We start from the raw sequence: 57671 nt of genomic DNA on the forward strand, positions 1-57671 counted from the left end.
AAAGCTAACGTATTAACGTTTGCTTGTATTACATTGACGTGATCCATTTGTTCAGTTTTCAAGGAACTTGTTGGCTGCTTTGCCGATCATCTCAATCAGCAGCGCAGGTTTATATCTTATCAAGTATTTAACTTGATGTCAACACTTTTTTTTCGACGCCGTTCGACAAGCTTCAAAAGCTTTCGTCAAAAGCGACAGTTAGTAATATACCATGATCCAAAAGATATAGCAAGCATTTTTAAAAGAAAATATGTAAAGTTTCGCATAACATCGTTCCTATCAGGATTTATACCTTATAGAGAACGATATCTAACCCCGCCTGCCGGCGACCTTACTATAAATTCGCTTCATCTCAGACTTTAAATTCATGAAGTATCATCTCGAAATGTAATTGATTTCCTATAGAATAAGGTTTTAAGGTTAGTTCATCGCTTTTCTGAAGCCCGACTATATACATAAGAAAGGAGTTCGCCGAATGGCAGACAAAAGCATCGCTCTCCAAAAGCCCACAGATACTCCAAGTCCTGCGCACGGAGAGGGAAATCAGGCTACCGTATATAAAATTCTAATCGCCATCAGTTTCGTTCATTTGTTTAATGATTCGATTCAGTCCGTGATCCCTGCTATCTTTCCTATATTAAAGGATAACCTGCTGCTTACCTTTACGCAGATCGGTTGGATCTCCTTTGCCATTAATTTTACTTCATCCATTATTCAGCCGGTTATCGGGTATGCTGCGGATCGAAGGCCAACACCGATTCTGCTACCGATCGGTATGTGTTTCACGTTTGCAGGCGTATTCATTCTTGCATATGCACATACATATATCCTTGTTCTGTTCGCGGTCGTTCTGATCGGATTAGGCTCGGCGACTTTTCACCCTGAGGGAATGCGAGTTGCTCATATGGCTGCAGGTATGCGAAAAGGGTTATCCCAATCGATCTTTCAAGTAGGAGGCAATGCCGGGCAATCACTTGCTCCGCTCCTGACACGATACATCTTCGTACCGTTCGGACAGTTCGGCGCGATCGGTTTCACCTTCGTTGCCGCGGCTGGTATCCTCGTGCAATCCTATGTTGCCCATTGGTATCATGGCATGCTGAAAGCTGGTTACACGTTTAAAAAGAAAGCTGCAGGACGCACGCTTGATCCCGCGCGTCGCAAAAGCGTACGCAATGCAACGCTGGTTCTCGTCATTCTCGTGTTTATCCGCTCCTGGTATGGCGCAGCCATTAGCAGCTATTATGCGTTCTACCTCATGGATGCGTACAAGATCACGATTGATAACGCTCAGATTTATATTTTTCTATTTCTCGCATCCGGAGCTGTGGGTACCTTCTTCGGCGGTCCGCTGGCCGACCGCTTTGGCCGCCGCAACATGATCATGCTCTCCATGATCGGCACAGCACCCATTGCGTTGATTCTGCCGTTCGCCTCCCCGTTCTGGGCGGCTGTATTGCTGCTGATCGGCGGCTTTGTTCTATTGTCCAGTTTCTCGGTCACCATCGTATATGCCCAAATGCTGCATCCGGGCAATATCGGTACGGTATCCGGGCTGATTACCGGATTTGCTTTTGGCATGGGCGGGGTCGGTTCGCTTGTGCTCGGTAATCTCGGGGATGCTTGGGGAATCGGCAATGTTATGATCGCCATCGGCTTCTTGCCGCTGCTTGGTCTGCTTGCCCTGCTTCTTCCCGGTGATGACAAGCTGGACCATTGGTCGAAGGAATAATCGAGATTATGGGAAAAAGACACTCATCGTGCTGCACAATACGTGCAAGCGGTGAGTGTCTTTTCACTTTATTTTTCTGACAAGTTTAATGAACCAGTACAGGAATATCCATGGGAGCACGTACTTCGTCAGCCATTCGATGCTCATGCGAATCATTCCAGCAGCATCCTCAGCCGCGATATCCCCGAGCACGGTAACCATAATAAAAAATAGAACTATTCCAATGGTTATATAGAAGACAGTGCTGTATCTCATCCCTATCCTCCCTTCACCTGATTTCACAAGCATATTATACATTACAGGTTGTCTAATCAATATTTTTGTTGATGGTTCGAATAAAACGGGACCTCCTTAAAAGGCAGCAAGGATGTTAGCGTTGACGTATTGATGTATCAAAGAAGCAACCGCAAATAAAAAGAGGAGATGCCCCGTCAAGTCACATGACATAGAGCAACTCCTCTTTTGCTTAACCACAATTGTATTCTAGATGAAATAGCTTCGCCTTCATTAGATTTTGTCCAGATAATCCAGCAAACGGTACACAATCACGGATACCTGAGCCCGAGTGGAAGTCTCACCCGGTCCGAAGCGGTTGCCATTCACTCCCTTCACCAGACCTTCCTTCACAGCAAAGGCTACGGCCGCACGCGCCTCCTCCGAAATCAGATTCGTATCGTTAAATGACAAGGAACCTGCTTCGGAATCAATCTTCAGCGCTTCCGCAATCATGACCACCATATCCTCACGGGTCAGTGGATTCTTCGCTCCCGCTTCTTTGCTGCGTGTTTCCCAATCGATGCCTGTTTCGAAAATACGATCAAGCAGTGTGGCAAATTCGGCACGGGTCACCGCATTGTTCGGCGAAAACCGGCCCGCACCTGTCCCGTTCGTGATATGCTGCGAGGCCACAACCTCGATCTCATCCTTAGCCCAGTGGCTGACGATGTCGTTAAAGGTCACGTTATTCTCGGCAGCCACATATGAACCTGGACCGTTAACACGGAACGTGATCGATCCACGCGCAGTCGATTGCAGCAATCCAGCGAATTGCAGGTCTCCTTTTTCCGACTGCACGTAGGCACCTACCTTGCGCGCATCCTTCACTTTTGTTGGGTCATAGTTCAATGTCAGCAAAAGCGGATGTTTAAACTTGTCTCCGTGTTTAACCGAAACGATCGGGGATACAGCGTTCAATGTGTTTCCGGATCCCGCTTTGCTTGCAGCTACGGAAACCGCTAAGCTGAATCCGCTGCTCGTTGTGAAATCATCCAAGGCATCAGCAGGAACCGTCAGGCTAAATCCGTTACCCGCAATCACAAGCGGTTTGCCGGATGCTTTCAATTTATCTACGGCAGCCTTACCGAGGGTAAGAGCTACATCGCTATATTTGCTGAAATCCAGCTTCGATACATCCAGCTTCACTTCTTTGCCGTCTTCGGTAATTCCTGCCGTAACCGCTGCTTCAGACAGAGCCGCCGTTGCAGACTCGGTACCATCCGCATTTTTCTTCGTGGTTACTTTGGCATCCCCCGATACTTCAGGGGCCGGAGTTGACGGAGTTCCCGTAGAACCTCCACCAGAGGACGAGCCGCCTCCACCGCCTCCTCCAGATCCGCCACCATTACCTGGATCAGGGTTGCCTGGTCCAGGCGCGCCCGCCAGCTGCAAAGATACGGAAGCCGTTCCTTGAAGTCCTTGACGGTCCTTGACGGAAAGCTCAACGGTATAGTTGCCTGAAGATAATCCGTCTAACGCAATGTTAAATGCACCATTCTGTTCAACATCAAAGGTACCTTGCTTGGCGACCGTTTTGTTAGCTCTTTTAATGACATAAGTGGCATCCAACCATTCGCTTACGTCAAAATCAATGGCCCACTCATCCCACAGAGCCGGAACAGCTGTTACATAGAGATCATCGATCGTGCCGGTTAGCGAAGGATTGTTCTTGCCGGAAATTTTGACATCCGCCTCCGTTTGTATCGATGGTGCCGATCTCTTCACGAAGAAAGGAATCGTGGCATAATCGGAATAAACGATTCCATCCGTACCAAGGGATAAAAGCTCTATCGAGTACAGACCGTCCTGAACCTCTACCTCTTTCTCGGTCTCATAATCGGCATACTTCCCGTTCCAGCCGATCGTAAACGAGGTGTTCGCATCAAAATAGGCTTCCCCTCCGAATATTTGGCCGATAATACCGTCGCCGTCAACACCCGCGCCCGGATTAAGACTGTCATACAAGTCCACAATGACGATCTGCATCGGATTGTAAAATTCGAAAGCCAGGTTGAGCTTGCCCAATTCACCCGTCACGGTCAACGGAACATGCGGTAAGTAATTCTCTTTGTCACTGTAGGCTTTTGTATATTTCACGCCTGTGATCTCAAGGTTAAAGTACGCAACGTAAGGAACTGAATAGGTGTAGGCTCCATTCGTAAAGGTAATATACCCTTGTTGTTCTGATACGCCCTCTATCCCTTCCGGCACTTGAAGGGTTATTGTGACCTCTTCTTGACCGTTTAGGGTGAAGGTGCTTTTATCGGTTGTAACACTTACTCCCGGCGTGACCTGTGTGTTATTGATTTCCACGTTAAAAGTCCCGCCCGCATTTCCAATACTCTCTATCTTTATTTTTTTCTGAACGGTCTTGGCAGCTTTGCCCGTGAAATTACCGAAGTTGATGCTTCCCGTAATATTATCCTGCTCTTTACTTGTTCCGTTCTCCTGATACGAGGTCTTGTCCAAGACCTTCACCAGAGCCTCTGCCTGGATGGTATTGAGTGCTTGTACGCGCCCGGCTCCTTGATCCGTTACATCGTAGGATTCGGTATTCAGCACTTTGGCGTTATTCATCAGTGCGACTTTGACGTCGAATGGAGTCCAGTCGTTGTGCTTCTCCAAAATGAGAGCTGCAAGCCCTGCCACATGCGGGGATGCCATACTGGTGCCCGTGAAGCGATCATAGGATCGACTGTAATCTGCATCGGCAATGTCCCTACCGTACGCCGGAATGGATGACAAAATGCTGGTTCCCGGTGCAACCACGTCAGGCTTGATGTCCAGCGTCTTTTTAGCCGGGCCGCGGGAGCTGGAATCATTGATTTCATCGCCTGCGGTTCGGTTTTTGATAAAATCCGTAAAATTCACTTTCATATTCGGATTGGCATCGAGCAGCGATTTGATATAATCGCCGTCTTCTTTGCTCATACTAAAGGTTGGAATGAAGGCAAAACTGTCTCCAAGCAACACAGCGATAGGTCCAGGGTTCTGGTTGAACACAATGGCACCCTTCGCGCCTGCCGCCTTAGCATTGGCAATTTTTTCGACGAAGGCAATTTCGCCGCGTTTAATCAATGCTATTTTGCCGGTTACGTCTTTACCCGTGAAATCCTCTGGCTTACCCAGATCCGCATAAACCAGTCCGAAATCGCCATCCAGGACAACTTCAGGATCTTCAGCCAGATTCCAGGCCATTAATTCAAGCTTATACGTTGCATCTGTCACCGTGATCGGAGCGGCATCGTCTGTCGAAGGCAGTTCCTTATCCTTGACAGGTTCAACAGCTTCCTCTTCCGTGACCGGCTCCTCTCCGGCTCCTTCATTCGGTAAAGCCGGCTCTAGATCTTGTTCCGTATCGACGGAAGTCTCCGTCCCAACCATAGCAGCCGTGTCATCAGTCGATGTTGGCCCAGCGGCTTCATCTGCCTGTGCTCCTACATCCGTCTGCTCTTCAGGCGTAACGGGATTTGTTGGCTCTGCTCCAAGCTCCAACGGACCCTCATTGTTATCCATTGGCTCACCCGGCAATTCCGAATCCGTGGAAAAGTGCGCTGTTGCCGCAATTTCGTCACTTGGACCCGTTGAGTTTCCTACCGTAATCGGAAAAGCCGCCGCCCCCGGCGATCCAACCGTCCAGCGGTTAGGCCCTGAATTGCCGCTTGCAACGACTGGCGTGACACCAGCCAGCGCAGCATTATTGAGTGCTACGGACGTCACATAGTCCGGATCATTGCGTGAATTGCCCAGCGAGAGGTTGATTATATCCATTCCGTCCTGGACGGAACGGTCAATACCACCCAGTACCCAGCTGGAATAGCCGCTTCCGTATGGCCCAAGAACTCGGTAAGCATAGATATCCGCTTCCGGTGCAATGCCCACAACTCCATATTCGCCGGCATCACGGGCCCCGATGGTACCCGCTACATGCGTTCCGTGATCCGTCCAATACGTACTTCCCCTGTCATCGACCTGTGGGGGATCGGAAGGATCATTCTCCCAGTCGAGCGGAGTTGTCTCATAAGGATCGTTATCATTGTCTACGAAATCATATCCACCCTTATAAGCATCCTTCAAAACAGGGTGTACGTAATCAATACCCGTATCGATAACGCCTACTTTAATGCCTTTACCTGTATAACCGAGATCCCATACTTCCGGAGCACCGATAAACGGCCCCGTATCCTTCATGTATGGATTCACTTCGCCCTTCGGTCCAACCGTTACCTCCAGATCGGGATATACGCCTAGAACGCCAGGGAGATCAAGCAGCGCTTCAACCTTGCTGCCGTCGATCTCCATGGACACCCCGTTGAATGCGTAACTATATTGCTCCGAAATTTCGTGCGTTATATTCTTCGTGCTCAGGCTGCGTATAAAAGTCTGCTGCTCCAATTGCACCTGTGCCTCAACCTTCGCCTCTGCGGAAGAACTAAAGAATTGACCCTGAATAGAGGAAAGCCCTTTGGCTAAGGCCACTGGCTCAGTAGACAGCTCTACAATGACTCTTGTAGGACCCCCGGCAGATCTCTGCAGACTTTGATCAAGCACCGGAAACTCCGCAAGCTTAGCTCGCTGTTTCAGAATATCCTTTATCTGCCCAGCTTCATCGGCGCTGAGCTGATTGTTCAGCTCGATCTGCCGTTCTGACGGAGCGGCCCCAGCCGCTGGTGCAACGAGTGATAGCGTTAATACAAAACTTAGTAGTGCGGACCATAACTTTTTACTCATGGCTTTGCCCCTCCCATAAGATAGATTTCCCAATCACATTAGGGTCTGGGATGTCATCAGCATATCTGCGCTGCCTAACGATGGTATCCACTCCTTTCCGCATAAGACTGACCCGTGGTAAATTATTCTAGAATCCAAAATTAGATTCCTTCATCCTTTTCTGTATGCTTTTGTTAAATTCAGTCGAATGTTTAGGAGCTTTTGGCGAATGATCGAAAACGTCATAGATTCATAGAAAATATGGCTTACATCGCAAGTAAGGGAGAAGTCAGGGAACCGGGGAAAAGAAAAACCGAGGCTATCGATAGCCTCGGTTCACATGGAGTTGCAACTGATTCTGCAAGATATATCCAGATTGTATTATGATTCGTCTAGCAACCGTACGAACTCTTCCTCATCTTCCAGGATGTCGATGCCGAGCTGCTGGGCTTTGGCCAGCTTGCTGCCGGCTTTTTCGCCTGCAATGAGGAGGTCGGTTTTCTTGGACACGCTGCCGGTGACTTTGGCGCCGAGCGCTTCCAAGCGTTCGGTCGCCTCTTCTCGGGTCAGCAGATGGAGGGTGCCTGTCAGCACCACCGTTTTGCCGCTGAAGTAGGAATCGGTGCTCACCGGCTTCGGTGCTTCCGGCGCTTTCGCTTGGACGCCCAGCGAGAGCATCTTCTGAATGCTTGCTTGGGCAAACGGGTCCGCGAAGTATCCGGCGATGCTTTCGGCCACGATGCCGCCCACGTCCGGCAGCTCGACCAATTCTTCTGCGGTCGCCGCCATCACGCGGTGCAGATCTCGATAGTGATCGGCCAGCATTTTGGTTGTGGATTTGCCGGTATTCGGAATCCCCAGCGCAAAGAGGAAAGATGCAAGATCCCGCTCCTTACTCTTCTCGATGGCATCCAGCAGATTCTGGGCTTTTTTCTCGCCGAAGCGCTCCAGCTTCAGCAAGCTATCAAAAGATAACGTGTACAGATCAGCCGGTTCTCTTACACCCAGTTCGTCGTATAACTGGATCGCAGTTTTGTCGCTGAATGTTTCAATGTCCATGGCATCCCTGGAAGCAAAATGCGTGATCCGGGCCACGATTTGCGGCTTGCACCCCGTCTTGTTGTTGCAGAAGAGATGAGCGCCGCGCTGCTCCAGCGGAAATCCGCAGGATGGACACTGTTCCGGATACAGGATCTCTTCGCCGTCCTGCTCCTCCGTTACTTTGCCGAGGATCTCGGGAATAACGTCATTCGAACGGCGAATGAAGACTCGGGAGCCCAGTGCGAACTTGAGGTTCTTGCGCTCAATATCCCCGATATTGTTCAGCGTACAATTTTGCACCGTGACCCCGGCAAGCTCAACAGGCTCTACACGCGCTAACGGCGTGATTTTTCCGGTCCGCCCCACATTCCAGGTTACCGACTGCAGCACGGTCGTGGTTTCTTCCGCTTCGAATTTATAAGCGACTGCCCAGCGGGGGAACTTATCGGTATATCCGAGAGCTTCGCGAATGCGGAAATCGGTCACCTTCACCACCGCTCCGTCAATGAGGTAATCGAGCTCGGAACGGCGTTTCTCGATATCAGCCAATTGCTCCATTACATCGCCAAATTGCTCAAAATAGAAAATGTACGGATTGACCTTGAGCCGGTTCTCGCGCAGGAAATCCATCATCTCCTTGTGATCGGCAAAGGTGATTCCATCCGAATAACCTACATTATAGAAGTAAGCGTTCAGTTTACGCTCAGCCGTCACCTTGGGATTAAGATTGCGGAGAGCCCCTGCGGCGGCATTACGGGCGTTCTTGAGCGGCTCGGCCGCGGTTTGATTGTATTTGTCCAGCACGGACAGGTTCATGATGCCTTCGCCCTGTACTTCAATCGTACCTTCCGTGTACGGGATCGTCATCGGCACCGACTTGATGGTTTTCACCTGAGCCAAAATGCCTTCGCCAACTGCACCGTTGCCCCGTGTCGATGCTTGAATCAGCTTGCCGTCCTGATAGGTCAGATTCAGCGTGAGTCCGTCAAACTTCAGCTCCAGTGCATAACAAGGTGCCTTAAGAGGATTGCCGGGATTCTTCGTATTATAGTCATTGACCAGCCTGACCACGCGATCATGCCAGGTACGGAGCTGCTCAATGTTCTGAGCCTTATCGAGACTCCATAACGGAGCCAAATGGCGGTGGGGGGCAAAACCCTTCAGAATCTCCCCACCCACCCGCTGGGTCGGAGAATCCGGAAGCGACACTCCGGTCTCGGCCTCCAACGCTACCAGCTGATCGTACAGGGCATCATATTCCTTGTCGCTTACAAGCGGCTGATCCAGCGTGTAGTAATGGTAATTGTAATTGTTCAGCTCCGCAATGAGCTTCTCCATCTTTTCCTTGAAATCCATGCAGGGGCAATCCTCCTTCAATAATATAAGGCCATAATAAGTTGCGTTACGTTATGTGGACTGTCGTTCAATCATTGTATTACATTGTTGTCCAAACATCCTGCTCTTAAAAATGAGCAACCGCCATCACCCGCGGTTATTCCACCTTCGTAATCGGCGCGAAGCCGGCAAGCAGACGTTTCACGCCCACAGGCGCCGGGAATGCAATCTGCAATTCCATGTCGTTGCCACTGCCTTTTACCGCTACGATCGTACCGGTTCCCCATTTGCCATGGGCAACTTTGTCGCCGGCTTTAAATTCCCCACTGCCCGAAGCAGCAGCTGGACGGGATGACCCACCGGTTGTCATCGTTACCCGGCTCTTCGGCGCGGCTTGCGCGGAAGCGGTCGATCCGCTGAGGGAGAGATCCACGCTGCGGCCGCCGCCAAAGTTGCTGCCTCCACCGCCGCCGAAGCCGCGTCCCGCATAGGAACCACCTACATTGCTTCCGCCACCTCGGCGGTAGCGGTCATGCGCCATCTGAGTGTCTTCCTTCAGCTCTTCCGGGATTTCCTCCAGGAATCGCGATGGCATGTTCGCCGTCGTGCGGCCAAATAAGGTACGCATGCGTGCACAGGATAAGAACAACTGCTTCTCTGCGCGCGTGATGCCTACATAAGCAAGTCGGCGTTCCTCTTCCAGCTCTTCGTTATCCATAAAGGCACGGCTATGCGGGAATACCCCTTCCTCCATACCGATAATGAACACCACCGGGAACTCCAGACCTTTGGCACTGTGCATGGTCATGAGCACGACAGCGTCGTCACGATCTTCTTCGTCATCGTTCATCGAGTCGATGTCCGCAATCAAGGCAAGATCCGTGAGGAAGGAGATGAGCGATTTATCCTCGTTGTTCTTCTCGAACTCTTGCGTAACCGACAGGAACTCGTCGATGTTCTCGAGGCGGGATCTGGATTCGATCGTATTCTCGTTTTGCAGCTCGAGGCGGTACTCGGACATCTCGAGAATTTTTTCCGTAAGCTCGGTCACCGACAGAAACTCGACCATTCGGCTGAGCGCGGCAATCATGTCGTAGAAGCCCACCAGCGCATTACGCGTACGTCCGGCAAAGCCGAGATCGTCCACGATTTCCAGCACGCGGAAGATCGAGATGCCCCGCTCTGCGGCTGCAGCAGCCAGCTTTGCAACGGTTGTGTCGCCGATGCTTCTTTTTGGCACATTAATGATCCGCGTCAAGCTGATATCGTCGTCCGGGTTGGAAATCAGGCGAAGGTAGGCGAGCAGGTCCTTAATCTCTTTGCGATCGTAGAACTTGATGCCCCCGACGATCTGGTACGGAATATCCGACTTGATCAGAATTTCCTCGATCACCCGTGACTGCGCATTGGTCCGATACAGAATCGCGTGGTCCTGATAGCTCTTGCCGTCCTTGATGTTCTTGCTAATTTCCGAGGTAACAAAATACCCCTCATCATGCTCCGTATCCCCGCGGAACACCTTGATCTTCGGTCCTTCGCCCTGCTCGGTCCACAGATTCTTCGGCTTGCGGCCAGTGTTCAGGCCAATAACATTGTTGGCAGCGTTCAAAATGTTCGCTGTAGAACGGTAATTCTGCTCCAGCAGAATCGTCCGGGCCTCGGGATAATCCTGCTCAAAATTCAGGATGTTCGTGATATCCGCGCCACGCCAGCGGTAGATCGACTGATCGCTGTCCCCGACAACGCAAATGCGGTGATGGCTGTCCGCCAGCATACGGCAAAGCATGTACTGCGCCCGGTTGGTATCCTGATACTCATCCACATGAATGTACTGGAACTTGCGCTGGTAGAAGTCGAGAACCTCCGGCACTTCCTTAAACAGCTGAATCGTGGTCATGATCAGATCGTCAAAATCTAGCGAGTTGTTACTCTTCAAGCGCTTCTGGTATTCGGTGTAGACCTTGGCTACAAGGGATTCAAAATAATCTCCGGCTTTCTGTTCATACTGCTGCGGGGAAATCAGCTCATTCTTGGCCGCGCTCATGGCCGCTTGAATCGCCTTCGGCTCGAATTTCTTCGGATCGATGTTGTGCTGCTTCATCACATTCCGAATAACGGACAGCTGATCCGTCGAGTCTAGAATACTGAAATTCGAGGTAAAGCCAATCCGCTCAATGTCTCTACGCAAAATCCGCACGCACATCGAGTGGAACGTCGATACCCAGATGTCCTGGCCTTCCCGGCCGACCAGCTTGGATACCCGCTCCTGCATCTCGCGGGCTGCTTTATTCGTAAACGTAATCGCAAGAATGCTCCAGGGAGCCGCTTTGCGCGTGGCGATCAGATACGCGATCCGGTGCGTCAGCACCCGCGTCTTGCCGGAACCGGCACCCGCCATAATGAGCAGCGGTCCGTCGGTTGCTTCAACGGCTTGACGCTGCTGCGGATTGAGACGTCTGACGGCTTCATGTATATCAATGGAATGCATAGTATTGCCTCCTAATAGGTGTAGATTTGATAAAGGGAAACACTTGGGTAAAGGTGAAAAGATTAAAAAAGATTGGGTCTGGCTGATAGATAAATTAAAGAGAATGAATAGTATAGAATGCTGTCTGTCTAAGACACGGTGCGTTCTGCCTGCTTGGTTAAATGGAATATAAAATCAAAATATTAAATAAAGTATACTTAACCGTTACAAGGCGAATGGAGAAAACACACGATTATAGAGCCTGAGCGAGCTTAACGCGCCTCTATATTTTTGGGCAGATCTTATAACAGAGACAAGTCAGCCCTTCACGGCCTTGACCGTCTCGAGCGCCTGCTCCAGATGATCATACACAACGTTGCCAACAACGATCGTATCAGAGATAGCAGCTGCCTCCGTCGCTTGCTGGGCGCTCGTTATTCCGCCACCGTAGAACAAACGGGCGTTATCAAGCGATCTTCGAACCGTACGGACGGTCTCCATATCCCCATATGCGCCACTGTATTCCAGGTACACGATCGGCAGATTCATCAGCTTGTCCGCAATCTGGGCATAAGCGGCGACAGTGCTCGCTCCAATCGAAGTTTCTGCTCCGGTCAGCTTCGCCACCGCGGCATTCTCGTTCAACACGATATACCCCTCGGTCACAACCAGATCCCACGGGATCATATACCCGTAGCGTTCGATTCCTTCGCGATGCCGGCCCATGATCCAGGTTGGATCCTGCGTATTCAAAACCATCGGGACCATATATAGATCAAATCCGGGTACAACGGCTTCCAGATCGGATACTTCCTGCACGCACGGCAGCTCGTAACGCCGAACTCGGGACAGCAAATCCACGGTATTTTCATAAGTGACTCCGGTTGAGCCTCCGACCATAATGGCATCGGTTCCTGACAAACATACCGCATCAAGGGTCTCGTCATCGATCTCCTTGTCGGGGTCCAGCTTAAACACATGCCTCCAGGATTGTATCATCTCTTTCAAGCGTCATTCCTCCACGTTCACGGGTTACTATTATACTAAAATAAGTCTATGCTAGCACGGTAAGCAAGTCAATTTATGTTCGCATAAAATACGAACATTTTTTTGGTAATTGTGGTCTATCGGTTCAGCCGATATACGAACCGCGCCTCTGGAAAGGGAATTGGACTGATACTTCGCTAAGAACAGCGTCTACAGGCGTACTATCCCAGACCGCATTTAGATGATGATTTTCTTGTGATATCAGGAAGGTCATGCTTCGAAGTTTATACTTTCTGATATCATGAAAAAGCCCGCGTCTCTTTTGGAGATAGCGGACTTCGATGTTCAGCTTCACTATATATGAAGAAAAGCCTGTTCCCTAGGCGGGCCATCCAACTTGAATTAAAGCCATGCCCCCTCTATGCGAGTCACTTTTTAATGGTATACCTCAGGCTGTTCTGCTCCAACTCCGGCTCTGTCAGCAGGTCCGAGTAAACGCCGTACACGCCCCATTTTTCATAATTGTTCACCGTGTTGGTGTCATTGATGGTGTGGACATAGGTCACGGCACCCGCTTGCCTCAGCTTCGCTACGAAATTCGGGCTGACCTTGTACTCCGGCATGGTAACGGCGTCAATGTTGTTCTCCTGTACGAAGGCCGTGATTTCGGCAGGGGAATCCTGCGTGGCATACAGCGTATAGATAATGGACTCAAACGGATATATTTCCTGGACCATCTCGAGCATCGGTTCATTATAAATTTGGACGACGACCCGATCCAGAAGTTTTCGATCCCGCTCTTTAGCAGCGTTTAAAATCTCCGTGAACAGGTGCTGAATATCCTGATCCTCCTGCTCCTTCGTATCCGTCACGATATAGATATCGGGATGACGCTCCATCATATGCATGATGGCCTCAATATCCATCGGTTGGTATTGCTCCAAAATCGGCGTATTAATGAATTCCTCATGGCTCAGGCGGGCCGCCTGCTTATCCTCGGGGAGTTTCTCCTTCTGACCCAGCTGCTGTGTCATGCTCTCCGTCCACTCGTGCCTGGCTACGACTTTGCGATCCTCCGTCAGCATCAAATCAATCTCGAATACCCGGGTGCCTTGCTCGTAGTTAACGACCATAGCTTCGTAGGCGTTCGTGTAGGGCTGCTCCCCGATGCTTCCCATGGCATGAGCAATCAGGCGATAGGCCGCGAATCCTTGCGGTTCTTCCTCTTCCAACTCCAGATGAGTCAGAAGCAGTATCATAATGGCGGAAAATAATAGAAGGACAGCTGCGATCCGTTTCATGGTATCCCCACCCCTTGTTTCGTTCATCGCTGTTGCTAGGTAAATACCCGGTTGAAGGGTGGGCAAAACAAAAAAACGCCACTTGGCGGCTGCCAAATGACGTTCACATCGATTATGATCAGTATGCGTTTTTGAATCCGTTGCGGATCGTGCGCAGAATGATTTTGATATCAAACAGAATGGACCAATTCTCGATGTAGAAAATATCGTGCTTGATCCGCTCCTCAATCGAAGTATCCCCGCGCAGGCCGTTGCTCTGCGCCCACCCCGTGATGCCCGGGCGTACGTGGTGTTTCACCATATACTTCGGAATTTCCTCTTTGAACTGTTCAACGTAATAAGGTCGTTCCGGTCTTGGGCCCACAACGCTCATATGTCCGAACAGGACATTAAAGAACTGCGGCAGCTCATCCAGACTGGTCTTCCGGAGAAATGAGCCGAACTTGGTGCGGCGCGGATCATTCTCCACCGTCCAGCCCGTATCCGGCGCCCCTTCCGGCAGCGGCTTCATCGAACGGAATTTATACATATAAAAGTTCCTGCGGTTCAGCCCGACCCGCTCCTGCTTGAAAATGACAGGGCCCCGGGAGGTCAATCGGACACCGAGGTAAATTCCGATCATCACCGGCAGGGTGAGGATAATCGCCACTAACGAGAATACGATATCAAACGCCCGCTTGAACAGTCGGTTTGCCGCTAGATCCAGCGGGATATCGCGCACGTTGATCATCGGCATGCCCGCAAAGTTATCAAACACCGGCCGTGCCGGGAGATAATCGAAAAAGTCCGGGATAATTAGCGTTCGGACACCTGCTTTTTCACAAGCAGCAATGATCTCCGGATACTTGTGGTGCGCATCCAGTGGAAGTGCCAGTACGACCTCATCGACGAGCTTTTCGTTCAGCACCTTATGTAGATCGCCGACCGAGCCCAAGATAGGTTTAAGCCGTCTCGCCTCGATGTCGTCCCACTTCTGGTAATCATCCAGGAAGCCGATGACTTCATACCCCAGCTCCGGATACTGCTTCAGATTTTTGAAGAAGCGCTTGCCTAGCGACCCTGCACCCACGATGAGCACGAATTGGCGGTTGTAGCCCTTTTCCCGAAAATGCTTGAGCGATTTCTTGAGGAAATAACGATATAGGATAATGAATGCTACGTTGAGAATCATGTAGATGGCGAGATACCAACGGGAGATATTCACCTCTTTAACAAAAAACATAATGCTGAGGAGAATGAACATTCCGATGAAATGCATCTGGAAGATCTTCATGAACTCGTCGGCAAAGCGCTTTTTCCGCTTCGGCGAGTACAAAGAAATCATGATGCCGACAACCACGGCAACCGCGCCGTATATCAAGCTCCACATCCCGTAAGATTCGATGGGCAGCGGTTTTTCATACGGAAACCAACCGCTCTCGAATTTCACCCACCATGCAAGCAGAAACGCTAACTGGATAAAGGCAAAATCGGTCAACATATACAATTTGGTCAGAAAGCCCTGATTCTGGCGGATCATGATTTCACCTCCACTCCACCTGAAGATTGCGTTATCGTTGCTGGACGAATGGGCTTCAGCTGGTTCGTGAGCAGGGACAGGAGCAATTTCAGACCAACGCCCGCATACACGGCTCCATTAACGAATATGTTGTACTTCTGCCGGTAATGCTTCCGATGAAAAAGAATCATCGCCCGATGGAACTCATAAATGATCTTAAACGGCCGGCGCCGGGCGCTGCCGCCTTTATAATGGATAATCGTCGTCCGGGGATAGTAGTGAATGCCCCAGCCTGCCTGCTTGATGCGATAACACCAGTCGATATCCTCCCCGTACATAAAAAACGTCTCGTCCAGCCCGCCAACCTGCTCGATCGTCTCGCGGCGTACCAGCATGAACGCACCGACCAAACAATCCACCGGATACTCTACGTCCGGATTCAAATACCCCAGCTGATACTGGTTAAACTCCGGCTTGTTCGGGAAAAGCTTGCTGAGCCCAAAAGCATAATAGAAGGACGCCGAAGGCGTTGGGAACCCTCTTTTGCAGGCCTTATCCAGCGAGCCGTCCGGGAGGACGATTTTGCAGCCGGAAGCGCCAATGATCGGGTTATAGTCCATAAAAGCAACCATCGTCTGGATCGTATCCTGCTGGATAATCGTGTCGGAATTTAGCAGCAGCATATAGCGGCCTTCCGCCACTTCCATCCCCTGATTGTTGGCTTTGGCAAAGCCGGTATTTTCCGTGTTCTCGATCAGCTTGACCTGCGGAAATAACTCTCGGATGGTCTGAACGGACTCGTCCTTCGAGTTGTTATCTATCAGAATCACTTCATATGTATATTCCGTTTCCGATGCAAACACGGATCGCAAACAATCCACCGTCAGCTGACAGGTATTGTAGTTCACGATTAAAATGCTTAAATCCATTGCATAACGTCTCCTGACAAATATAGTAATCTATCGACATTATAGCATAGTTCGTAGGGAAATAAGGAATATCAAGGAATAAGTCTGCTATGTCCTATTTCATTCAACCTCATATAAACCCGATCAAAATAAAAAACTTAAACAACAAACTCTCCGACTTGGATTGTCTGTATAATTTGCTCTTGCGTGCATAATGTAATCTGTCCATGAATCTTGTTCGAGTTGCAAGAAATAAATCCAGCTGCTCCTTCTGTTCGCCAGTCAATCGCGATCCATAGATTCGATCAAACTCGCTCGCTTGTTTATGCAGCAAGTCTTTGCCTGTATGCCTCTTAAAACTGGCCCATTTGCTCTTCAACTTACCCACGATGGAGTTGCTGCCCCCTACCACATTGTTACTGTGCTGACGGTATAACATAGATGGCGAGTTATCGTAGATTACAGTTCCAAATGCGGATACGAGTAAGTAGAACCACCAATCGTGCATAAGGACCCTTTGACTGTCAACCGATTTACTATTCATAAACAGGTTTCTTGCCGATCGATTCATCGTGATTGTCGCGCCAATGGCGATATTCTCATATAACGCATTGAAGAAAGAAGGTTCCTGTGCAGGAGGCTTAGGCCAAGTACCTTTCTGGTTTAACTCGTCATCCGTAAGGTAGGTCGATGTAAATACCATCGCCGGTACTTCTGTATATATAGAGGAATCTAAGCGCGTTATAGCGTGCTCTACCTTATGATCAAGCCACACGTCATCCTGGTCGCAAAAGCAGTAATAATCAGCTTCAGCGTCTGCAGCACGTAGCAATTCAAAGAAGCTGGACACAACGCCAACATTCGTTCCTTTTATGAGCTTGATCTTATCGGGGTGTGTTGTCACCCATTGGTCGAGAAGCTGTATCGTTTTATCAGTCGATCCATCGTCTCTTATCAGGATGGAGACAGCAGCATGCGTCTGGTTGAGAATACTCTGGATTTGCTCGGATATATATTGTTCGCCGTTATAGGCGGATAACAATACTTGAACTTTTTTCATACGGGAACCTCCGGAAAAACACATTGGCTTCATACTTTTATAATTCATTAGATCTACAAGTGGTTTTAGGGAAGAGGTTAATAAAAAAACCCGATCATACAGATCAGGTTTCTAACATCGCTGTATTCACTTTAAGTATAGTTCAGGGCGCTGCTTCATATCCAGCATAAACTGCTTCAGCCCTTCACGCCAATGTGGCAAATCCTCAAATTGGTTTAGGCGGATAGCCAGATGATCCATGACCGAATTGGCCGGACGTGGAGCGGGTCTTGGAAACTCTTCAGTAGTGCAAGGCTGCAATTCAGCGGTTATGGTAAGTCCCAATTGTTCACGAGCCTCTTCAAAAATGGCGCTAGTAAACTCATACCAAGTACAAGAACCACTGTTGGAGGCATGATATATACCGTATTTTTCAGTGGAAATTAAGTTTATCAAGAACTGCGCCAGATCTACCGTGTAGGTGGGCGAACCTTTTTGGTCGTTAACCACCTTTAACAGCGGTTTTTCTTGTCCTAGACGGAGCATCGTTTTCACAAAATTATTCCCGTGAAGCCCGAATACCCAAGATGTTCTTACAATAAACCACTTGGAGCAGAAGTCCCGAATCATTTGCTCACCCGCCAGCTTGGATCGGCCATAAATCGTTTGCGGGTCGGTGTCATCATACTCAACATAAGCCGTCTCACTATTACCATTAAAAACATAATCCGTGCTTATATAGACTACCGTGGCACCCATCTTTTCGGCGGATACTGCGATATTTCGTGTACCTATAGCATTCACATGATAGGCACCGTCCACATCACTTTCAGCTGCATCCACTGCCGTATAAGCCGCACAATGAATGATAATATCCGGATTATGGGCGGAAATAACCTGTCCGCATTGCTCCATGTTGGTAATATCCAGCTCTGCTCTCCCGCAGCCGATCACCTCATGTCCAGCTTCAGTTAGTAAATGCGTTACATCCTTCCCCAACTGACCGTTTGCCCCGGTTACGAGTACCTTCATTCAACTTCACCCAACCGCTTGCCGTACTGCTGGGTCATGTATTCCCGGTAAGCACCAGACTGGATACGCGTCCACCAATCCTTATGATTCAAATACCATTGAATCGTCTCCTTAATACCGCTCTCGAAGTTATACTTCGGCTCCCAGCCTAGCTCATTCGTAATTTTTGCAGGATCAATGCCATATCGGCGATCATGACCCGGGCGATCCGCTACGTAAGTGATCAAGGACTCAGGCTTTCCGAGCTCTTCCAGAATCGTTTGTACGATGTGCAGATTGGTTCGTTCGTTGTTGCCCCCAATGTTATAGACCTCGCCTAACTTGCCCTGATGGATAACGAGATCAATCGCACTGCAATGATCCTCAACATAAAGCCAGTCCCGTATATTCAAACCATCCCCATATACAGGCAAGGATTCATCATTTAGAGCCCGAGAAATAATAAGGGGAATCAGCTTCTCCGGAAATTGGTATGGACCGTAATTGTTTGAACAGCGGGTAATGTTAACCGGCAGACCAAAGGTCTCATGATAAGCTCTTACAAGCAGATCCCCACCTGCCTTGCTGGCTGAATAAGGGCTGTTAGGAGCAATTGGTGTCGTTTCAGAAAACAGCCCCGTCTCACCTAGAGAACCATACACTTCATCTGTGGACACTTGGACAAATTTAGTCACGCCATATTTTTTGGCTGCATCCAGAAGAACTTGTGTCCCCATGACATTGGTGTTCACAAAGATCTCTGGTTCCAGAATACTGCGATCTACGTGTGACTCTGCCGCGAAATTAACCACAACGTCGATGCCTTGTTGGAAAACTACATCTACTGATGTTTTGTCAGCTATATCTGCCTGGACGAATGAGTAGTTAGGGTGGTGTTGAACAGATTTTAAGTTTTCAAGGTTGCCCGCATACGTAAGTGCATCCATGTTGATGATCTGGTAATTCGGATGCTGCTGAATCATATATAAAATAAAGTTACTGCCTATAAAACCGGCACCGCCGGTAACAAGAAGTTTCATCCTCACTGCCCCCTAGTCAAAATTCATCTCTGCGTCTTTCAGCATCGGGTGCCGCTGGTCTTTATCCGATAATATCGGATTCGACGTTGGCCAATCAATCCCCAAAGCAGGATCATTCCATAATATGCCACGGTCATTCTCGGGGGAATAATATTCGTCCACTTTATAGAGGACCTGGGTATTGGGTACAAGCGTACAAAAACCATGTGCGAAGCCCCTAGGCACCAGCAGCTGACGATGGTTATGCTCGCTCAAAATGACGCCAACCCACTGACCAAAAGTAGGGGAGCTTTTTCTGATATCTACGATGACATCGTAGATTGCACCTGTTAGGACACGTATGAGTTTGTTTTGAGCCTTAGGGGTGAGCTGATAATGAAGACCACGCAGAACCCCAGCTTCGGCGGATAAAGATTGGTTGTCTTGGATGAAGTTATAGGTAATGCCATGTTGTTTAAAAAGTGAATCATTGTAACTCTCCATAAAAAAGCCCCGGTGATCGCCGTGGACCACCGGTTCAAGTACAAAGGCGTCTGTGAGTTTTAAAGGAGATACGTTCATCGTTCAATTCCTCCCTAACTACAGTTTAAGTTTTCCGAAATCGTCACCGAATCGAACATCTTTAGCCAACTCATTGGCCCGAGCGAGCGACGCATGCGTTCCCGCATCCGTCCACCAGCCTTGAAGCACATCAAAGGTAAGCTCTCCTCGTTCAATATATGCATTGTTGACGTCTGTGATTTCCAATTCGCCACGAGCCGAAGGCCTTAATGACTTAATAATTTCGAATACGCGATGGTCGAACATATATATTCCCGTCACCGCAAAATCCGATTTTGGGTGATTTGGCTTCTCTTCAATGGAAATGATTTGGCTGCCTCGGATTTCCGGAACACCAAAACGGTTAGGATCAATCACTTCCTTAATTAGGATCTTGGCACCGGATCTTTGACTTTGGAAGTTGACCACATAGGTGGAGATGTCATCCTCAAACACATTATCACCGAGGATAACAGCTACTGATTCGCCACTTGCAAATTGCTCCGCGAGGCTCAATGCTTGTGCAATGCCTCCTGCTTCATCCTGCACTTTATATGTAAAGGAGACCCCCATTTCGCTACCGCTGCCTAATAGGTTTACGACATCCCCCATGTGGTCCTTCCCCGTCACAATGAGTATATCTGTAAGACCTGCTTGGCGGAGTTTATATACCGGGTGGAAGATCATCGGATAGGCCCCGACTGGCAGAAGGTGTTTATTGGTGACTTTGGTTAAGGGATAGAGGCGTGAGCCTGTTCCGCCTGCTAGAATGATGGCTTTAACTTCAATCACACCCCTTAATATTATTTAAAAGAATATAACTCTCCTGATAAATTACTATCATTATACAAGATAAGAACAGCATTTATATTATGTTTCTCAATGTAATCATAAACGTTCATACGATTATAATGGCGAAGATCTAGAACAAATGTCTTAGAGAAGTGTTTCGCAAGGAATGGTACGATTGGGTTAGCATATGAATCTTTTAATATCAATAAATTATTTGAACTTGAATTTCGATAATGAAAATGTATTTCAGCAAAATCATTAGAGGATAAGTTTGAATATCTTAGTTCCTTGCTGTTAATTCCTCTTCCAAAAACCTCTTCCATATGTTCAAAAACTTTCCCTGTTGCATTGCTGGCTTTAAATGATATTAAATTTGATTGATCTGATGGAAAATAACCACAAACATATTCAAAGTCATAGTCTTTAAGCCCAAATAATCTTCTATTGTAACTACCAATAAATCTAGCATCATTATTACACTTTATGTCGAAATTTGAAATCGGCTGTTTTAAGTCTTTCAGATCCTCTTCAAGCTGACTTATGATGTATTGATACGCTGTGTGGGCTCCTTTTATATTCCAATGATGGTCAGTTTTAAAATACATATCTTCTAATTGTTTTGTACTATATTTGCTTTGAAATAGCTCATTTAAGTTAATGTAATGAATTTTTGAACTTATTTCATTGACAAAGTACTGTCTACCTCTGGCACCAGCATTGTTCTTTAAATGAGCAGGATAAAGATGCGCGAGAATGTTCTTCTTATGTGGGGCTAATGCTAAATATATTGAAATATCTTTATTAGTTAAAAAGCGTTCTAATTCATTTACTTGCTGAATAGACTCATGGTAGTGACTTCTTTTAACTGAAGCAATGGGTAACTCCATAAGCCAGCCATTCTTAGCAATAACAGTATTATTAACAACCGTTCGATTCAATTCTAACTGTAATTTTGTATAAGTCTTTATTAATAAATCTCTTGCAAGAAATTGATCGTTGAAATATTCTTCAAATTTATTAAAGTAGCCCCCTGACAATATATCTTGATGACTGATGACTGGCTTCTGTGATAAATTTCTGTTCTCAACTTCTGATTTAATTCTATCGGGTTTTAATAACATAATCCCCCCAATTATAATAATAGAGCCAAGAAACATAAACGTCATAATTAGACTAGATACTCTATTCATAATTTTTCTCCAATTTCATAAATAAGTTAGAACCGAAAGTAAATAAACGGATTATATGTTGAATTAATTAGATAGATAACACTTAAAATAAACAGTAAGTAAAACAATATAGGAGTTGCCCAATTACTTATCTTCAACCTTCTTACAGTAGTTAATTCGTTCAATTTAAAGATCTGGTTAATCGGAAGACAAAAAACAATACCAATTATGAAGTATATTCCATAATCATGAATATAATTAATAGTAGTGTAATCTAAATACTCTGGGGTACTGATTCCAAACATTATTTTTAAATAGCTGAAAGAATATGAAAAATTATCAGCTCTAAAAAAAACCCAACCTATCATTACAATAAGAAGAACATATATATGCTGCAGTGGAGCCCAGAGTTTATTCAACAATTTCCCTAATCCTAATTTTTCAAAAGCAATAAATGTTCCATAATATAGCCCCCATATAACAAAAGTCCAACTAGCACCGTGCCATAAACCAGTTAAAAACCATACGATAAATAAATTCCTGATGTATCTAACTGTCCCAACACGGTTACCACCCAGAGGAATATATATATAATCACGGAACCATGAACCTAAAGTTATGTGCCACCTTCTCCAGAATTCTGTAATACTCCTAGATATATACGGATAATTGAAATTTGCCGGGAGCTTAAATCCAAACATTTTCGCTAACCCGACTGCCATATCAGAATATCCAGAAAAATCAAAAAAAATCTGAAGGGAATAAGCAATGATTCCTATCCACGTAAGTGAAGTTGTTAATTCTCCTGGTGGCTTTGAGAATATATCATCAGCTACAATCCCCACTTGATTAGCAATTAAGACTTTCTTTGCTAATCCTATAATAAATTTTATGCAACCACGGGCAAACAACTCTAAACTTTCTTGTCTTGATTTTAGCTGCTCCCTCACAATATCATAACGAACAATTGGTCCTGCAACTAATTGAGGAAAGAAGGATATGTATAATGCAAAATTCAATAGATTTCTTTGAGGTTGGGTCTCATCTCGATAGACGTCCACTAAATACGCTATTGCTTGGAATGTATAGAACGATATTCCAATTGGCAAGGGTCCTGGTGTAAAGTCATAGTATAGATTGAATGCTTCAGTAAGTGTGGTAAGAATAAATCCTACATATTTAAAATATCCAAGAAGGAGAATATTTACAGAAACCGCAAATATTAATTTCACCCTCCTATATTTCCCTCTGTTATTCATCAATTGACCCATAGAATAGTTAATGATGATTGAGAACAACATAAGAAAAAGATAGAGAGGTTCACCCCAAGCATAAAAAATCAAGCTTGCAATAAGTAATACTACATTTTTAAACTCATCCCGAATCAAATAGTATATAGATATAACTAATGGGAGGAACGCAAATATAAATACTAAATTACTAAATACCAAGTTACAAACCTCTTCCCTTATCTTATCTCATAACTTTATACATAAATCTGTATATTCTTTGACCTGAAAAAGATAATAGAAAACATACTAACTGAGCTAATGAATAAAATTGATGATTTATTGATGAAGCTAAAATTTTTCTACCTTTCTTAAGGTTTCCATACAAGGCCAAGTTATGACCATACGAAAAAAGAAATCTGGCAGTATATAAAGGACCCGCATTTAAAAACAACTTATTGTGGAGTTTCCATATTAATCTGTAAGCTTCTAGCAGTTTATTTTCATCAGATGATATGCTGCTCTCAGTATAATATGCTTCTACTAACGGTTCCTCAATCCATACAAAGGGGTAATGAATAGATAACCGAATCCATAGCTCCCAGTCTTGAAGTCTTGGCATAGTCACATTGAAGCCTCCAACTTTCATTAAACACTCTTTATGAAGCAATACGGTTGGAGTAGCAATAAAATTGCCAAGAAGTAATTGTTTATGCATATCCTCTACAGGATTTATATGTCTATGATCAGGAATATGTTCTCGCTTCCTGTTTTTATATCGGATAAAGCTAGTGAATATAACAGTAGGAATATTTTCTTGTATTAACTTGACTTGCTTTTCCAGTTTGGTCGGTACCCATATATCATCACTATCGTGGAATGCAACCCACTGATGCTTCGAATTTATTATGCCTTCATTTCTGGCGGCTCCCGCGCCTACATTCCTGTTAAGTCTAATATATTTCAAACGCTTATCGTTAATAGTTTCAACAATATCCCTTGTACTATCAGTTGATGCATCATCAACAATAATAAGCTCAAAATTTGTATACGTTTGATTTAATATGCTCTCTATCGCGGGGAGAACCACGTTCTGTCTATTATACACAGGTATTATGATACTAACTGGAATTAGATCTTTTGATGACATCACGAGTCCTCCCAAACAATATAGGCATTAGCTATGCTCTTATAACAATCTCAGATTCAACATTTCTGTAAACTCCACGAGTATCTACAATCAATTTACTATGTTCTAGAATAAATTCATAATCGATTAAATCATGATCTGTTGTAATAACAACACAATCCATTTTTGCAAGCAAGTCAGACGTTATAGGCTGTGATTTCAAATCAAAATAGTATTTTCTCATTTTAGGAAAGTTAGCAACATAAGGGTCTGAATAGGAAACTTTCGCACCTTTTTCCTGTAATAACTCCATTATTTCTACAGACGGTGATTCTCTTACATCATCTATGTTCTTTTTATATGCTAATCCCAATATTAATATATTGGAATTCTTCATTGACTTCTCATGTTCATTCAGTGAATCGCTAACCTTCTGAACAACCCAATGTGGCATAAAGGTATTCACTTCTCCTGACAATTCTATAAACCTTGTATTTACCCCATACTCTTTTGCTTTCCAAGTTAAATAGAATGGATCAATAGGAATGCAATGTCCACCCAAACCAGGGCCTGGATAGAAAGCAGTAAACCCGAATGGTTTTGTAGCTGCAGCATCTATTACTTCCCAGATATCAATATCCATTTTGTCCGCAATCATTTTCATTTCATTAACCAAACCAATATTTACTGATCTATAAATATTTTCTAAGAGCTTGGTTAACTCCGCTGCTTTTGTAGAACTTAGCGGGATAACTTTATTAATGATACCTTCATACAGAGCTACACCGACATCCAGGCAATTTTGTGTAGTACCTCCCACTACTTTAGGTATACGGGAAGTTGTAAAGTCCGGATTTCCTGGATCTTCCCTTTCAGGGGAGTACACAACAAAGAAATCCTCGCCAACCTCTAGTCCTTTTTGACGAATACGTGTAGAAATTTCCTCTTCCGTAGTCCCGGGGTATGTTGTACTTTCTAAACTTAGTACTTGCCCCTTTCTTAAATAGGGAAGTATATTGTCCATTGTTCTAATTATATATGATAGATCTGGCTCTCTATATTGATTTAAAGGTGTGGGTAAACACAAAATAATAGCATCAACAATACTTATCTCTGAGAAATCGGTAGTAGCATAGAACTTTCCGCCTTCTACTACAGATTTTATTGACCCCGAAGAAATATGATTAAAATAGCTGACCCCATCATTAATGAACTGAGTTTTGGTTTCCTCAATATCGAAACCAATAACCTTTGTATTAGAATTCGCAAATGCCAGAGCTAAAGGGAGCCCAACGTAACCCATACCTATTATTCCAATTGTGGCCTTTCTAGATCTTAACTTTTCTAAAACATTTATTTTCATTTTGAGCCAGTCCTTTCCTACTACTTAATAATGGTATTATATATTTTTCTTAAAAGAGAAGCAGTGTAACGAGCTGGACCCATAATTTTCCATGACCTACTATTAGTTATTTCTCTGTATTTATTCTTAAGCGTAGCTATTTCATCTTCTAACATTTTATTTCTTACTTGCTCAAGAAGAATCTGCTTGCTTGATAAAGTATTTTTCTGATCTTCACTTTTTTTACGGATATTACTTTTGGAAATATCCTCATAGAAAGAACTATTGATCTTTAATTTTATATTAAACGATTCTATTACCATTTCTTTATCTATAGATGAAAGTGTTGTAATTTTATTTATTGTTTTATCATTGCCTGAGTCACTCAAAATGTGCACAGTTCTAAAAAAAATAATATCTCTAGAATCAACAACAACCGGACATCTACTATCAATTTTCTGATGATTTCCTAAATGAAATATGGTTATTATTTCACTGTCTATTTTATCTTGAGGATTAAACTGATCAATATACGCTAGGCCAATTGCTATTTTAGGTTGATAATATTCATGCACGGATGTAAATACTCCACTTAATGGATCATAAACTCCTGCTACCCCAAGCCCAAAAGATATGCACATTTTATTGAATTTAGAATGCATGTATTGCTGAATTTTTTCAAAATAGTTAAACGACAAACCATCATCATCATCCAATCGAACTGTACAATAGCAAACCTCTTCATTAAAAGATAATAGCTCAGTTTTTACAATTGAACTTATTGAGTTACCAAAATTTCCGTCAGGTGGTAACGAGATTATTTTTACCCATGGATAAATAGACACCATATCATGTAGCTTATTATAATGTTCCTTAGGTAATTCATCCGATGTCAGTATTATTAATGTACAGTTATCCTTGTTAGGTTTGATACTTTGATTTATAATAGATGACAAAGTGATTTTTTCAAAAAACTGTTCCCTTTGACTTAATCTCCCATTATCAAATAATTGTTTCCTATAATTTTCAAAATCCTGTCGAGCTATAATCCATGAATCTCTTTTGCTCGTTAATAGGCTATATCTAACAATAATAAATATGTGTTTTTTCATATGCCCCCCTAAATTCGTAATTCGGTTAGACTAATTTTCCTCTGCTACGTAAACACACTGAAGGTTTTCACTTTGAATTTTTTTAACTTCAGACTTAAATATATTTTTCCAGTGGATAACAATCGACCTTTATCTGACCAAAGTATTCTTCAATATTATTTATACTTTTAGCGAACTCTTCTTGTTTGTACATTTCCTTTGTAATTAAAACTTCTAATCTTTCTGTTTTCATATCAGGCAAATAATCCTGTTTCTCGATAAATACCATTGGATTATTAATAACCGTTAAATTACTAATTACCCTTTCACCAAAAACAAGGAGTTGAACTTCATCACCATCAATTAATGTACGAATTTCATTTGATATCGTAGTATCTCCTATCTTCAAATCATAAAATGACATCTGTACTAAACCAATTCTCAAGCCCAAATTAAGGTGCTTTTGTATAACTTTCAAACTTAGGTCTAATGTTGGATTAGATCTAAAATCAGCTATCAAAATCACTTCCAACGTCCTGCAGTTCTCTCTATTGGGTTTCATTGGATTTGGCACAGGAAAAGGTCTTACAGACTGAGGGAATTCAAATTTCAAATTACTATTTGAGATATTGTGATATGCGGTAAAACTCTCAACATACTCCTTACGAGCCCCGAAGAAAAATCCATAATAACCATACGGTCCGCTTTCAGTAAGCGAATTTTGAGAGACCCTTGAAAATGACAGTACTCCTGTATTAATATTTATCACGGAATATTTACCAAAACATTTTCTAATTCGACGTATAAATTCTCCATCTGCACCGAAACGAACGCTATCCCAATAACCAACTGCACTTAGAATTTCTTTACGTCTAAACATTAGGGAAGAAAAATTGCTCCCTATAAATCGCCCCACCTTCCCCTTCCTAGCAAAAATCAAATCTTCAGAGGTTCTAACAGCCTCAGAAGTATTCGCTATAACTCCTAGGTTTCTCAATAAATGATTTGCTTGAACTTCGATTTTTTGTGGATGAGCCCAATCATCAGCATCTTGACATGTAACAAAGTCACCATTTGCTATTTGTAATGCTAAATTCCTTGAGACATAGGTACCTTGATTTTTTTGAGCCGATATAAGTTTCACTCTTTTATCTTTTCTTACATACTCATCAATAATTGTTGTTGTAGAGTCGGTACTACAATCATCTACAACAACAACCTCTATATTACTCCATGATTGGTTTAATATAGACTCCAATGATGTTATTATTACATTCTCGGCATTATAAACCGGCATGATTACCGTAACTTTCACAGGATTAATTGAACTATGTGGTTTGGAAACCGTTTCGATAGAGTCAAATAACGGTTTATTAATATCCCTGGATTCTTTGATCTGTAGAGGAAGTATATTTTGTATCGAAAGTGATTTATTAATCCAATTTATCTTTTCCTCTGGTGATTTCTCTAAAGTGGCTGCAACCAAGAAAACATCGGGATCCTCTCCAAGAGGCAAAATATTATGTAAAGTTTCTTTAGCCTCTTTATATAAATCGAGTATTCTTAAGCATTCGATTTTAATTATTGAAGCACTCCGTATTAATTCCACGTCAGTAAGGTTATTTGAGGCCGATGGAAATATTTCAAGAGCTGTCTTAGCTGAATCTTTGCTGTATTGATTGGCGTACCAATTAAATAACTCCCATGCAACCAATCTTTTTATTTCTGTAGAAGCGCTAGTATTATAAAGGTACGTTAAGTCAGTTAGAGCTCTCTCCTTAAATCCTAAAGTTGTTAATCTATATTTTAATTTTTTTATCTTTCTAAGATTATTTTTATAATAATTTTCATTCGAATTCCCCAGCTTACTTTTGTGTTTCTTTGTTTTTTTAAAGATGGAAATCAGCTTTCTTATTGGTGATGTAACTTTCCAGGATGTACTTCGTTTTATTTGAGTTAACTTGTTTTTATTATTTTCTGTTTCTATATCTACTTTAGTCTTTTTCTCAGTGATGAGCGACAGATCTTTCTCAAGAGAGGAGTAACGCGTTGCCATCTCTCTCTCTGTCCTTACTTCTTCCTTTAATTGTTCTTTAAGACTGTCCAACTTATTAATTAATTTATCCAAACTCTCTTCACCATAGAAGTTATTTTCCATAATTACCGACCAACTCTCGGATGCATTCTAGTATAAATCTTGCAGGCCTGGTGATTTGCCAAGACTTACTCTTTAAAATCAAATTGTATTCCTTATGATATTTTTTACTTAATAAAATCGAATGATTAACTTGCTTCTCCAATTTTTGTATCTCGTCAATTTTTTCATTGATTTTATCAGTTAAATCAGTGTTTCTTTTCCGTTTATTTAGAAGCTCCTTTTGGGTTAATTCTATTTCATTTAAAATAAACTGTCTTTCAATAAATTGTTGAAGTTTATAATTAAGGAAGTTGTTATTTTCAACAACTTCTGACATTTGTTCTTTTAATTGAACAACATTTTGGTTCAATACATTAATATCTCGTTTCAACCTAAAATTTGTTCTTAAATCCTCTGGCAATATTTCACTCAAACTTGGCTTAAGTGACTGTATTTTATAGTAAACTATTAAATATTGAATCCGAGGTGAAGTTATTAACGGTTCCTCAACAATTATATAATAATCAGGCTCCCTACCAATCCATTCAGTTAACTTAACTACGTCTATAGGACCATGAATATTCTCACTATATAAATCTGCCTCTACCTTATAAGGAACCGATATTAATATTTGATCACCAATCTCAAATAGCTTTTTAATAAATATTTCAACATCCTGTATGTGCTCTATAACTTGAGTACATGTCACAAAATCATATCTCTTATTAGCTTCCATATTAAAAAAATCAGACTCTATTATTTCTTTATTTATTGATGGGTGCATTAAAGGGAAGGTTAGAGTCGTCTTTTTAGGAATCCATTCATATAACTGAGTATATTCATCATCACTCGAGTTAGTGATATTTAAAAGACTCTTCGCGTCCTTCGCTAGAATTCTCATCATATAATCAATGTAGTGGTACATCATATCAGATCTGTTCTTCCTAAATGCAATTTCATCGGCTTGATGTTCATTTATCTTTTCCTGTAACATTTCTTCACCTCTGAACCCTTTCGATGTGGCATGAATAATCTAATTTGTTTCCCAGAAACTCTAGGGCCTTGTGAACTTGCAGTTCGTATTCCCTTTCATCCTTTAATAGGGAGTTTATCTTCCATCGAACCTCATGCGGTTCAGCATAGATAGCAGCATCTTCAAATAATAAGGAATATTCCAGTGGCAAGATTACAGGTACACCGACAGCCATCGCCTCAATGATGACCCTTCCAAATGCCTCGATACAGTCTGGATGAACATAGTAAACGAACACATCTATATTTTCTAAAAACTCCTTTGGATCTTTCTCCCCGAACTCCAACACTCTCCAATTGTTGGGTAATTTCCCTAACGTCTTCTCTGGTACCTTTGCCCCTCCCAGGATATGAACTTCAAATGGATCAGAATCTGGATATATTTGAAGTAATTGTTCGCGATCAGCAGGCCATTTCACATACTGATCTCGGGAATGCCTGCCTATACGCATTTTATCTGTTCGTATATGGCCCGGCCTCTTCCATAAACTAATATTTATAATGTTATGCCAATCCTCAGATGCAAGTTGAATTGCAGACAACTCATTCGAGTGATGCTCATTCAATGCTTTCCTTATTAAAGGACTAATTGGATACCAAATGCCATCTGCACCAAAATATTCCCTTAGATTCTTTTGACATTGCTTAATATCGTATGCAATATCTCCTTTGCCACTATAATCAACTTTTGGCGTCTGATTCACTATTACACAAATTCCCTTTGCTTTCACTTCCGGTACATATTTTTGTTTCTCCTGTAGAATTGGCGGATGCCTTACAATCATTACATCACAAGTGACCTTTTCTCCGTATACAATCATCTGTACATTGTCGCCATCAATTAATTGTCTGATCTTAGGATGTACACCTTGAACACCACTAGCTGCATAACTAGATAGTTGTATCAGGCCTGTTTTTAGACCCACTTCTCTCTGCGCTTTAATCTCCTCCACATTCGAGGAAGTTGTGCCCCCAGCCAAACGGAAATCAGAAACTATTATAACGTCAAACTTCCTATAGCCCCCCAAGCCATTCCTATCCGGCCTCATTGGCTCAGGTACCGGAAAAGGTCTTGGTTGTTCTAAAAAGTTACTGTATTTCAAACAAGTTGCATTATTGTGATGATAAGTAAAACTCTCTACATATTCCTGTCGAGCACCAAAAAAGAATCCATGGTAACCAAATGGTCCGCTTTCAGTTAATGAGCTTGGGCTAACTCTTGGAAAGGATAACGGCCCTGTGTTCAAAGGAACGATTGATTTATCTCCAAACACCTTTCTCACTCGACGAATAAATTCACCATCAGCTCCAAAACGAACACTGTCCCATAGCCCAATCTTCTCTAATACTTCTTTTCTTCTAAACATTAGTGATGACATATTGTTAAATATATAGAATCTTTGTTGTTTTCTTCTATAAAAGAATAAGTCTTCAGTTAATCGGCACTGTTGCGACATGTTCCCTATCACCTTGGGGTTTTCGATTAAATGAAGAACTTGTTTTTCTAATTTTTCAGCATGAGACCAATCATCTGCATCATGACATGTTATATACTCACCTGTAGCGGTTTCTAGACCAATATTTCTTGCAACATAAGTACCACTATTGCTTTTAGTAGATAACAACGTTATTCGATTATCCCGACTAGCAAATTGCTGAACTATCTCTCTCGTTCCGTCTGAACTACAATCATCAATAACTATGAGTTCAATATTTTTCCACGTTTGTTCCAAAATGGATCTGATAGCCGTGCCCAATACGGACTCAGAATTAAATACCGGCATAATAACTGAAACTTTTGGTCTTTTAGTAACGTCTAAAGCAATGTGTGAGTTTATCGGTAGTGTTGTTAGCTGATCGTATACGGATTTTGAATCATCATCAAGAATTCCGATTTCGCCTAAACCGAAATCACTTATCATTTTATTTATCCATGATCGTTTCGTTTCAACACTATATTCAAGATTCGCAGCAGCCAAGAACAAATCAGGGAATGCTTCTTTCTCTAAATCATTTACGATCCGTTTTGCTTGCTCTTTTTGACCCAACACATTAAGAAGCTCAAGCTTTAAAATTGTTCCTTGCCGAATCTTCACTTTATTCTTCTCATCCACTAATAATTCTGAAAGATACTGCAATCCAATTCTAGCATCTTCGCGATTTTTTTTGTCGGCATGCCACAGTGCGAGCTCCCACATCGCTTCTCTTTGGATGGGTGTATTATCCTCGGTATTTGTTGCCAATTTAGATAATTCAGTATAAGCTTTTTCCTCAAATCCCAAGTTCAGCATTTTATGCTTGATCTGGCTTACTTTTAACAGGGCATTATATCTTTCTCCCATTATAGCGCCCTTCAGTAAATTTTTTGTACGGAGAGAAAGCTTTCTTTTTACAAACTCTTTTTGCTTCTCGGAAAGAATATTATCTGCAAGCCAGATTAATGTATCAATGCTCCGACGTATTATTTTTCTGTTTAGCAAAATTGCAATATTTTTTTGATGTTTAATCATTTTCTTCTCTCCGTCAGCTAAGCTTTTTTTGGGCATTCTGAACGTATTCCTTGTAATTCTTTATCACTTCTTTTGGCTCACCATCCTGCATGATTTGCCCTTGATTTAACCAGATTGCACGAGTGCATACTTTCTCAACGAACCCCATACTATGAGACACTACAATCACAGCTTTAGCCATTCGAATCATCTCTTGAATCTTTTCACTTGCCTTCTGATTAAAGGATAAATCACCGGCTGACAAGGCCTCGTCAATAATAAATATATCTGGTTCAAGGAACGCTGCAATACTAAAACCTAGTCGAGACCTCATCCCACTAGAGTACTGCTTAACTGGCTGATCTATCCTACTTCCTAATTCCGAGAATTCAACAATATCTGTATAGCTTCTTTTGATTTTGGCAAGAGGGATACCTAGCAGCATACCATTAAGGAAAATATTATCTTTCCCTGTCAACTGACCATTAAAACCTGTACCATAGCCAAGTAATGCCGTGGTCGTCCCATTAATAGTGAGGTTACCTTCGTCAGGGACTAATATATTGGTTAATAACTTGCATAGTGTGCTTTTGCCTGCACCATTATGCCCTATAATGCCTAATACTTCTCCTTCATGTATCTTCAAGCTTATATCTTTCAAGGCCCAATATTGATTACCGTTATTTCGATAGGAAACACCAACACCCTTAGATTCTACTGCAATTCCCTCCCCCTTTTTCATCTCTATTTTCTTTAAACCCAGTTCCTTTTTAGCTTTCTTAATATTGTTCTTTCTTTCTTTCACATTATCTTCATACATCTCTACAATCTCTTGCGGTTTGCCAACCGCTCTAACTACACCACGCTCAATCCAAATTAGTCGATCGCAGTTCTTTTGGGCATATTTTAGACTATGTGTTACGATAATCACCATCTTGGCCTTACGAACCAACTCTTTCATTCTATCTGCTGCCTTCTGACTAAACTCCAGGTCACCTGTATTTAATGCCTCATCAAGGATTAAAATTTCAGGCTCCATAAAAGCCGCAACACTAAAACCTAGTCTGGCCTTCATTCCACTTGAATAATTTTTAATAGGTTGATCAAAATAGTCCCCTAATCCAGAGAATTCCTTAATTTCCTCAACAAAAGAATTAATCTTCTTATTACTGATCCCAAGCATCGTACCATTTAAATATACATTCTCTCTTCCTGTCATCTCTTTGTTAAAACCAAGCGCCAGAGAAAACAAGGCTGATACTCTTCCATTAACAGTAATTCGCCCTTCATCAGGCTGCAATACTCCAGCAATAAGTTTGCATAATGTTGTTTTTCCAGATCCATTTGAGCCAATTATCCCTAATATTTCTCCCTTATAACCTACCAAGTTTATATTTCTCAACGACCAATGAACTTGAGGTTTATGACTTCTATTACTTCTATTTTTTTTACGATTTAGAACATCGTAGATACGTGATTTGTAATCATCAGGTTTAGAATCTTGATTAAATGAAACCCCAATATCATCTAATGAAATAACGACCTCTTCTCTAGCTTCCTTTTTTTCAACACATTGGGTATCCATAATACCAAAGACTCCTTCTTATAACGCCTTAATTATTTTATGCTCATTTCGACTATAGTAATATAATAAACCTGTTATAATTGCGATCGATAACCCCCCAATTAACGTCAAGATTTTAATATTTGGTTCATTCCCATACATCAATATGTCACGATAACCATTCAATATATATGACATCGGATTTAGAGATTCCACCCATCGGTATTCGGCCGGAAGGCGACTGCCTTCCCAAATCACTGGAGAAGCATAGAACCAAACTCTAAGAATATGACCCAAAATATTACCAATATCTCGAACGAATACTGATACATAAGCAACAAATAAACTAATGGCCACTAAAAAAAAGAGCTGGACAAGAATAATAAACGGTAGATATAAAATCTGCCAATGAACTGGGACTGCAAATATAAGAAGAAAGGAACCTACAACAATTAGCCCAAATACAAAATTTATCATTTGAGATATTACCCTAGTCATAGGGAAAATCGCTTTGGGTAGATTTACTTGTTGAATTATTGAAGTGTATTGAATAATTGATCTCGATGAGTTGCTAATCGAGGCATTTGTCCATCTCCATGCTACTTGGCCAATTACAAGGTATACCCCATAATTTTCTCCGCCTCTCCCCATTACAATTACGACTAAAAAGTAATAAACCAAAGCCCCAAGCAATGGATCAAGTAACCACCAAAAATAGCCTAAGTAGCTATTTCTATGTTCTGCTTTTAACCCCGATTTCACCAAATAGACTAATAAATCTTTTCGTTTTAAAAGCTCTAGTAAATATATCCTCATAGTTTTGCGAAGCGCACCTTTCATAAATAACCCATATATTAATGAGTATATTGACTTATTAAAATGAATATATCCATAATTTATGCTAGAATATTGTCGTATCTACACGAAAAGGAGCTAATTACGTTGTCGAATCCAGTATACGGTAAAAAGGTCGCCTCGTCGAGGAAAGCTGAAACGAGTTCGGCTTTATTTTGGGTGTTGATTTCAGGAATTATTCTGTTCCTAGCTTGGACACCTTTCCAAACAGCTCTATTTAACGGACAAATGTTAGTATTTGAGAAACCGATTTTCTGGGCAGCTATCTTGGCTTGTCTACTACTATTTCTCTGGATTGCTCATTCTTATAAAAGCATCCAATTAAAAGATCAAAAAGATTGGCTGGCCGTGGGTGTACTTTTACTCCCCCTAACTTACATACTCTCACTCATTAGCGCCGCCTCCCATGTTCTTGCCATGAATATGGTCATCATCAATTGTATTTACGCCATAATGTTTATCATCGGATTATATGTGTTACGCGAGAATTTGGGGAATCGAATGATTCAAATCACGATTATGACGGTTTCTTATCTGATCGTGGGATTCGGCTTACTCAACTGGTTTGGCCAAGGCAAGACAGCGGGCGCCATTGCGAAATGGTTTTCCAATACCGTTTTAAACGGCACGTATACCCATGCCGTCATGACTGACTCTAACGGTCTGCGTCTGACTTCGGTGTTCCAGTACGCGAATACTTATGCCGCTTTTCTCATGGCATTCCTTTTCGCGGCAGTCTTTTTCGTTACGACTTCTCGAAAATGGTACGGTCAAGCCTTTCATAGCTTCATGCTGGTACCCATCATCGTATCACTGCTCTTGACGTTGTCTCGGGGCGGTCTGGTGATGTTACCTGTTGTGTTTGTCTTGTTACTCCTATTCCTGAAGCCAGCTAAGCAATTATTGTGGATCCTGTACTGCGGTATAGCAGGCGTGTCTTCACTGATCATTTCCAAACCGGTAACAGAGTTAGGGTTGAAATTAAATGAAACCTTTAGCAGCAGTGATGCCCTTAAGGCCTGGGGAATCTTGCTTGGTACGTCCGCGATTGTAGGACTTCTCGGATGGGCTATACAAAACTTCATTGCTCCCAAACTTGAACGGTCTTTAGGCAATTGGTCAGCTAAAAAAAACTCCAGCTTATGGATTCCACTCGGTTCCGTTGCCATTGGAGGCTTCCTAATTTTCCTATTCATCGGTACTGGATTGAAAAATATACTACCGCAAAACATCAGCGTCCGACTCGAAAATATTAACTTTAATCAGCATAGTGTTCTGGAACGCTTTACATTCTATAAAGACGCTATGAAGGTTCTGGCAGACTATCCGATCATCGGAGCCGGAGGCGGAGCATGGGCTTCACTCTATGAGCAGTATCAAAACAACCCATACACAAGCCGTCAAGCGCATAACTTCTTTTTGCAGTACTTGATCGAGGTCGGAATTGTCGGATTTGTGATATTCATGTCGTTTATCCTGTATATTTTCTACAAGTATATTCGCGGTTATATCAAAGGAAATGAAGGCGAACGTAATAGTCACTTCCTTTATCTCATCATCGTCCTTTCCATTTTGATTCATAGTATTTTGGACTTTAACATGAGTTACGTGTTCATGGGAATCCTAGTATTTCTGGGACTTGGCGGAATGGCAGCTGTAATGGATAATAAACCAGTGAAGAAATGGAGCCTCAAAGATTCAACTGCCAGAAGTGTATTTAGTGCAATCGTCGGACTTTGCGGTATTCTTGTCATGATTACATCTATCCGGTATGTACAAGCCGCCGACTCTGGAATGGAAGCAGGCAGAATCGTACAGGTCAGCTCTTCATTTGAGGAAATTAAGGCTCCCCTTGATAAAGACTTGAGCATACGCCCGAGCCATCCCGACTCGGTACTGTTAACCGTGTCTCTCTATCAGACTATATATAGGCAAAATCAAGATGAAAATTTTTATAACGCATCTGTTGATTTACTTAATAAAGCGTTAAAATCTGAACCTTATAACAAATCTATGCTACGTCGATTAATTGAAAGTTACGAAATGAAACAGCAACCGGAGCAAGCCTATGAAGTACTTATCAACAATGCCTATAAATTTAAATGGGACATTAGCTGGTCCGAACAGATTATCAATAAGGGTTATGATCTAGGGATGAAGGCACTTGGAGCTGGAGACGCAGCAACGAAAGACAAGTACTTCAAGCAAGCAACCGAAGCATTTGCCAAGGTTCAGACAGGTATTCAGCATTTGGCTACATTACCGGAAGGACAATTGCAAGGGCGCTCATTTGAAAACACACCCGACATGATCCTCCATACAGGCAAAATGTACTTCATGATGAATCAACCGGAGCAAGCAGCCGAAGCACTTAAGCTTGGCATACAAGAAGATCTCTCGCAGACAACCCAACAGGAGATTGTACGTTGGTATCTGGCAGCATTACAAAAACAAAACTTGAGTGATGATGCCCTTATGGGGAAACTAACCCAAGTTGATCCGAATGCGAAGGACAATGTTCAACAACTTGCTAATCTTCAATTCTAATTAAAAAGGAGGCAGTTCGTGGTAGAAATCTTCTACCCAACTGCCCCCTTTTTTTTCTTATGTGTATAAAATCGCTTTTACCGAACTTTCGCCAAAACCCCGCTTAAATAAGCAATCAAATCCTCTCTCAAATCTTCCCGTTGCAATGCATAATGAATACTGGTTTCAATAAATCCCAACTTCTCGCCGACATCATGACGTATTCCGTCAAAGTGATAAGCATAGATCGGGCTGTGATGAGCTAAGGTGGAGAGAGCATCTGTCAGTTGTATCTCGCCGTTCTTCCCTACCTCCTGATTCTCCAGCATGTCGAAAATATCCGGCGGCAAAATGTAACGGCCCATGATGGCCAGGTTGGATGGTGCCTCCGCACGAGACGGTTTCTCTACTAATCTCGAGGATTCATAGATTCTAGTTGATTTCTGTAGCCCATCTACGATCCCATAACGGTCCACTTCGTCCCATGATACAGGCTGTACGCCCACAATAGTAGATTGATAGGTATCATATACCTTCATCATCTGCTTTAGGCAAGGGACCTCTGACTCCACGATATCGTCGCCTAGCAGCACGGCAAACGGCTCGTCCCCAATGAATTTTCGTGCGCACCAGATGGCATGACCCAGCCCCTTAGGCTCCTTTTGACGGATATAATGAATATCTGCCATGTTGGAGGGCTTGCGAACTTCTTCGAGGAGGTTCCATTTCCCTTTCTCTGCTAGGTTATGTTCCAGCTCAAATGAAGAATCAAAATGATCCTCAATCGCCCGCTTCCCCTTACCCGTCACAATAATAATGTCCTCGATGCCGGAAGCGACCGCTTCCTCGATGATGTATTGTATGGTCGGCTTGTCCACAATGGGAAGCATCTCTTTCGGCATCGCTTTCGTGGCTGGCAGGAACCGTGTACCAAGTCCAGCGGCAGGTATGATCGCTTTACGAATGTTCATCCTATCTTCTCCATTCCCGTAAGTCTCAACATATTGATGACATTGTACCATGAGTCCGGCCAACCCATCGATTAAAATCGGTTTTTGTCAAAGGCAGGGAGTTCATTGTCCGTGCTTTAGCCGCTTAGGCGGTGTTACCTTTCTCTTCACCTTATCGGTTTTGATGTGGCTTTTTCAAGGTGGGGCCGATAACTGGAAATGACGCCTCCCAGTTTTATCCATGGAAATAGCCAAGACTCCTCCGATATACTAGTACGAAACTTCGATGGACCAAAAAGCCAAAGGAGCTGGTTACTGATGAAAGAGAGAGACGCCTATTTCGATAACCTCAAATTCATACTGATCCTGTTGGTGGTCGTGGGGCATCTCATCGAGCCGTTTAACGGCGAAGCAGCAATGGGAGCGATTTATCAGTTCATTTACTCGTTTCATATGCCGCTGTTTATTTTTGCGGCCGGTTATTTTGCCAAATGCATTCAATCCCCCAAACAATACGTCGGCCTGCTGTCGGGACTGGTCGTGCCGTATTTCATATTCGAGACGCTTTATACCCTGTTCGACTATTACATGCAAGGCTTGGATCGGCTCGATTTCACGTACTTTTACCCCAACTGGATCCTGTGGTTCCTGTTCAGCATGATGCTGTGGAAAATGCTTCTGCCGTACCTGCTGATGCTCAAATACCCGCTCGTCGTCTGTTTCGCGATGTCCATCATGCTCGGGTACTCGATCGATGTCGACTATTACGCGAGCATTTCGCGCACGCTGTACTTCCTGCCCTTTTTTCTCATCGGATATGTTTTCAAAAGGGAATGGCTGGATGCCATCAAGGCCCGGCCATTTCAACTGCTATCGATCATCCTGCTCTCCGCCGGATTTGTCCTGTTGTACGTCATATCGCCGATCTTGCCAACTAACTGGTTCTACGGGGCGATGCCTTACCTGGAGTTTGGCTTGGATTCATGGTATGCAGGCTTTTACCGTATGATCACCTACGCCTTCACCGTCATCATGGGACTATGCGTCCTCTCCCTCATTCCGAGGTCGGATACGCCTTTCACGGACCGTGGGGTTAATACCATGTACGTCTTTTTGCTTCACGGGTTCATCGTCAAAACGATGCAGCATCTGGGCTGGTTCGAAGCTTTCCGGTCCACGGGAGGCAAGCTGCTGCTGATTCTGCTCGGCGCAGTCATAACCTGGCTGCTATCCTCGTCCTGGATCAAACGCGGCTTCGGGTGGATCGTCGAGCCGAACGTCGGGTTTCTATTCCATTACCGATCCAAGCACCGCCATGAACGAGCTGAAACGAAGCGTTCCGACGCAAAAAGGAGTGATGCCTAACTTGGCATCACTCCCTCATATTAGCTCAGTATATACGCAATACGCGTGCTGCTTCCTTACTTCACCAACTGCCCCCGCGTAACGCCAAGCTGGTTGGTCGCCTTCAGCTTCTTCCACACCTGGGTTCCGCTGATCTCGCCGCGCAGGGCGCGGTTGTAGAGGTCGATGACCTCGTGGACTTGCTCCGGCGTTTCCTCGAGGAACTCCACGCGGTAGCTGGATACGCCCAGCTCCATGAAGTTGGCCAGGTACTCGGCACCGGATTGCTCGATGGCATTGTATACCGTGTTCCGGCAGCCTTCGTCGACCCGTACCGGGTGGGACATGCCGATCCGGTCCTGCAGGGACACGCGGCTCTCTTCGCACGGACGACCGCAGTTCGTGAAGTCCGTTCCTTCGCTGAGGAACGTACAGTACACGCAGTGCTCCGTATGGAACATCGGCAGATGCTGATGGATGACGATCTCCAGCTTGGACGTGTCCGCCTTGCCAAGAAGATCCACCATCTGCTGGATGTTCAGATCATAGGAAGGCGTGACGGTGTCGCATCCGGCTTCGAGGAACAGGTCAACAGCCTTGTGGTTGGCAATGTTCAGGGAGAAGTCGCCGATCAACCGGGGATGCTTCGCCCCCGGGTTCTCCATCCGGTGGCGCAGGTAGAAATACAGCGCACCGGTGTTGCGCACCAGCACGGCGTCCGGCTGGAGGCGCAGGATGTTGTTGTGGTAGCCGTTCTCGCCCGGCATGTGAATGCGCGGCGTTGCCAGCGCAATCTGCTTGCCGGCTGCACGCACGGCTTCCACCGCTGCCGGGAACTGCTTGATGAACTCGAAGTCGGCGTAGATCATCTCGACGCCGGCCGCAAGCGCAGCCTCAACCTGCGGGAGGCTGCGGCACAGCGCGGTGAGCTTCGCCTCACCGCGAGCCACGGGCGCTGCGGGCACAGCCGCATCGCCATACACCGACACCGCCCGTTTCACGTACACGGGCGGCTTTGGCCGCTCGCCAGCGAGCAGCTCCACCGCACGGCGGCGGATGCTGTTGAGCTCGCGAATCGGCACAATGACGTCGCCGTACAGGTCGACGTCAAGTGCCTCCAGCTGGAACACCGTTCCGCCCAGGCGGCCAAGCTGCTCCTCCAGGATCTCCTGGCTCAGCGGCCGCTTCTGGGCAATCTCCAGTTCCAGCTCCGAATCCACCTGGACCGTCGTGCCCTTCTGCACATCGGTCCACCAGGTCGACAGCGGCTGTCCGGGACGGCCGCTGACCCGCACATGTACCGGGAATACCCGGTACGGCTTCTCCGACTCGTACGTCTGACGGAGGCGCTTATCCAGCGCAGGATCGTTGGTCTTCCAGATCCGGTCGCCGACATGCAGCTTGCGCAGGTCCACGTCGCTCCGGCCCGGAACGATATCCACGATCCAGCCTTCCTGCGCTTCGCCCTCCAGCTTGACGCCTTTGCGGCGTACGTCGTAGACTCGTCCGCCTTCTTCTTTTTTCGTTGGGTCGCCGGCATCGAATACGATACCGTCCCCGCGCTTCAGTGGCGCATCCAGCTTGCAGACGACACCGTCACGCAGAATTTGCTCTACCCGACCGAGGTACACGCCGCGGCTTTTCGGGAACGTACCCTCGACCAGCTTTTTATTGTTCGTTCCATCCAGGAAGCCATGCGTGAAGCCGCGGGAGAAGCTCTGCTGCAGCTCGCGCACCTCTTCCTTGCTCGGTCTTGCATCCTCGCCGTCAAAATACCGGTCGATCGCCTTCCGATACTTGCTCACAACGTTAGCCACGTATTCCGGGCTCTTCAACCGGCCCTCAATCTTGAACGAGGTCACGCCCGCTTCAATCAGCTCCGGCATCAGATCGATCGCCGCCAGATCTTTCGGTGAGAGCAAGTAGGCGACGTCGCCCATTGGTTTCTGCTCTCCATCCACGATCAGATCGTACGGCAGACGGCAGGCCTGCGCGCACTCCCCGCGGTTGGCGGAACGACCGCCCCACATTTCGGAAGTCAGGCATTGGCCCGAGTATGACACGCACAATGCACCATGCACGAATACTTCCATTGGGAGCTTCGCCTGCTCCCCGATCTTCTGGATTTGCTTCAGATTGTTCTCGCGTCCCAGTACGACACGTTCCATATTGAACGGCTTCGTGAACTCAACGGCCTCCGGCGACGTAATCGTCATTTGCGTAGAACCATGGATCGGGAAATCCGGGGAAATCTCGCGAATCATTTTCACCAGACCCAAATCCTGTACAATCACCGCGTCCACGCCTGCATCTACGCAGGCATCGATCAGCTCCTTGGCATCCTCCAGTTCGTTCTCGAACACCAAAATATTGAAGGTCAGGAACCCCTTAACCCCATAACTGTGCAAGAAGGCCATAATCTCGGACAGCTCGTCCATCCGGAAATTGTTCGCCCGTGCGCGCGCATTAAATTTCTCGACCCCAAAAAAGATCGCGTCCGCCCCATTAGCCACCGCAGCCCGCATGCAATCCCAATCCCCTGCCGGTGCCAGCAGCTCCACGTCTTCTCTTCGTAGTGCTTTCGTGTCCATCTATATCCTCCCAGGCCGGTTCAAGCCGGCGTGCTGTGTACTACTATTCTTTCATTGAAACCTGCAAGCCATACTCTATTTTCATAGAACAGGCTTCCGACATCTATATCAATTGACTTTGTAAACACTCTGAAAGCTTTTCAACTTATCTAGTTTACCAAAAGTCCGGCTTCTCTTCTACCTGCTAACTTGATTTCCACACTTTTGATAGTGTTGCCATAATCCGCATAGCACTCTGCTTCGCTTGCCTGCGGTTCATTGTCTAGTTCGGTGGGGGAGCGAACGCTAAAACTCCCTGTGATGATCTAATGCCCTCTTATATTTTCATAGCCATAACGCTTTAAAAGAAAAACAAACAAGCCCTCCCATCGGAAGGCTTGCCTCACATCTTCCGCAGCGACTGCTACTGGCGCATGATCACCTTGCGGGGCTAGTGCTCTTAACTCTTTTCTTTGCCTAAGGAGATTCCCTTCCCTCACCTTATACCAGGGATACCGCATTGGGATTGCAAAATCCTTTAGTCAGAACCTCCTTAACATCTCAGCGGTCGACAGCCATCCAAGCATGCTCCAAACCACATATCGTGCGCATAGGGGAGAAGTGCGCACGATGTACAAAACTTTAGAACGGAATCGCCCCAATCCGTCAACTGGTTCCAGGATTTCATCACAGGTTTGCCAGCGCACGACCTGCCCCCAAGTTTGCCAGACATCGTCCTGCACCATGCCCCCTACTCTTACTCCGCACCCTCCAGCACAAAATCCATGCTCGCTAACCGCTTGCCATTCACAACAATGTGAAGACGGTGATCACCCGAATAGAAACGACGCGTGGAGATCGGTTTAAACGACTGCTTCTTCTCGACCTTCCAGCTTCCGGGCGCATAGATCTTGTCCGAGCATTTATAACGTTTCGGCGCAAGCTTGCCGCTTGCCTTCATATAATCGATCTCATAATCGATGCGGAGCGCCATCGGATGGCCGGTTTCGTTGACCACCTGAAAAGCGAACTCCAGATCATCGCCCATCGCGATCACAGAACGTTTGATGCGAAGCTCGCGCACCTCAAGTCCCTCCAGCTCTTCAAGCTCCTCATACCCGAAAATGGCCAGTGCCCGGATATCCCCCTTCCGCAGGAGCGAACGCAGCGCATGCCGTACGATCCAATCCGTTAGCGGGTGTTTGCCATACCATTTGGCGGCGATCTCAAGCACAAGCTCCGGATGATCCTTGGAGATATCGTTCAAGTGATTGGCGACGCTTTTTCTAACATATAAGGAAGGATCCTCTTTCAACTGTTCCAGGATTGGCAGCGCCGGACGCGGATCTTTAATCAGGGCCGGCAGCTGCGGCGCCCAAGGCAGGCGCGGTCTGCAGCCTTCACTCGCCAACCGGCGCAGATGCTCGTCATCGGACTGTGCCCATGTCATCATCTGAGCCAGCATCCGTTCCTGATCCTGGATGATAAAAGGCCGAACCGCAAACTCCGCCGTGGATGAATGCGTGAATACCGCCAAAGCCTCCATCGAGGTCTCCAGATCCTCCATCCCATTAATCTCTACGTAATCCGGAAAGAACACATATTCCACGCCTCTAAAATGCGGGGCTACCTGTTTCAGAATCTGAACGGCTTCCGGGTAAGAAGCAGGCAGCGTGTCCGTTAAGGCCAGCGTAATATGCCGGATGCGCTGCTTGAACTCCTCCTGTCCCCAGGCTTCATTATGAATCAGCTCCATGAACCGGTTCGAATCGAATGCCGGATAAACCTCCTTCAACCGGTCGGTCACTTGCTGGAACAACGTATTTGAATATAGATCCTTCAGCGTTTCTCTCATATAAGATCTCCCTAAAAAAATAATTTTTACGATATTGTATCCACGTCTTATGGAATCCTGAAAGCCCTTTATTTATGCGATAACCCGGCGGTTCCAACCCATCTCCAAAAGAGCCGCCGACCGCTCTACCCCCGTTCCCCACCTCTTCCCAATCCAAAACTTGTGGTGTAGGATGAAGTTGCACGCCTTTCGCTTTAGCGCAAGCAGTCTGGTTCATTCCAGTTTGCCAAATTAGGGGGGCGTTTTGCTTTATCCGAATCCGGCCTCCCGATGCTGGGGCGTCACAATGTATACATGAACAACTTTCTTATCTCTACAGAAAAACGTCTATCGACGTACTTTCACAGATGACAGACCGCATGTAGAGGAAGTTTTTCTTTCGAGATAACACAGCGCCTTCTCCAAGATCCGACGGTAAACCGACGGATTCTCCTGCAGGAACTCCTGCAGCTTCTCGGCGAACAAGGACTCCAGTCTCGAAGTTTATACTTTTGCTATCTCTGAAAATGTAATACATACATCATTACCCCATTTAAAAAGACAGGAGGCGAAGCTCGAAGGATTACAACAAATCGCACATCAGGAGATGAAGAAGACATGGAAAGCTGGAAAAAGAATTTATGGATACTATGGTTCGGCTCATTTATCGTTTCATCAAGCTTCTCGATGGTCATACCATTTCTCCCGCTTTTTCTGATTGAGCTCGGCGTTACCAAGCATACGGAAATGTGGTCGGGACTGCTGTTCAGTTCCGCTTTTTTTGCGGGCGCCTTGTCCTCTCCCTTCTGGGGAGCCGTCGGGGATAAATATGGACGCAAACCGATGATTATCCGCGCGGGGCTGGTGCTCTTTGTCATCTATATTCTGATGGCATTCGTCACGAATGAGTATCAGGTGCTGATTCTCCGCCTGTTGCAAGGCCTTCTCTCCGGCTTTATCCCGGGTGCAATCGCCATTGTAGGCACCAATACCCCCGAGAAAAAGGTCGGCTACGCACTCTCCATGATGTCCACGGCCACCGCAACCGGCGGCATAATGGGCCCGATGATCGGAGGCACCCTGGCCTCCCTGTTCAGCAACCGGATGGCATTCGGATTGGCAGGGATGCTGTGCTTCGCAGCCACGCTGCTTGTCATATTCTGGGTCAAGGAAGAGAAATTCGTACCCAGCAAAGAGCGCGTCTCCGTCATAAACACGTTTAAGGTCGCCGGACATAACAAGGCGCTGATGACCGTGCTTATGCTTACGGTGCTGACGCAGTTCTCCGTCATGACGATCGAGCCCGTACTGCCGCTGTATATCGCTCAAATCGGCGGCTCTTCATCACATACCTCGATGATTGCCGGCTTTGTGTTCTCCATCGTCGGGATCGCCAGCATCCTGTTTGCGGCCCGCTGGGGACGCTTATCCGACAAAATCGGGTTCCAAAAGGTGCTGCTGATCGGTCTGCTCGCCGGCGGTATCGGATCGCTCGCCCAAATCCTGTTCAGCAACATTTGGGCATTCTCGGCCATCCGCTTTGTTTATGGCGCCTTCTTCTGTGCCGTATTCCCGGCACTCAACGGCCTAGTTGTCAAACATACGCCAAGCAAATTCCGCGGGCGTGCGTTTAGCCTCAACCAGACAGCCAACCAAATTGGCGGGATGGCCGGACCACTCGCGGGCGGCATGATCAGCGGCATCTTTAACATCCATTCGGTATTCTTGATGACTGGTGTGTTAATGCTGATTACGACCGCCATTACTTATTGGACAATGCGGCCAACGCGACAGCAGCCTGTTGAAAAAGGATCGCTCTCTTCATAAAATCTCTTTACGATGCGCACGCATGATGTATTCAAATCACGCGTGCGTACTTCATTACGGATTTAAATTGAATCATCGGGTGGGCTTATATAGTCCAACATCGTTAACTCATAATCGCCCGATTGTCTATATACTCCATTACATAATTAATGTCATTGATATTTAATCCTATTGGTAACGGCTTCGTTACGCATGATTGCCTTCGCAGCATACTGCCTCGCTACACATCATTCGATTCATTCCTGCACCATTCACTTGTCACGAACGATGTTAAATCCAACGAATACCTCACGACCGCGAGACATCTTGCCTAACCACCAATCGCTTCCGCAGCATCCCATCAATTACACATGCATATGACGGTCCGCTTCATCCCATGGCACCGCATAACCGCTTCCCTTCGCACAAAATATCGAAGAGGAGCTGTATTCCGGGTCCGCATTTTTATCGTATCCTTTACGTTCAATGACCTCGGCCTCGTTATGGCACCGGCCATATCCGCCGTAAACCAGGGATATCGTACCTCTTCCCTTCGTGTAGGCGGCTAATTCCATGCTGTAACTCATCATGGTCGATACGGGAGCCGATCCCGTGACCGTCACTTTGTTTCCCGCCGTTTCCGGCGGCTCGAAGCTTGCCTTCGCCTGGGTCAGATCCGACATCAACCGACCGACATACTCGGCATCCACCTTTACCTTGAAGTGATAGTAAGGCTCCAAGAGCATATTGGCTGCCTTCTCCAGCCCTTGGCGCAACGCACGGTAGGTGGCTTCCCTGAAATCCCCGCCATGCGTATGTTTGTTGTGCGCCCGCCCTTTTAGCAGGGTAATCTTGATGTCCGTGACGGGTGAGCCTGTAAGCAGCCCGTGATGATTCCTCTCGCCGACATGCTGGGCGACCAGATGCTGATAATTGACCGGGAGCACATCAGGATGACAGGCATTGGCGAACACGATGCCGCTGTTCCGCTCTCCAGGCTCCAGCCGGAGGTGCACCTCCGCATAATGCTTCAACGGTTCAAAATGACCACAGCCTACAACGGCTTCCGTTATGGTCTCTTTATACAGAATCTCTGGTTCACCGAAGGTGATCCGGTAACCGAACCGCTCGAGCACGATGCGTTCCAACACTTCAAGCTGAATGATCCCCATCACATGGATATGGATTGCCTGAGCATGCTCATCCCACTGTACAGACAGGGAAGGATCCTCCGCATCGAGCAGACGGAATTCGCGAAGCATATCCTTGGGATGAATCGAGGACTCGAATTGCACCTTCGACTTCAGTGTCGGTACAAGCTCATATACCGTCCGGCCACCCCCCAGAGTCCCAAGCCCATCCCCTGCCGAAGCTGAAGAAATACCCGTAACGACAAACAGATCACCCGCATGCACCTGATCGACATTCGTCACGCGCCCCCCGCTGATCAAACGGATATGCGTTACCTTCTCCGTGATCGTCTCCGTTCCGGAGAAATAAGTCATTTCGTCGCGAACCCGCAGCGTTCCGCCCGTGGCCTTGATATAGGTCAATCTTGCGCCCTGTTCGTCATGGCGAATCTTATATACCGTTCCGGCAAAATCAGCCCCGGGATCATAGTCCGTAACCGTCAGCAGATCCAGCTGATGCAAGAAATGGGACACGCCCACGTTTTGCAGAGCTGATCCGCCGAAGCAGGGGAATAGCTGCCCTTTTCTTATCATCGCGGTCATCGTATCCAGCCACCGTGAAACCTCATATCCCGGTTCCATATACAGCTCCAGCAGCTTCTCGTCCCGCTCCGCGATAGCCTCAATGACCGAGGACTGCATCACGCCTTCGTGCAGCATATCCTCCTCTGTGATCATACAGACGTCTTCGGTAAGCTCACTCCGAATCTCTGCAAACACACGCGCCACATCCGCGCCTTCCCGGTCGATTTTATTAATAAACAAGAACGTAGGGACGCCATGTTTGCGCAATAACTGCCATACCGTCTCCGTATGCCCTTCAACACCCTCCACGGCACTTATGACGACGACGACGGCGTCCATGACCTGAATGGCCCGCTCCATCTCCGGCGAGAAGTCGACGTGACCCGGCGTATCGATTAAATAATAAGTGGACCCGTTAAAATGCATGGTAGCCTGATCGGCAAATACGGTGATGCCCCGTTCCTTTTCAATGTCATGTCGATCAAGAAAAGCACTCTGATGATCCACGCGACCGCGCTCCTGAATCGTATCGGTCATATATAACAACTGCTCCGCCAACGTGGTTTTGCCTGCATCCACATGGGCGAACATGCCTATCGTTTTTTTCATCCGCTTATTCCCTCTTCTGTAAGCCGGTTTAATTACATATCCATTGCTCTCACGATTTAATTTTACCATACCAGGTCGCATAAACGGCACATATGTTCTATATTATCGGGGGAGAATCGACCGTCCTCCTTATAAACCAAAATAGCTGCCTGCCGGCACCCCTATGGATGCAGCAGGACAGCTATCCGCGTTATCAAAAATATGATTGCCCACTAAAATGTGATATGCGTTTTATATTCCATCCTTCGGACTACTTCACCAGCTCAAACGAGGAAAGCGCACGCTCCAAAGCGGCTTGCTGCATGTCCGTAGCATTAGCATCATTCAACGTTGTCGTAATCGTGTACGCGATATTTCCGCTTTCAAAGACAATCTCCTGGGTGGTAAAGCCAACGCCGTTCTTCACCTGATGCACCTTGAACGACACGGCAGGCACACCGGCAAACGTGATCTTATCCTCGCCAAGCAATTTCACCGTCGTCCCTGAAGCCGTGCTGGCTTCATTATAATAACGCTTCAGGTTGCTGACGATGAAGTCTGCGGATGTATCCTTCTGAGCATTAATTTCAAACCCGCCTCCGGCAAATCCATATTCGACCGTTCCCTGCTCAAACTGATCATTCAGCGGTTCCCAGTACTTTGGAATGTCGATATGATAGCGGTACGTTTCGGAGTTCTTGCTCCGCATCTTGGTTTTATCGGTCAGGTAGCCTTCTTCGCCAATGCGGCCGAAGTTCTCAGGTACCACATCATAATCGATCTCGATCGATTCCAGCACCTTCTTCCAGTTGGCAGCCGTCTTCTCTTGGCCATCCGGTACCGCATATTCCAGATAATAACGGTAACCGTTCTTCTGGATCATCACTTCATATTCCGTCACCCATTTATCTCCGAAGTTGTACCGAACCTCTTGAATCTGCCCTTTGACGCCCGAGATCTCCACCGGCGTAAGTCCGACGTATTCGTATGAATCCTGGACGAAGGATTCCGACAGCCAGTCTTTAAGCCGCTGCCCCCAAGCTGCGAGCGTGCCCTCAACCCCTGTCGGCACGGATGTCACCGAGACGGACAGATAACCTTCCCCTTCGCTACCGTATAACATATCCTTGTTATTGATTTCCCAGCCTGCAGGAATGCCAAACCATATGCCGTATTCTTCATTTCCTGCTTCGCGGAGCCCACCTACGATGGAAGAGACGTCTTTTAATGATTTGTCCTCCGCCTGATAGGTCGTTCTAAAAGAACCCAGCAGGCTCGCGTGCTTGTCCATATCTTTATAGTGAACCGCTTCTGCATCGGCAAAATACAGCTCATAGACACGGTCATTGGCATAATACTGCCGGCCTTCCCATAGGACGCCGTCGATATCGCGGGAAATGACTCTGGCATACGGTACAGCTCCGCTTGCGACTGTCTCTTGGTGAAGAACAACATCTCCGGAATCGCTCAGTTCTTTCAGGAGCCGTTCTAACAGATCGTCAGGACTCAGCTTTACTTTCTGGGAGGAGGCATGAACCTCAAGATAATAGCGGCCCGTAGCATCGTTGAAAGCCGCACCGCTCTCGTCGTCCGTTCCTCTCCCAACGATCATCCAGGAAGGATAATTCATACTCCATTCATAATAGCTATTTCCGATTCGAGTCTTCCCGGTCGTATTGTTAATCTCGCCCTCGTCATGCTTCTCTTCCTTATCCGTGACCATGAGGCTGATGGACAGCTTGCCTTGGGCGGAGCTTACCTTGGCTCCAATCCCCGCGGCAACCGGACGCAGCGGTACCATCAGCGTTCCGGACACCATCGTCGGTTCTACCGGCAGCTGTACCTTTTTCCCATCAATCCAGGCAGTCTTGTTGTCGATAACGAGCACAACCGTATGCGGTCCTTGCAGCAGTCGAACCCGGTCCTCGCCCTCCAGCTTGATCTCGCTGCCAAACGCTTTTTTAAACACGCCCAGCGGCACCATCAATACGCCCTGCTTCAGCTGCGGCTTGGCAATCGTATAGGAGGTGCCATTGACCGAAGCTGAGCTGCTGCCGCTTTGCACGGTCAGGATACGCTTCTCCGGCACAACGTCATCTCCCCATACGGGAAGGGATAATGACGTGAATAGCATCAAAGCCGATAAGGTACCAGCTGTCATCTGCCGCAAACGCTGGCTTGACTCCGTTCTTACTCTCTTCACCATTACTCGGCCTCCCCAACGCTTGACGAAGCAGCTTGATTACCATCCTGGCTGAGCGTCAGTTTTACATTTACAATATCTCCATCCCGCTGCATCAGCAGCTGAACCTGCTGGCCTGGGATGAAGGGCTTTAACCGTTCGTTGATATCCACGACGGAATAGATGCGCTTTCCGTTAATTGCATATAACACGTCATCTTCTTGGATTCCAGCTTTTCGGGCTTGCTCGGACAGCACCTTCGTAACGGTCAATGGATCGTCTGAAGGCAGACCCACAATGGCGGACCAGCTTTCTTCCAGTTCCAACCCAAGGCTGGCTCTTCGAACCTCGCCGTATTCCAATAAATGATCCACAATATAATGAACCGTTTCCGCAGGAATAGAAAAGCCCATATTTTCAATGCCAACGGCGGCAAACTTCTTGCTATTGATGCCAATGACCTCGCCTTTCAGATTGACAAGCGGCCCTCCGCTGTTGCCCGGGTTAATGGCGGTATCGGTTTGAATCAGGCGATAAGAGCCGTCGACGCTCCGGTTCAGGCCGCTTACCACACCTACGGATGCCGAGTTTCGTAACGAGAAAGAGATTGGCGTACCAATGGCAACCACCGTTTCTCCAACCAGCGCATTTTGCGCGGATGCGGCAAATTTGGCCGGCTTCAGAGACTTGGCGTTTATTTTGACTAAGGCAATATCACTCATAGGATCGCTGTATACGCCCTTGGCTTTATAGGATTTGCCGTCTGACGTCACGACCGTGATTCCGGTAAGCCCGTCCACTACATGAGCGTTGGTGACGATCCAGCCGTCTGACTTCCAGATCACCCCTGTACCGTGCGCCAGGTTGTATCTGTCATCCACTTCGCTGCTTCCTTGTGCTGCCTTTCCGATAATGCCAACAACCGATGGCGACATCCGGCTGATAACCTGAGGCACCGCATGTTGTTCATATGTACTCTTGGGCTTAGCGCTTGCTGCAGCCGCAACGTCTGTATGCATAACCGCATTCCCGCTTCCTGCCATAATGATGGCCCCCAGCAGTAAAGCCGTCGATCGTTTTTGCCATTGTATATTCTTCAATTCTTTTGTTCCTCCCCCGGTTCCATCCTCTACCCAACCAACCTGTACTCCTCAATTTATCATGTTTTTCCATTTGTAGCCATTGCTTCTAGACCTATTTCTTTTACGGTTTTCCTGCGGACCGTGTAACTTTTCCCCGAAGAAACAAAAAGACGCCTCCACACTGCGAACAGCAGACGGGCGTCTTGTTTGTATGTATTTCATTACATTCGTCATATGAAGCCGCTTTAAATAAGGTACTTAAGACAACCTAATTGTTAAACCATCCTGTAATCATGGCATAGTCAGAGTACAAGAACACAAATAAGCTGACGAGACCGAAAGCGATTGCGAATTTATTTTTTTGGCGGGCCATCAACAAGCGAACCACACCAACAAAGATCAGAATCGTAAACAGGATCATGAAAATATCAAATGTCTTAAATGTCGCGCTCGCATCCGATGCTGCTGCAAGGATCATGAAACGTACCTCCTCGTGGGTTTCTTCTCGGGCAAATTTACATATCTTCTTCTATGTTATCCATGTGCCCGTCCAGATGCAAGCCCTCCGCCCCTAAAAATCAAAAAAAGTCATAGAATTTTCTCATTTTTAACCAAATTTTCAGATATTAGCATGACTTTCATCACGGCAGAGGTTAAATCAAGCTTGCGTAATGGATACAGGCATAGGCTGCTTCGACTATCCAAGTGACTCCGGTCAGGACGAGAAACGTTCACTACTGTGCCTCATACTCCTCAGGAGTCGATTCCTGCTCTACTGCCGTTTCCTCCTCCAAGTCTTCACTTGGCAGCGCGACGGAAGGATCTGTGATCGTAATCCGATCCTCTGGGTCCTTCTTGACCTCCAGCGCAACCTCGGTGGACGGTTCACTGCTTACATTCAATTCGTTCACAGCAACGACATGGATCGCATACCGGCCGGACGGACCTACTAACATATTGCGGTTCGGAATAAGATAGGAACGGCTCACTAACGGCTCCTCATTCAAACGATACAGTACTCCGTCAGGCCCTATGTAGTATACATGATAGATTACGCCTTCCTGCACATCTGTCCAGGTTAAACCAATGGATTCATCTTCCTCATTTAGGATGGCCTGAAGACCGGATATTTTATTCGGACGGCTCGAAACTTCGTTAGAATAACCACTCTTGCCGAAACTGTTCACTGCCTCGACCACATAGTAAGCCGTCTCCTGAAAACGCACATCGGATGTTGCGTAACTGCCTGTCTCCACATTCGCTCCGTCTGACAATAATGTATAACCCGTCCCGGACTTCTCGCTGAAATAGATATTGTAGGTTTCCCCTTGCCGCTCTGTCCAGGTTAATTGAATCTGCCCCTTCTCATATCGGAACTTCAGATCCGTCGGAGCAGTTGGTGCCGTTGTCGGCAAATCCGGCTGAGATGCCAAGTTCTCTGTCCCCGCATGGGACTGTGCTGTTCCGGGAACGGAAGGCGTTGTGGATGTTGATCCCGATGATGAGGTTACAATACCATGGATTACCGGGTGAGAACTTTCTGGTAGTGTCTCTACCTCATCCTCCGCAGTATTGGAGCTGATGTGCTCCACGGCTTTCAACCACTTCACGGTAAGCAAAGCCGCTTCTTCCTGAGTAACGATGCCCTTGGGATTCCAAGCACCGGCCGCGGATTCCTGAAAGAGGCCTAACTCCATGGCCAGTTCGATAGCTTCCCTAGCATAAGGGCTGAAGGAGCCCTCATATAACTCCAGCTGCTTGGCTTCCTCGTCCGAGTTTTCATTATCAGTAATCCCTTGCAGAGCTCTTTGATACAGCACAGCCATATCCTGACGTGTCAGCGATTGTCCAACTCCAAACCTACCGTTCCCTACCCCTTTCACCAGCCCTGCATGAACCGCACCTTCGATGGCGGAGAAAGCATAGTGATCGTTAGGTACATCCTTGAAGGTAGCCACTTCCGGCGGTTCAGCCGCGCTCAGGTTTAGAGCATTGACAATCATTATGACAAAATCCTGCCGGCTGATGCCCACTTTCGAATGGAGATCCGCTCTACCGTCAGCAGGCTGGAGTTCTCCTTCGGTTAACCTGTGAATGACTTCCTGTGAATCGAAGCGCCCCCTATCTGAGACGGGTATGGGTATACCATCATCTGCTTGAACGCTATCGGATGAGTTTATGTATAAAGCACTTGCTGCCAGAGCTATCAGAACGGAACAGGTGATCCTCTTCATACAATCCCTCCAATTTTTCGCAATCATCAAGATCATACCATATCCTGGAATGCGAAGATATTGGAGGATGATATGAAAATAAAAAAAGAGCCCCCATTCATGCACGGGGGACTCCATTATTACGCTAACCTTGTTCATCTGCTGAATATGAAATGCAATAAGGTGTGTGCTTCACAGTTCACTTCCAGCATGGAACAGATTCGTCTAAGACACTGCCAATTCATGCGGTCTCCCTTGCAGAAGCAAGGGAGCAGCTATTAACGTGCCGCTTCCACCTTGTGCAATTCCTTAGTTCGCTTCGTATCGCGTTCCAGGATTGGCTTCAGGTACTTCCCTGTATAAGACTCGGGTACCTTCACCAAATCCTCAGGCGTTCCGGTAGCGATAATGGTACCACCGCCGCTGCCGCCTTCCGGACCCAGGTCGATTAGATAGTCTGCTGTCTTAATGACATCCAGATTGTGCTCAATGACAAGGACGGATTCCCCGGATTCCACCAGGCGATGAAGGACAACGAGCAGACGGTCGATATCGTCCACATGCAGGCCGGTGGTCGGTTCATCCAGAATATACATCGTTTTGCCTGTGCTGCGGCGATACAGCTCGGAAGCCAGCTTCACGCGCTGCGCTTCACCACCGGACAGCGTGGTGGCAGGCTGACCCAGCGTTATATAACCCAAGCCCACATCCATCAGCGTTTGCATCTTACGGTGAATCTTCGGAATGTTCTGGAAGAAGTCCGTTGCATTCTCCACCGTCATCTCCAGGACTTCAGCGATGTTCTTGCCTTTATATTTAACTTCCAGCGTTTCGCGGTTGTAACGCTTGCCCTTACACACTTCGCAAGGCACGTAGATATCCGGCAGGAAATGCATCTCAATCTTGATAATGCCGTCTCCACGGCAGGCCTCGCAGCGACCGCCCTTCACGTTAAAGCTGAAGCGGCCCTTCTTGTATCCACGAATCTTCGCTTCATTCGTCTGGGAATAGATATCCCGGATATCGTCGAAGACGCCCGTGTAGGTCGCCGGGTTGGAGCGAGGCGTACGGCCAATCGGTGACTGGTCGATGTCAATGACCTTCTCGATATGCTCCAGACCCTTCATCTCGCGGTATTGCCCCGGACGGACTTTGGCTCTGTTCAAGTCACGAGCGAGCGTCTTGTAGAGGATCTCGTTGACCAGTGTCGACTTGCCTGAACCGGACACACCGGTTACCGCCGTAAAGACGCCAATCGGAATTTTCACGTTGATATTCTTCAAATTGTTCTCTTTCGCACCTTTAATCTCGAGCCAGCGTCCATCGGTCTTGCGGCGCTTGCTGCTGACCGGAATGAACTTGCGGCCGCTCAGGTACTGGCCCGTCAGAGAGTTAGGGTCGTTCATAATCTCCTTCGGGGTTCCCTCCGCGATGACCTGGCCGCCATGAATGCCTGCGCCTGGGCCGATGTCGATGATATAGTCCGCGGCCATCATGGTGTCTTCGTCATGCTCGACCACAATGAGCGTATTGCCCAGATTCCGCATATGCTCCAGCGTCGAAATCAGGCGGTCATTATCCCGCTGATGCAGCCCGATGCTGGGCTCGTCCAGAATGTAAAGAACGCCCATCAGGCTGGAGCCGATCTGCGTAGCTAACCGGATCCGCTGAGCTTCCCCACCCGACAGCGTTCCCGCCGAACGACTGAGAGTCAGGTAATCCAGGCCTACATTGACCAGGAAGCCCAAACGGCTGTGAATCTCCTTCAGAATGAGATTGGCAATCTGCTTTTCTTTCTCGCTAAGCTCCAGGTGATCGAAGAATTTCAGGGATTCTCCGATCGACAGGCTGGTGACATAGGCCATGTTGCGGTCATTGATCGTAACCGCCAGGCTTTCCTTCCGGAGACGATGACCTTTACAAACATCGCATGGCTTGCTGCTCATATATCCTTCGATGTATTCGCGAATACCCTCGGAACTGGTATCGCGATAGCGACGTTCCAGATTCGGAATGATGCCCTCGAAGGTCACATGCGCTTCCTTGCGCTGACCGAAGTCATTCTCATAACGGAAGTGAACCTTCTCATTGCCCGTGCCGTACAACAGTTTATTCATCTGTTCCTGACTAAAGGTACTGACCGGCTTGTCCAGCGGAATGCCGAAATGCGCGCAGACCGATTTGAGAAACTGCGGATAATAAGTCGACGTGCCCCCGCTCCATGCAGCAAAGGCGCCTTCCTCCACGCTTTTGCTCGTATCCGGTACAAGCAGCTCCGGATCCACAATCATCTCGACGCCAAGTCCGTCGCAATCCGGACAAGCGCCGAAAGGCGTATTGAAGGAGAACATTCTCGGGGTCAGCTCTTCCATGCTGAAGCCGCAGATCGGACAAGCAAAGTTGGAGCTGAACCGCAGCTCCTCCTGACCCATGATATCGACCAGAAGCTGGCCGCCTGACAGGTTCAGTGCGGTCTCGATCGAATCGGCCAGACGTGCCTCTATATCTTCCTTAACTACGATCCGGTCCACAACCACCTCGATCGTATGCTTTTTGTTCTTCTCAAGTTCGATACTTTCCGATAGATCGCGCAGCTCTCCATCGACGCGCACCCGAACGAAGCCCTGTTTCGCAATATCGGCGAACAGGTTCTTATGCTCGCCCTTGCGCCCGGAAATGACCGGCGCGAGAATTTGCAGTCTCGTCTTCTCGGGATACTGCATGATGCGGTCTACCATTTGCTCGACCGTCTGGGAGGTAATCTCCACGCCATGCTCCGGACAGTGCGGGTGTCCCACCCGGGCAAACAGCAGACGCAGATAATCATAGATTTCCGTTACGGTACCTACCGTAGAGCGCGGGTTGCGGCTCGTCGTTTTCTGGTCAATTGATATCGCCGGCGATAGGCCTTCAATGGAATCGACATCCGGTTTCTCCATCTGTCCGAGGAACTGGCGTGCATAAGCGGACAAGGATTCCACGTAACGTCGCTGACCCTCGGCATAAATCGTATCGAATGCGAGAGAGGATTTGCCCGAGCCGCTAAGCCCCGTAAGAACGACGAACTTGTCACGCGGTATCGTGACGTCGATATTTTTCAGATTGTGTGCACGTGCGCCTTTGATCACAATATTTTCACTTGCCAAACGATATCATCTCCTACTCCTTATGGCATGCATGTGGTGCTTATATTTTCACAAAGAGAACGACCACTTAGGCCGTCCCCCCTGTCATTCATCTCTCCAAATTTATTCGGCTTGCAGCTCCAGCAGCGCATCACGAAGCTCGGCCGCACGCTCGAACTGCAAATTCTTTGCTGCTTCCTTCATTTCGGCCTCGAGACGCTGGATCAGTTTCTGACGATCTTTCTTCGACATCTTCTGTCCTTCGCCCACCAGATAATCCGCCTTGCCCTCCGCAACCTTGGTTGCTTCGATGACATCGCGGATCTTCTTGCGGATCGTTTGCGGCGTTATGCCGTGCTTCTCGTTGTAGGCAACCTGGATGCTGCGGCGGCGCTCGGTTTCCTTGATCGCCCGATCCATCGAATCGGTGATCTTATCGCCGTACATGATAACTTTACCTTCCGAGTTCCGGGCTGCCCGGCCGATCGTCTGAATGAGCGAGCGGTCCGAACGGAGGAAGCCTTCCTTGTCCGCATCCAGAATCGCTACCAAGGAAACCTCCGGAAGGTCAAGACCCTCCCGTAGAAGGTTAATACCCACCAGCACGTGGAATGTACCAAGCCGCAGATCGCGCAGAATCTGCATCCGTTCCAGCGTCTTGATATCGGAGTGCATGTAACGAACCTTGATTCCAATTTCCTTCAGATAATCGGTCAGATCCTCTGACATTTTCTTCGTCAGGGTCGTCACGAGCACACGCTCGTCACGTTCCACCCGGTCATGGATCTCGCTAATCAGGTCATCGATCTGCCCTTCAGTCGGACGCACATCGATGATCGGATCAAGCAGGCCTGTCGGCCGGATGATCTGTTCAACCATCGTATCGCAGTGCTCTATCTCATACGGTCCCGGCGTGGCCGACACGTAGATGATCTGGTTCACTTTCTCCTCGAACTCCTCGAACTTCAGCGGCCGGTTATCCAGCGCGGATGGCAGGCGGAAGCCGTGATCGACCAGCACGG

Annotated in this window: 37 protein-coding genes (1 of these 37 running past the window's edge); 4 read left to right on the forward strand and 33 right to left on the reverse strand. The window is 46.4% G+C overall.

The features are described 5' to 3' along the window. Positions 1-475: 475 nt before the first annotated feature. Entirely contained in the window at positions 476-1732 is a 1257-nt protein-coding gene (locus M4D81_RS31095) for an MFS transporter (RefSeq protein WP_260069242.1), read from the forward strand. Positions 1733-1795: 63 nt separating this feature from the next. On the opposite strand, the gene M4D81_RS31100 is transcribed toward M4D81_RS31095, so the two are convergent. The 23 genes from M4D81_RS31100 to M4D81_RS31210 form a co-directional block, all read right to left on the reverse strand. Beyond that, positions 1796-1987 carry a hypothetical protein gene (locus M4D81_RS31100; protein ID WP_260069243.1) on the reverse strand — a complete coding sequence of 64 codons (192 nt, stop codon included), beginning with the start codon at positions 1985-1987 and terminating at the stop codon, positions 1796-1798. A gap of 252 nt (positions 1988-2239) precedes the next feature. Continuing rightward, a complete protein-coding gene (locus tag M4D81_RS31105) occupies positions 2240-6739 on the reverse strand; it encodes a S8 family serine peptidase (RefSeq protein WP_260069244.1) in 4500 nt (1499 codons plus the stop codon). A gap of 360 nt (positions 6740-7099) precedes the next feature. Further along, the gene (ligA, locus tag M4D81_RS31110; protein WP_260069245.1) at positions 7100-9115 is read right to left on the reverse strand and encodes an NAD-dependent DNA ligase LigA; all 2016 of its coding nucleotides are present in this window, start codon (positions 9113-9115) and stop codon (positions 7100-7102) included. A gap of 136 nt (positions 9116-9251) precedes the next feature. Continuing rightward, positions 9252-11582, reverse strand: coding sequence for a DNA helicase PcrA (pcrA, locus tag M4D81_RS31115; protein WP_260069246.1), 2331 nt, complete (start codon positions 11580-11582; stop codon positions 9252-9254). A gap of 297 nt (positions 11583-11879) precedes the next feature. Next, on the reverse strand, positions 11880-12569 hold the full coding sequence (gene pcrB, locus M4D81_RS31120) for a heptaprenylglyceryl phosphate synthase (protein WP_260069247.1): 690 nt from the start codon (positions 12567-12569) through the stop codon (positions 11880-11882). Between the two features lie 407 nt (positions 12570-12976). After that, on the reverse strand, positions 12977-13849 hold the full coding sequence (locus tag M4D81_RS31125; protein ID WP_260069248.1) for a phosphatidylinositol-specific phospholipase C/glycerophosphodiester phosphodiesterase family protein: 873 nt from the start codon (positions 13847-13849) through the stop codon (positions 12977-12979). Between the two features lie 118 nt (positions 13850-13967). After that, positions 13968-15368, reverse strand: a complete 1401-nt coding sequence (locus tag M4D81_RS31130; protein WP_260069249.1) for an undecaprenyl-phosphate glucose phosphotransferase — start codon at positions 15366-15368, stop codon at positions 13968-13970. Then, positions 15365-16276 (reverse strand): glycosyltransferase family 2 protein, encoded by a 912-nt coding sequence (locus M4D81_RS31135; RefSeq protein WP_260069250.1) that lies wholly within the window; start codon positions 16274-16276, stop codon positions 15365-15367. The genes M4D81_RS31130 and M4D81_RS31135 overlap by 4 nt, the downstream gene beginning before the upstream one ends. 109 nt (positions 16277-16385) lie before the next feature. Further along, on the reverse strand, positions 16386-17315 hold the full coding sequence (locus M4D81_RS31140) for a glycosyltransferase family 2 protein (protein ID WP_260069251.1): 930 nt from the start codon (positions 17313-17315) through the stop codon (positions 16386-16388). 126 nt (positions 17316-17441) lie between these two features. After that, the gene (gene rfbD, locus M4D81_RS31145) at positions 17442-18326 is read right to left on the reverse strand and encodes a dTDP-4-dehydrorhamnose reductase (RefSeq protein WP_260069252.1); all 885 of its coding nucleotides are present in this window, start codon (positions 18324-18326) and stop codon (positions 17442-17444) included. Next, positions 18323-19345: a dTDP-glucose 4,6-dehydratase gene (gene rfbB / locus M4D81_RS31150; protein WP_260069253.1), complete on the reverse strand. Its 1023-nt coding sequence runs from the start codon at positions 19343-19345 to the stop codon at positions 18323-18325. The genes rfbD and rfbB overlap by 4 nt, the downstream gene beginning before the upstream one ends. Before the next feature lie 12 nt (positions 19346-19357). Then, a complete protein-coding gene (rfbC, locus tag M4D81_RS31155) occupies positions 19358-19906 on the reverse strand; it encodes a dTDP-4-dehydrorhamnose 3,5-epimerase (RefSeq protein ID WP_260069254.1) in 549 nt (182 codons plus the stop codon). Positions 19907-19924: 18 nt separating this feature from the next. Further along, positions 19925-20677 (reverse strand): sugar phosphate nucleotidyltransferase, encoded by a 753-nt coding sequence (locus tag M4D81_RS31160; RefSeq protein ID WP_260069255.1) that lies wholly within the window; start codon positions 20675-20677, stop codon positions 19925-19927. An 11-nt stretch (positions 20678-20688) separates the two neighbouring features. After that, positions 20689-21867, reverse strand: coding sequence for a DHHW family protein (locus tag M4D81_RS31165; protein ID WP_260069256.1), 1179 nt, complete (start codon positions 21865-21867; stop codon positions 20689-20691). A 26-nt stretch (positions 21868-21893) separates the two neighbouring features. Then, positions 21894-23297 carry an MBOAT family O-acyltransferase gene (locus M4D81_RS31170; protein WP_260069257.1) on the reverse strand — a complete coding sequence of 468 codons (1404 nt, stop codon included), beginning with the start codon at positions 23295-23297 and terminating at the stop codon, positions 21894-21896. A 22-nt stretch (positions 23298-23319) separates the two neighbouring features. Next, on the reverse strand, positions 23320-24225 hold the full coding sequence (locus tag M4D81_RS31175; RefSeq protein ID WP_260069258.1) for a glycosyltransferase family 2 protein: 906 nt from the start codon (positions 24223-24225) through the stop codon (positions 23320-23322). A gap of 31 nt (positions 24226-24256) precedes the next feature. Further along, entirely contained in the window at positions 24257-25567 is a 1311-nt protein-coding gene (locus tag M4D81_RS31180) for a nucleotide sugar dehydrogenase (protein WP_260069259.1), read from the reverse strand. 20 nt (positions 25568-25587) lie between these two features. Then, a complete protein-coding gene (locus M4D81_RS31185; protein WP_260069260.1) occupies positions 25588-26658 on the reverse strand; it encodes a putative rhamnosyl transferase in 1071 nt (356 codons plus the stop codon). 94 nt (positions 26659-26752) lie between these two features. Beyond that, positions 26753-28795: a glycosyltransferase family 2 protein gene (locus tag M4D81_RS31190; RefSeq protein ID WP_260069261.1), complete on the reverse strand. Its 2043-nt coding sequence runs from the start codon at positions 28793-28795 to the stop codon at positions 26753-26755. Further along, a complete protein-coding gene (locus tag M4D81_RS31195) occupies positions 28785-29768 on the reverse strand; it encodes a class I SAM-dependent methyltransferase (RefSeq protein WP_260069262.1) in 984 nt (327 codons plus the stop codon). The genes M4D81_RS31190 and M4D81_RS31195 overlap by 11 nt, the downstream gene beginning before the upstream one ends. A 4-nt stretch (positions 29769-29772) precedes the next feature. After that, the gene (locus M4D81_RS31200) at positions 29773-32352 is read right to left on the reverse strand and encodes a glycosyltransferase (protein WP_260069263.1); all 2580 of its coding nucleotides are present in this window, start codon (positions 32350-32352) and stop codon (positions 29773-29775) included. Further along, on the reverse strand, positions 32330-33880 hold the full coding sequence (locus tag M4D81_RS31205; RefSeq protein ID WP_260069264.1) for an ABC transporter ATP-binding protein: 1551 nt from the start codon (positions 33878-33880) through the stop codon (positions 32330-32332). Before M4D81_RS31205 ends, M4D81_RS31200 begins: the two co-directional genes overlap by 23 nt. 18 nt (positions 33881-33898) lie before the next feature. Continuing rightward, positions 33899-34675: an ABC transporter permease gene (locus tag M4D81_RS31210; RefSeq protein WP_260069282.1), complete on the reverse strand. Its 777-nt coding sequence runs from the start codon at positions 34673-34675 to the stop codon at positions 33899-33901. Positions 34676-34801: 126 nt separating this feature from the next. Here M4D81_RS31210 and M4D81_RS31215 point away from each other — a divergent pair, with 126 nt between their 5' ends. After that, positions 34802-37261: an O-antigen ligase family protein gene (locus M4D81_RS31215; RefSeq protein WP_260069265.1), complete on the forward strand. Its 2460-nt coding sequence runs from the start codon at positions 34802-34804 to the stop codon at positions 37259-37261. Between the two features lie 77 nt (positions 37262-37338). Here M4D81_RS31215 and galU read toward each other — a convergent pair whose 3' ends face one another. Continuing rightward, on the reverse strand, positions 37339-38211 hold the full coding sequence (gene galU, locus M4D81_RS31220) for a UTP--glucose-1-phosphate uridylyltransferase GalU (RefSeq protein ID WP_260069266.1): 873 nt from the start codon (positions 38209-38211) through the stop codon (positions 37339-37341). 297 nt (positions 38212-38508) lie between these two features. Between galU and M4D81_RS31225 the strand changes: the two genes are divergently transcribed. Then, complete coding sequence (locus tag M4D81_RS31225) at positions 38509-39555, forward strand: acyltransferase family protein (RefSeq protein WP_260069267.1); 1047 nt, start codon at positions 38509-38511, stop codon at positions 39553-39555. A 56-nt stretch (positions 39556-39611) separates the two neighbouring features. On the opposite strand, the gene M4D81_RS31230 is transcribed toward M4D81_RS31225, so the two are convergent. Next, a complete protein-coding gene (locus M4D81_RS31230) occupies positions 39612-42125 on the reverse strand; it encodes a U32 family peptidase (protein WP_260069268.1) in 2514 nt (837 codons plus the stop codon). A 736-nt stretch (positions 42126-42861) separates the two neighbouring features. Then, positions 42862-43959, reverse strand: coding sequence for a DNA alkylation repair protein (locus M4D81_RS31235; protein WP_260069269.1), 1098 nt, complete (start codon positions 43957-43959; stop codon positions 42862-42864). Positions 43960-44556: 597 nt separating this feature from the next. On the opposite strand from M4D81_RS31235, the gene M4D81_RS31240 reads away from it, so the two are divergent. Continuing rightward, positions 44557-45765: an MFS transporter gene (locus M4D81_RS31240; protein WP_260069270.1), complete on the forward strand. Its 1209-nt coding sequence runs from the start codon at positions 44557-44559 to the stop codon at positions 45763-45765. Positions 45766-46109: 344 nt separating this feature from the next. Here the strand turns inward: M4D81_RS31240 and M4D81_RS31245 are convergent, their stop codons facing one another. From M4D81_RS31245 to uvrB, 7 genes are all read right to left on the reverse strand, one after another. After that, the gene (locus tag M4D81_RS31245) at positions 46110-48068 is read right to left on the reverse strand and encodes a GTP-binding protein (RefSeq protein ID WP_260069271.1); all 1959 of its coding nucleotides are present in this window, start codon (positions 48066-48068) and stop codon (positions 46110-46112) included. 250 nt (positions 48069-48318) lie between these two features. Beyond that, positions 48319-50253 (reverse strand): copper amine oxidase N-terminal domain-containing protein, encoded by a 1935-nt coding sequence (locus M4D81_RS31250; RefSeq protein ID WP_260069272.1) that lies wholly within the window; start codon positions 50251-50253, stop codon positions 48319-48321. Continuing rightward, positions 50253-51329: a S1C family serine protease gene (locus M4D81_RS31255; protein ID WP_260069273.1), complete on the reverse strand. Its 1077-nt coding sequence runs from the start codon at positions 51327-51329 to the stop codon at positions 50253-50255. The genes M4D81_RS31250 and M4D81_RS31255 overlap by 1 nt, the downstream gene beginning before the upstream one ends. A 250-nt stretch (positions 51330-51579) precedes the next feature. Further along, positions 51580-51789, reverse strand: coding sequence for a hypothetical protein (locus M4D81_RS31260; protein WP_071219760.1), 210 nt, complete (start codon positions 51787-51789; stop codon positions 51580-51582). Between the two features lie 256 nt (positions 51790-52045). Beyond that, positions 52046-53545 carry an S-layer homology domain-containing protein gene (locus M4D81_RS31265; protein ID WP_260069274.1) on the reverse strand — a complete coding sequence of 500 codons (1500 nt, stop codon included), beginning with the start codon at positions 53543-53545 and terminating at the stop codon, positions 52046-52048. Positions 53546-53802: 257 nt separating this feature from the next. Next, complete coding sequence (gene uvrA, locus M4D81_RS31270; protein WP_260069275.1) at positions 53803-56670, reverse strand: excinuclease ABC subunit UvrA; 2868 nt, start codon at positions 56668-56670, stop codon at positions 53803-53805. A gap of 102 nt (positions 56671-56772) precedes the next feature. Beyond that, positions 56773-57671, reverse strand: the 3' end of a protein-coding gene (gene uvrB, locus M4D81_RS31275; RefSeq protein ID WP_260069276.1) for an excinuclease ABC subunit UvrB. Its footprint extends 1093 nt past the window's final position; 899 of the gene's 1992 nt are visible here — the last part of the coding sequence; its start codon lies off the right edge, out of view; it ends in the stop codon at positions 56773-56775.

The sequence above is a fragment of the Paenibacillus sp. p3-SID867 genome (assembly GCF_025142895.1).
Classification (GTDB): domain Bacteria; phylum Bacillota; class Bacilli; order Paenibacillales; family Paenibacillaceae; genus Paenibacillus_AQ.

Excerpts from the sequence above, each read along its gene's own strand:
- M4D81_RS31095 (WP_260069242.1), top strand. The coding sequence starts at position 476 with ATGGCAGACAAAAGCATCGCTCTCCAAAAGCCCACAGATACTCCAAGT.
- M4D81_RS31100 (WP_260069243.1), bottom strand. The coding sequence starts at position 1,987 with ATGAGATACAGCACTGTCTTCTATATAACCATTGGAATAGTTCTATTT.
- M4D81_RS31105 (WP_260069244.1), bottom strand. The coding sequence starts at position 6,739 with ATGAGTAAAAAGTTATGGTCCGCACTACTAAGTTTTGTATTAACGCTA.
- ligA (WP_260069245.1), bottom strand. The coding sequence starts at position 9,115 with ATGGATTTCAAGGAAAAGATGGAGAAGCTCATTGCGGAGCTGAACAAT.
- pcrA (WP_260069246.1), bottom strand. The coding sequence starts at position 11,582 with ATGCATTCCATTGATATACATGAAGCCGTCAGACGTCTCAATCCGCAG.
- M4D81_RS31125 (WP_260069248.1), bottom strand. The coding sequence starts at position 13,849 with ATGAAACGGATCGCAGCTGTCCTTCTATTATTTTCCGCCATTATGATA.
- M4D81_RS31130 (WP_260069249.1), bottom strand. The coding sequence starts at position 15,368 with ATGATCCGCCAGAATCAGGGCTTTCTGACCAAATTGTATATGTTGACC.
- M4D81_RS31135 (WP_260069250.1), bottom strand. The coding sequence starts at position 16,276 with ATGGATTTAAGCATTTTAATCGTGAACTACAATACCTGTCAGCTGACG.
- M4D81_RS31140 (WP_260069251.1), bottom strand. The coding sequence starts at position 17,315 with ATGAAAAAAGTTCAAGTATTGTTATCCGCCTATAACGGCGAACAATAT.
- rfbD (WP_260069252.1), bottom strand. The coding sequence starts at position 18,326 with ATGAAGGTACTCGTAACCGGGGCAAACGGTCAGTTGGGGAAGGATGTA.
- rfbB (WP_260069253.1), bottom strand. The coding sequence starts at position 19,345 with ATGAAACTTCTTGTTACCGGCGGTGCCGGTTTTATAGGCAGTAACTTT.
- rfbC (WP_260069254.1), bottom strand. The coding sequence starts at position 19,906 with ATGAACGTATCTCCTTTAAAACTCACAGACGCCTTTGTACTTGAACCG.
- M4D81_RS31165 (WP_260069256.1), bottom strand. The coding sequence starts at position 21,867 with ATGAATAGAGTATCTAGTCTAATTATGACGTTTATGTTTCTTGGCTCT.
- M4D81_RS31175 (WP_260069258.1), bottom strand. The coding sequence starts at position 24,225 with ATGTCATCAAAAGATCTAATTCCAGTTAGTATCATAATACCTGTGTAT.
- M4D81_RS31180 (WP_260069259.1), bottom strand. The coding sequence starts at position 25,567 with ATGAAAATAAATGTTTTAGAAAAGTTAAGATCTAGAAAGGCCACAATT.
- M4D81_RS31185 (WP_260069260.1), bottom strand. The coding sequence starts at position 26,658 with ATGAAAAAACACATATTTATTATTGTTAGATATAGCCTATTAACGAGC.
- M4D81_RS31190 (WP_260069261.1), bottom strand. The coding sequence starts at position 28,795 with ATGGAAAATAACTTCTATGGTGAAGAGAGTTTGGATAAATTAATTAAT.
- M4D81_RS31195 (WP_260069262.1), bottom strand. The coding sequence starts at position 29,768 with ATGTTACAGGAAAAGATAAATGAACATCAAGCCGATGAAATTGCATTT.
- M4D81_RS31200 (WP_260069263.1), bottom strand. The coding sequence starts at position 32,352 with ATGCCCAAAAAAAGCTTAGCTGACGGAGAGAAGAAAATGATTAAACAT.
- M4D81_RS31205 (WP_260069264.1), bottom strand. The coding sequence starts at position 33,880 with ATGGATACCCAATGTGTTGAAAAAAAGGAAGCTAGAGAAGAGGTCGTT.
- M4D81_RS31210 (WP_260069282.1), bottom strand. The coding sequence starts at position 34,675 with ATGAGGATATATTTACTAGAGCTTTTAAAACGAAAAGATTTATTAGTC.
- galU (WP_260069266.1), bottom strand. The coding sequence starts at position 38,211 with ATGAACATTCGTAAAGCGATCATACCTGCCGCTGGACTTGGTACACGG.
- M4D81_RS31225 (WP_260069267.1), top strand. The coding sequence starts at position 38,509 with ATGAAAGAGAGAGACGCCTATTTCGATAACCTCAAATTCATACTGATC.
- M4D81_RS31230 (WP_260069268.1), bottom strand. The coding sequence starts at position 42,125 with ATGGACACGAAAGCACTACGAAGAGAAGACGTGGAGCTGCTGGCACCG.
- M4D81_RS31235 (WP_260069269.1), bottom strand. The coding sequence starts at position 43,959 with ATGAGAGAAACGCTGAAGGATCTATATTCAAATACGTTGTTCCAGCAA.
- M4D81_RS31240 (WP_260069270.1), top strand. The coding sequence starts at position 44,557 with ATGGAAAGCTGGAAAAAGAATTTATGGATACTATGGTTCGGCTCATTT.
- M4D81_RS31245 (WP_260069271.1), bottom strand. The coding sequence starts at position 48,068 with ATGAAAAAAACGATAGGCATGTTCGCCCATGTGGATGCAGGCAAAACC.
- M4D81_RS31250 (WP_260069272.1), bottom strand. The coding sequence starts at position 50,253 with ATGGTGAAGAGAGTAAGAACGGAGTCAAGCCAGCGTTTGCGGCAGATG.
- M4D81_RS31260 (WP_071219760.1), bottom strand. The coding sequence starts at position 51,789 with ATGATCCTTGCAGCAGCATCGGATGCGAGCGCGACATTTAAGACATTT.
- M4D81_RS31265 (WP_260069274.1), bottom strand. The coding sequence starts at position 53,545 with ATGAAGAGGATCACCTGTTCCGTTCTGATAGCTCTGGCAGCAAGTGCT.